Source organism: Bradyrhizobium huanghuaihaiense (assembly GCF_007830635.1).
GTDB lineage: Bacteria > Pseudomonadota > Alphaproteobacteria > Rhizobiales > Xanthobacteraceae > Bradyrhizobium > Bradyrhizobium huanghuaihaiense.
Genome location: NZ_VLLA01000001.1, coordinates 661,738 through 718,131, shown reverse-complemented (window position 1 = coordinate 718,131; position 56,394 = coordinate 661,738). Strand labels below are relative to the sequence as shown.

53 protein-coding genes (2 of these 53 cut by a window edge) are annotated in these 56,394 nt (G+C 65.2%); 24 read left to right on the top strand and 29 right to left on the bottom strand.

All coding sequences use genetic code 11. The features are described 5' to 3' along the window. From IQ16_RS03435 to IQ16_RS03425, 3 genes are all read left to right on the top strand, one after another. Positions 1-140, top strand: partial view of a divergent polysaccharide deacetylase family protein gene (locus IQ16_RS03435; RefSeq protein WP_018643879.1) — the final stretch only. It extends 1,072 nt beyond the left edge of the window; the window shows 140 of its 1,212 coding nt (coding positions 1,073-1,212); its start codon lies beyond the left edge, outside the window; it ends in the stop codon at positions 138-140. A 72-nt stretch (positions 141-212) separates the two neighbouring features. Beyond that, on the top strand, positions 213-716 hold the full coding sequence (locus tag IQ16_RS03430) for an RNA pyrophosphohydrolase (protein WP_018643880.1): 504 nt from the start codon (positions 213-215) through the stop codon (positions 714-716). Between the two features lie 196 nt (positions 717-912). Further along, positions 913-1,413: an RNA pyrophosphohydrolase gene (locus tag IQ16_RS03425; RefSeq protein ID WP_018643881.1), complete on the top strand. Its 501-nt coding sequence runs from the start codon at positions 913-915 to the stop codon at positions 1,411-1,413. Positions 1,414-1,582: 169 nt separating this feature from the next. On the opposite strand, the gene IQ16_RS03420 is transcribed toward IQ16_RS03425, so the two are convergent. The 6 genes from IQ16_RS03420 to IQ16_RS03395 form a co-directional block, all read right to left on the bottom strand. Beyond that, positions 1,583-3,253, bottom strand: coding sequence for an adenylate/guanylate cyclase domain-containing protein (locus IQ16_RS03420; RefSeq protein WP_018643882.1), 1,671 nt, complete (start codon positions 3,251-3,253; stop codon positions 1,583-1,585). 150 nt (positions 3,254-3,403) lie between these two features. Further along, complete coding sequence (locus tag IQ16_RS03415; RefSeq protein WP_026312122.1) at positions 3,404-3,811, bottom strand: F0F1 ATP synthase subunit epsilon; 408 nt, start codon at positions 3,809-3,811, stop codon at positions 3,404-3,406. 112 nt (positions 3,812-3,923) lie between these two features. Further along, positions 3,924-5,357 carry a F0F1 ATP synthase subunit beta gene (gene atpD / locus IQ16_RS03410; RefSeq protein ID WP_018643884.1) on the bottom strand — a complete coding sequence of 478 codons (1,434 nt, stop codon included), beginning with the start codon at positions 5,355-5,357 and terminating at the stop codon, positions 3,924-3,926. 83 nt (positions 5,358-5,440) lie between these two features. Then, complete coding sequence (locus IQ16_RS03405) at positions 5,441-6,313, bottom strand: F0F1 ATP synthase subunit gamma (protein ID WP_018643885.1); 873 nt, start codon at positions 6,311-6,313, stop codon at positions 5,441-5,443. 145 nt (positions 6,314-6,458) lie between these two features. Further along, positions 6,459-7,988, bottom strand: a complete 1,530-nt coding sequence (gene atpA / locus IQ16_RS03400) for a F0F1 ATP synthase subunit alpha (RefSeq protein WP_018643886.1) — start codon at positions 7,986-7,988, stop codon at positions 6,459-6,461. Beyond that, positions 7,988-8,548 carry a F0F1 ATP synthase subunit delta gene (locus IQ16_RS03395; protein WP_018643887.1) on the bottom strand — a complete coding sequence of 187 codons (561 nt, stop codon included), beginning with the start codon at positions 8,546-8,548 and terminating at the stop codon, positions 7,988-7,990. The genes atpA and IQ16_RS03395 overlap by 1 nt, the downstream gene beginning before the upstream one ends. A gap of 668 nt (positions 8,549-9,216) precedes the next feature. Between IQ16_RS03395 and IQ16_RS03390 the strand changes: the two genes are divergently transcribed. Beyond that, positions 9,217-9,714, top strand: coding sequence for a septal ring lytic transglycosylase RlpA family protein (locus tag IQ16_RS03390; RefSeq protein WP_018643888.1), 498 nt, complete (start codon positions 9,217-9,219; stop codon positions 9,712-9,714). Positions 9,715-10,032: 318 nt separating this feature from the next. Here IQ16_RS03390 and IQ16_RS03385 read toward each other — a convergent pair whose 3' ends face one another. After that, a complete protein-coding gene (locus IQ16_RS03385; RefSeq protein ID WP_018643889.1) occupies positions 10,033-12,243 on the bottom strand; it encodes a primosomal protein N' in 2,211 nt (736 codons plus the stop codon). Positions 12,244-12,364: 121 nt separating this feature from the next. On the opposite strand from IQ16_RS03385, the gene IQ16_RS03380 reads away from it, so the two are divergent. Continuing rightward, positions 12,365-13,330, top strand: a complete 966-nt coding sequence (locus IQ16_RS03380; RefSeq protein WP_018643890.1) for a tyrosine recombinase XerC — start codon at positions 12,365-12,367, stop codon at positions 13,328-13,330. Between the two features lie 9 nt (positions 13,331-13,339). Here the strand turns inward: IQ16_RS03380 and IQ16_RS03375 are convergent, their stop codons facing one another. Continuing rightward, on the bottom strand, positions 13,340-13,912 hold the full coding sequence (locus tag IQ16_RS03375; protein ID WP_018643891.1) for a hypothetical protein: 573 nt from the start codon (positions 13,910-13,912) through the stop codon (positions 13,340-13,342). 117 nt (positions 13,913-14,029) lie between these two features. Between IQ16_RS03375 and IQ16_RS03365 the strand changes: the two genes are divergently transcribed. Continuing rightward, positions 14,030-14,620 (top strand): DUF4337 domain-containing protein, encoded by a 591-nt coding sequence (locus IQ16_RS03365; protein ID WP_018643892.1) that lies wholly within the window; start codon positions 14,030-14,032, stop codon positions 14,618-14,620. A gap of 179 nt (positions 14,621-14,799) precedes the next feature. Here the strand turns inward: IQ16_RS03365 and IQ16_RS03355 are convergent, their stop codons facing one another. The 12 genes from IQ16_RS03355 to IQ16_RS03300 all read right to left on the bottom strand — a co-directional run bounded on the left by IQ16_RS03355 (position 14,800) and on the right by IQ16_RS03300 (position 28,877). Next, positions 14,800-15,330 carry a hypothetical protein gene (locus tag IQ16_RS03355; protein ID WP_018643893.1) on the bottom strand — a complete coding sequence of 177 codons (531 nt, stop codon included), beginning with the start codon at positions 15,328-15,330 and terminating at the stop codon, positions 14,800-14,802. A 34-nt stretch (positions 15,331-15,364) separates the two neighbouring features. Continuing rightward, the gene (lpdA, locus tag IQ16_RS03350; protein WP_018643894.1) at positions 15,365-16,765 is read right to left on the bottom strand and encodes a dihydrolipoyl dehydrogenase; all 1,401 of its coding nucleotides are present in this window, start codon (positions 16,763-16,765) and stop codon (positions 15,365-15,367) included. A gap of 57 nt (positions 16,766-16,822) precedes the next feature. Continuing rightward, positions 16,823-17,584, bottom strand: a complete 762-nt coding sequence (locus tag IQ16_RS03345) for an SDR family oxidoreductase (protein ID WP_018643895.1) — start codon at positions 17,582-17,584, stop codon at positions 16,823-16,825. Positions 17,585-17,639: 55 nt separating this feature from the next. Continuing rightward, complete coding sequence (gene odhB / locus IQ16_RS03340; RefSeq protein WP_018643896.1) at positions 17,640-18,881, bottom strand: 2-oxoglutarate dehydrogenase complex dihydrolipoyllysine-residue succinyltransferase; 1,242 nt, start codon at positions 18,879-18,881, stop codon at positions 17,640-17,642. Between the two features lie 162 nt (positions 18,882-19,043). Continuing rightward, a complete protein-coding gene (locus IQ16_RS03335) occupies positions 19,044-22,001 on the bottom strand; it encodes a 2-oxoglutarate dehydrogenase E1 component (RefSeq protein WP_018643897.1) in 2,958 nt (985 codons plus the stop codon). A gap of 137 nt (positions 22,002-22,138) precedes the next feature. Then, entirely contained in the window at positions 22,139-23,023 is an 885-nt protein-coding gene (sucD, locus tag IQ16_RS03330) for a succinate--CoA ligase subunit alpha (protein WP_018643898.1), read from the bottom strand. A 37-nt stretch (positions 23,024-23,060) separates the two neighbouring features. After that, on the bottom strand, positions 23,061-23,540 hold the full coding sequence (locus IQ16_RS03325) for a DUF1579 family protein (protein WP_018643899.1): 480 nt from the start codon (positions 23,538-23,540) through the stop codon (positions 23,061-23,063). Between the two features lie 4 nt (positions 23,541-23,544). Beyond that, positions 23,545-24,741, bottom strand: a complete 1,197-nt coding sequence (gene sucC, locus IQ16_RS03320) for an ADP-forming succinate--CoA ligase subunit beta (protein WP_018643900.1) — start codon at positions 24,739-24,741, stop codon at positions 23,545-23,547. 210 nt (positions 24,742-24,951) lie between these two features. Further along, positions 24,952-25,920, bottom strand: coding sequence for a malate dehydrogenase (gene mdh, locus IQ16_RS03315; protein ID WP_008145224.1), 969 nt, complete (start codon positions 25,918-25,920; stop codon positions 24,952-24,954). A gap of 248 nt (positions 25,921-26,168) precedes the next feature. Then, positions 26,169-27,353, bottom strand: coding sequence for a cell division protein ZapE (zapE, locus tag IQ16_RS03310; protein WP_018643901.1), 1,185 nt, complete (start codon positions 27,351-27,353; stop codon positions 26,169-26,171). A 179-nt stretch (positions 27,354-27,532) separates the two neighbouring features. After that, entirely contained in the window at positions 27,533-28,069 is a 537-nt protein-coding gene (thpR, locus tag IQ16_RS03305; protein ID WP_018643902.1) for an RNA 2',3'-cyclic phosphodiesterase, read from the bottom strand. Between the two features lie 172 nt (positions 28,070-28,241). Further along, positions 28,242-28,877, bottom strand: a complete 636-nt coding sequence (locus tag IQ16_RS03300; RefSeq protein ID WP_026312124.1) for an arylesterase — start codon at positions 28,875-28,877, stop codon at positions 28,242-28,244. Between the two features lie 55 nt (positions 28,878-28,932). Here IQ16_RS03300 and IQ16_RS03295 point away from each other — a divergent pair, with 55 nt between their 5' ends. The 4 genes from IQ16_RS03295 to IQ16_RS03280 all read left to right on the top strand — a co-directional run bounded on the left by IQ16_RS03295 (position 28,933) and on the right by IQ16_RS03280 (position 34,132). After that, positions 28,933-29,649, top strand: a complete 717-nt coding sequence (locus IQ16_RS03295) for an ABC transporter ATP-binding protein (protein ID WP_026312125.1) — start codon at positions 28,933-28,935, stop codon at positions 29,647-29,649. Then, positions 29,646-32,216 (top strand): ABC transporter permease, encoded by a 2,571-nt coding sequence (locus IQ16_RS03290; RefSeq protein WP_018643904.1) that lies wholly within the window; start codon positions 29,646-29,648, stop codon positions 32,214-32,216. The genes IQ16_RS03295 and IQ16_RS03290 overlap by 4 nt, the downstream gene beginning before the upstream one ends. A gap of 269 nt (positions 32,217-32,485) precedes the next feature. Continuing rightward, a complete protein-coding gene (locus tag IQ16_RS03285) occupies positions 32,486-33,277 on the top strand; it encodes a Bax inhibitor-1/YccA family protein (RefSeq protein ID WP_026312126.1) in 792 nt (263 codons plus the stop codon). 324 nt (positions 33,278-33,601) lie between these two features. Next, positions 33,602-34,132: a GNAT family N-acetyltransferase gene (locus tag IQ16_RS03280; protein WP_018643906.1), complete on the top strand. Its 531-nt coding sequence runs from the start codon at positions 33,602-33,604 to the stop codon at positions 34,130-34,132. A gap of 215 nt (positions 34,133-34,347) precedes the next feature. Here the strand turns inward: IQ16_RS03280 and IQ16_RS03275 are convergent, their stop codons facing one another. The 3 genes from IQ16_RS03275 to acnA form a co-directional block, all read right to left on the bottom strand. Beyond that, positions 34,348-34,719 (bottom strand): DUF2794 domain-containing protein, encoded by a 372-nt coding sequence (locus IQ16_RS03275; protein WP_026312127.1) that lies wholly within the window; start codon positions 34,717-34,719, stop codon positions 34,348-34,350. Positions 34,720-35,340: 621 nt separating this feature from the next. Then, positions 35,341-36,117, bottom strand: a complete 777-nt coding sequence (locus IQ16_RS03270; RefSeq protein ID WP_018643909.1) for a DUF1223 domain-containing protein — start codon at positions 36,115-36,117, stop codon at positions 35,341-35,343. A gap of 233 nt (positions 36,118-36,350) precedes the next feature. Further along, entirely contained in the window at positions 36,351-39,071 is a 2,721-nt protein-coding gene (gene acnA / locus IQ16_RS03265; RefSeq protein WP_018643910.1) for an aconitate hydratase AcnA, read from the bottom strand. Positions 39,072-39,312: 241 nt separating this feature from the next. Here acnA and ccmA point away from each other — a divergent pair, with 241 nt between their 5' ends. From ccmA to IQ16_RS03240, 5 genes are all read left to right on the top strand, one after another. Next, entirely contained in the window at positions 39,313-39,915 is a 603-nt protein-coding gene (ccmA, locus tag IQ16_RS03260) for a heme ABC exporter ATP-binding protein CcmA (protein WP_026312129.1), read from the top strand. A gap of 283 nt (positions 39,916-40,198) precedes the next feature. Next, a complete protein-coding gene (gene ccmB / locus IQ16_RS03255) occupies positions 40,199-40,867 on the top strand; it encodes a heme exporter protein CcmB (protein WP_018643912.1) in 669 nt (222 codons plus the stop codon). A 91-nt stretch (positions 40,868-40,958) separates the two neighbouring features. Beyond that, the gene (locus IQ16_RS03250; protein ID WP_018643913.1) at positions 40,959-41,744 is read left to right on the top strand and encodes a heme ABC transporter permease; all 786 of its coding nucleotides are present in this window, start codon (positions 40,959-40,961) and stop codon (positions 41,742-41,744) included. Then, entirely contained in the window at positions 41,741-41,926 is a 186-nt protein-coding gene (gene ccmD / locus IQ16_RS03245; RefSeq protein WP_018643914.1) for a heme exporter protein CcmD, read from the top strand. Before IQ16_RS03250 ends, ccmD begins: the two co-directional genes overlap by 4 nt. Then, positions 41,923-42,519 carry a DsbE family thiol:disulfide interchange protein gene (locus IQ16_RS03240; protein ID WP_018643915.1) on the top strand — a complete coding sequence of 199 codons (597 nt, stop codon included), beginning with the start codon at positions 41,923-41,925 and terminating at the stop codon, positions 42,517-42,519. The genes ccmD and IQ16_RS03240 overlap by 4 nt, the downstream gene beginning before the upstream one ends. 137 nt (positions 42,520-42,656) lie before the next feature. Here IQ16_RS03240 and IQ16_RS03230 read toward each other — a convergent pair whose 3' ends face one another. Next, positions 42,657-43,259, bottom strand: a complete 603-nt coding sequence (locus IQ16_RS03230) for a septation protein A (protein ID WP_018643916.1) — start codon at positions 43,257-43,259, stop codon at positions 42,657-42,659. Between the two features lie 2 nt (positions 43,260-43,261). Then, positions 43,262-44,209: a signal recognition particle-docking protein FtsY gene (gene ftsY, locus IQ16_RS03225; RefSeq protein ID WP_018643917.1), complete on the bottom strand. Its 948-nt coding sequence runs from the start codon at positions 44,207-44,209 to the stop codon at positions 43,262-43,264. Positions 44,210-44,266: 57 nt separating this feature from the next. Here ftsY and IQ16_RS03220 point away from each other — a divergent pair, with 57 nt between their 5' ends. Continuing rightward, a complete protein-coding gene (locus tag IQ16_RS03220) occupies positions 44,267-44,968 on the top strand; it encodes an RluA family pseudouridine synthase (protein WP_018643918.1) in 702 nt (233 codons plus the stop codon). Positions 44,969-45,240: 272 nt separating this feature from the next. Then, the gene (locus tag IQ16_RS03215) at positions 45,241-46,350 is read left to right on the top strand and encodes a DUF2336 domain-containing protein (protein ID WP_018643919.1); all 1,110 of its coding nucleotides are present in this window, start codon (positions 45,241-45,243) and stop codon (positions 46,348-46,350) included. A gap of 193 nt (positions 46,351-46,543) precedes the next feature. On the opposite strand, the gene mtaB is transcribed toward IQ16_RS03215, so the two are convergent. Both mtaB and dapF read right to left on the bottom strand, forming a co-directional pair. Next, positions 46,544-47,797 (bottom strand): tRNA (N(6)-L-threonylcarbamoyladenosine(37)-C(2))-methylthiotransferase MtaB, encoded by a 1,254-nt coding sequence (gene mtaB / locus IQ16_RS03210; protein ID WP_018643920.1) that lies wholly within the window; start codon positions 47,795-47,797, stop codon positions 46,544-46,546. Continuing rightward, positions 47,797-48,672, bottom strand: a complete 876-nt coding sequence (gene dapF / locus IQ16_RS03205; protein WP_018643921.1) for a diaminopimelate epimerase — start codon at positions 48,670-48,672, stop codon at positions 47,797-47,799. The genes mtaB and dapF overlap by 1 nt, the downstream gene beginning before the upstream one ends. A gap of 235 nt (positions 48,673-48,907) precedes the next feature. Here dapF and IQ16_RS03200 point away from each other — a divergent pair, with 235 nt between their 5' ends. Both IQ16_RS03200 and IQ16_RS03195 read left to right on the top strand, forming a co-directional pair. Continuing rightward, positions 48,908-49,720 carry a GyrI-like domain-containing protein gene (locus tag IQ16_RS03200; RefSeq protein ID WP_018643922.1) on the top strand — a complete coding sequence of 271 codons (813 nt, stop codon included), beginning with the start codon at positions 48,908-48,910 and terminating at the stop codon, positions 49,718-49,720. 5 nt (positions 49,721-49,725) lie between these two features. After that, positions 49,726-50,427 carry an SIMPL domain-containing protein gene (locus IQ16_RS03195; protein WP_026312130.1) on the top strand — a complete coding sequence of 234 codons (702 nt, stop codon included), beginning with the start codon at positions 49,726-49,728 and terminating at the stop codon, positions 50,425-50,427. Positions 50,428-50,463: 36 nt separating this feature from the next. Here the strand turns inward: IQ16_RS03195 and IQ16_RS03190 are convergent, their stop codons facing one another. Then, positions 50,464-50,874 carry a hypothetical protein gene (locus IQ16_RS03190; protein ID WP_026312131.1) on the bottom strand — a complete coding sequence of 137 codons (411 nt, stop codon included), beginning with the start codon at positions 50,872-50,874 and terminating at the stop codon, positions 50,464-50,466. Positions 50,875-51,050: 176 nt separating this feature from the next. Next, positions 51,051-52,115: an MBL fold metallo-hydrolase gene (locus IQ16_RS03185; protein WP_018643925.1), complete on the bottom strand. Its 1,065-nt coding sequence runs from the start codon at positions 52,113-52,115 to the stop codon at positions 51,051-51,053. Positions 52,116-52,551: 436 nt separating this feature from the next. On the opposite strand from IQ16_RS03185, the gene ffh reads away from it, so the two are divergent. The 5 genes from ffh to rplS form a co-directional block, all read left to right on the top strand. Then, positions 52,552-54,099: a signal recognition particle protein gene (gene ffh, locus IQ16_RS03175; RefSeq protein ID WP_026312132.1), complete on the top strand. Its 1,548-nt coding sequence runs from the start codon at positions 52,552-52,554 to the stop codon at positions 54,097-54,099. Positions 54,100-54,185: 86 nt separating this feature from the next. After that, a complete protein-coding gene (gene rpsP / locus IQ16_RS03170) occupies positions 54,186-54,518 on the top strand; it encodes a 30S ribosomal protein S16 (protein ID WP_018643926.1) in 333 nt (110 codons plus the stop codon). Positions 54,519-54,527: 9 nt separating this feature from the next. Beyond that, the gene (gene rimM / locus IQ16_RS03165) at positions 54,528-55,088 is read left to right on the top strand and encodes a ribosome maturation factor RimM (protein WP_018643927.1); all 561 of its coding nucleotides are present in this window, start codon (positions 54,528-54,530) and stop codon (positions 55,086-55,088) included. Positions 55,089-55,193: 105 nt separating this feature from the next. After that, complete coding sequence (trmD, locus tag IQ16_RS03160) at positions 55,194-55,949, top strand: tRNA (guanosine(37)-N1)-methyltransferase TrmD (RefSeq protein WP_018643928.1); 756 nt, start codon at positions 55,194-55,196, stop codon at positions 55,947-55,949. A 108-nt stretch (positions 55,950-56,057) separates the two neighbouring features. Next, on the top strand, positions 56,058-56,394 hold the 5' portion of the coding sequence (gene rplS / locus IQ16_RS03155; protein ID WP_018643929.1) for a 50S ribosomal protein L19. The gene runs 44 nt beyond the window's last position; 337 of the gene's 381 nt are visible here — the first part of the coding sequence; the start codon lies at positions 56,058-56,060; the stop codon falls past the right edge of the window.

Sequence of the window (56,394 nt, the reverse complement as noted above, 5' to 3'; positions counted from 1 at the left end):
AGCGCGGCGTCGCCGTCGGCACCGCCTCGGCCCTGCCGGTCTCGATCGAACGCGTCAGTGCCTGGACCAAGACATTGGGCGACCGAGGTATCCTTTTGGTGCCATTGACAACCGCGATGCTGAAATCAAAATCCAGCTAAATCAACGAATTGGTACGGCGGGTCGCGCGGGACCGGCATGCCCACCAAGTGCAGGCAAGAGGGTCTGGCGGAATGGCGCGTTACGAGGATCTGCCCTACCGGACCTGCGTCGGTGTGATGCTGATCAATGCGAAGGGACTGGTGTTCATCGGCCGCCGCGCCGGTGGCATCGAGCATGTCGACGACGCCCATGTCTGGCAGATGCCGCAGGGCGGCGTCGATCCCGGCGAGGACACCTGGGAGGCCGCCAAGCGCGAGCTCTATGAGGAGACCAGCGTGCGCTCGGTCGAGCGGCTCGGCGAGGTCCCGGACTGGCTGATCTACGACATCCCGCGCACGGTCGCAGGCCGCGCCTGGAAGGGCCGCTACCGCGGCCAGCGCCAGAAATGGTTCGCGGTCCGCTTCACCGGCAAGGACAGCGAGATCAACGTCGAGAAGCCCGGCGGCGGCGGCCACAAGGCCGAATTCGTGAACTGGCGCTGGGAGCCGATGAAGAACCTCCCCGGGCTGATCATTCCCTTCAAGCGCCCGGTCTATGAGCGCGTGGTGAAGGAATTTTCCGCTCTGGCGGGTTGAACGGCGAGCTCCATCCCAACCCTCCGCTCGTCACCCCCGCCTAGTGCGCAATTGCGCACGGGGGGCGGGGATCCATAACCCCAAGGAGCGGTGGCGTGGCAGATGTCAACCGCGAGCTTTCAACCGACAGCCGCCTGTGGTTATGGATTCCGGGCTCGCGCTCCGCGCGCCCCGGAATGACGATAGAAGGTTACGCGTGACAAACGAAAAGCCCTACCGCCCCAACGTCGGCATCGCCCTCTTCAACGCCGACGGCCGTGTGCTGATCGGCCACCGCTTCAAGGGCGACGGGCCCGAGATCATCCTGCCGGGGCTCGACTGGCAGATGCCGCAGGGCGGCGTCGACGAGGGCGAGAATTTGCGCGACGCGGCGACGCGCGAGCTGTGGGAGGAGACCAGCGTCGTCAGCGCCGACTATCTCGGCGAGACCGACTGGTTCACTTATGAATTCCCACCCTACGACGGACCGCAGACGCATCGCCTCGCAAAGTTTCGCGGCCAGCGCCAGAAATGGTTCGCGTTGCGCTTCACCGGCAGGGATGACGAGATCGATCCGCTGACGCCGCGCAACGGCCAGCCCGCGGAGTTCGACGCCTGGCGCTGGGAGCGCCTCGACCGCGTCGTCGACCTTGTGGTGCCGTTCCGCCGCGACGTCTACCGCGCGGTGGCGCGGGAGTTTGCGGCGTTCGGAAACTGAAACTGCGAAAACAACCCCATGCACAGTAGAACGGGGTTGAAATCATTCGAAGATTTTCGACGACGGTTTGCGGGTGAGGGGCGCACCATTCTCTCGCTCCCTCCCCCCTTGCGGGGGAGGGAAACGCACCGATGTTGGCGCGGCTAGTCGGGCCTAATCCCGGCACGCCCTAATTGATCGGTCCCACGATGAACGGGCCGATGGCGATGACGTGGCAGTCGCTGTCGCGCTTGGCGCAGTCGGCGAGCGCGGAGTTGACGGCGGTCTGCTCGTCGGCGGCCTTGAGGCCGAGGCCGGGGCGGCCGGCGGTGCCGACGGCGACGGCGTTCCAGCCCATGGCGTCGCCGAGCTTGCGCACGACCTCGTCGCGGGCATCCGCCACGATCGAGGGATTGCTCGCGGCGTGGAAGAAGCCGGTGATCCTCAGCAGCGTCGGGATCGGCACGACGAAATTGTCGTCGATCCCGACGATCATGCAGGCAACGCCGGCGATCGCGCCGCACGATTCCAGCGAACGCCGCGCCGCGTCCTCGGCGGATGATGCGCCCAGCACCATGAAATATTGTCCGCCCGGTCCGAGCGCGACCGAGCGGGATTTCGCCGCCGGCACGAACATGTTCTCGAGCCGGACCTTTTGCGGATCGCGCACGATCGGAAAATCCTTCGAGGCGAACGCCCGCTCGGTCATGGCGTCGTGCCGGAAGTAGGGCGCCGGCGGCATCGGCGGCTTGCCGTGCGCGTAAACGACATTGTTGCCGACCGCATAGAGCTCGCAACGCCGCGGCGATTGGGCGGCATCGGCGCGCTTCTGGCACTGCTCGATCGCGCCGTTGCGCGCAGCCTCCTCGCTCGGCTGGTTCAACACCGAACCGGTGAAGCCGCCGACATTGAGCGCGAAGGCCTTGTAGTCGCCGGCCGCGGAATAGTCGCCGGCCAGATAGTTGCGGACGCGCTCGTTGATAAAGGGCACGCTGTCGGCTGCAAGCTTGCCTGTCATGATCGCGGCGGACGGTGACGGCACAGGCATCGGCGCCATCGCTGCGCCGGAGTTGGTCGGCGCCATCGGCGCCTTTGCCATTTGGGTCGGCATCGGGGTCGGCGTTGCCGCCATCGCAGCCGGCGTTGGGCTCGGCGCAGCACTGGGCGTCACGGCCGGGGTCGATGCGGCGGTCGCGGTCTGCTTGAGCTTGGTGTTGTAGAGGAAGCCGGAGACAACGATCGCAACGATCGAAACGACGGCAACCACCAGCGGCCACATCCACACCGGTGCAGCGGCCACCTTCGAAGCCGCCTTCTTCAGCTGCGGCTTGGAATAGCTGCCGTCCTCGCGTCGCATCGCCACCATGTAGGCGTGCACCGGCGTCGGGATGTTCTTCACCTCCTGCGCGCCGATATCGGCGAACTGCACCGACAGCTTGTTGGCGACCTGCTCGTGCACGGCGCGGGAGACGCAGATGCCGCCGACCTCGGCAAGGCCCTCCAGGCGCGCGGCAATGTTGACGCCGTCGCCCAACAGATCGCCGTTGCGCTCGACCACGTCGCCGATGGTGATGCCGATGCGGAACGACATCTGCCGGCTCGGCGGGTACGCCATGTTGCGGGTCCGCAAGCTTTCCTGGATGTCGATCGCGCAGCGCACCGCATCGACCGCGCTCGGAAATTCCGCGAGCACGGCATCGCCCGCCGTGTTGAAGATGCGCCCGCCGGCCTTGGCGATGAAATCGTCGATGACTTCGCGGTAAGAGGCCAGGCGCCGCAGCGTCTCCTCTTCATCCTCCGCGACCAGCCTCGAATACCCGGCAATATCGGCTGCGAAAATCGCCGCGATCTTGCGTTTCATCTGTGACCCGCCCCGGAACAAATTCGCGGGCGCAGAATGCCGCTATCGGCGTCGCGGTGCAACAAAGTTTCAGCGCCCGCCACGGTTGGTGACGAGCGCTGAACTTATTCAGGAATTTTGAGGCTGGCCCCGGAGCGGCTGCGCCGGGGCTTAGTGCATAGCCGTGGAGTTGAGCTGCTGCTGGATGCTCTTGAAGTGGTCGAGACGCTCGATGGCGTGATCGAGCTCACCGCCTTCGTGCTCCTTCAGACCCTCTTCCATCTCCGCGATGGTCTCGGCGAACTGAGCACGATCGAGCTCGTCCAGCGAGGTCGCGACGTCGGCGAGCACGGTCAGGCCCTTCTCGGAGACTTCGGCGAGGCCGCCGAGCACGATGACCTTCTCGTGCCTGCCACCGCTGGTGATGGTGAGGATGCCGGGCCGGATCGCAGCCACGACCGGCGCATGTCCAGCCAGCACGCCGAAATCACCCTCGACGCCGGGGATGTCGACCTGATCGACCTCGCCCGTGAAGGCGAGCTTTTCCGGAGAGACGAGATCGAAGTGGAAGGTGGCCATGGTTTTTCCGCTTGCTTCGCTTGTCACCCGCGGGCCTGACCCGCGGGTCCATCAGTCAACGAAAGTTCTTTCGATGGATCGCCGGATCAAGTCCGGCGATGACATCTGAAACTTAGGCCGCCTCGGCAGCCAGCTTCTTGCCCTTCTCGACCGCCTCTTCGATGGTGCCGACCATGTAAAAGGCGGCTTCCGGCAGGTGGTCGTACTTGCCTTCCACCAGGCCCTTGAAGCCCTTGATGGTGTCGGCGAGGTCGACGAACTTGCCCGGCGAGCCCGTGAAGATTTCGGCGACGTGGAACGGCTGCGACATGAAGCGCTCGACCTTGCGGGCGCGGGCCACGGTCAGCTTGTCCTCTTCCGAAAGCTCGTCCATGCCGAGAATGGCGATGATGTCCTGAAGCGCCTTGTAGCGCTGCAGCACCTGCTGCACCTGACGGGCGACCGCGTAGTGCTCCTCGCCGACGACCAGCGGGGAGAGCATGCGCGAGGTCGAGTCGAGCGGGTCCACCGCCGGATAGATGCCCTTTTCGGCGATCGAGCGCGACAGCGTCGTGGTCGCGTCAAGATGCGCGAACGAGGTCGCGGGCGCCGGGTCGGTCAAGTCGTCGGCCGGAACGTAGATGGCCTGCACCGAGGTGATCGAGCCCTTCTGCGTGGTGGTGATGCGCTCCTGCAGCGCGCCCATGTCGGTGGCGAGCGTCGGCTGATAACCCACCGCCGAAGGAATACGGCCGAGCAGCGCCGACACTTCCGAGCCGGCCTGGGTGAAGCGGAAGATGTTGTCGACGAAGAACAGCACGTCCTGGCCCTTGTCGCGGAAGTCTTCCGCGATGGTCAGACCCGTGAGCGCGACGCGGGCGCGGGCGCCCGGCGGCTCGTTCATCTGGCCGAACACCAGCGCGCACTTCGACTTCACGCTCGGATCCGGATTGTGCGGATCGGCGTTGACCTTGGACTCGATGAACTCGTGATAGAGGTCGTTGCCCTCGCGGGTACGCTCGCCGACGCCGGCGAACACGGAGTAACCGCCGTGCGCCTTCGCGACGTTGTTGATCAGCTCCTGAATCAGCACGGTTTTGCCGACGCCGGCGCCGCCGAACAGGCCGATCTTGCCGCCCTTCGCGTAAGGCGCGAGGAGGTCGACGACCTTGATGCCGGTGACGAGAATTTCAGCTTCGGTGGACTGGTCGGTGTAGGTCGGCGCTTCCTGGTGGATGGCGCGCAGGCCTTCCGACTTGACGGGACCGGCTTCGTCGATCGGCTCGCCGATGACGTTGATGATGCGGCCGAGCGTGCCCTCGCCGACGGGAACGCGGATCGGCGAACCGGTGTCGGTGACTTCCTGGCCGCGGACCAGACCCTCGGTGGTGTCCATCGCGATGGTGCGCACGGTCGATTCGCCGAGATGCTGGGCGACTTCGAGCACCAGACGGTTGCCGCCGTTCTTGGTCTCGAGCGAGTTGAGAATGGCCGGGAGGTGGCCTTCGAACTGCACGTCGACGACGGCGCCGATGACCTGGGTGACGCGACCGACCTGGGCTGCCATTGAATGTCTCCTTCGATCCGAACTTCTAAACCGCGGTCAGCGTGACCGGGATGTTGCGTGTGATGGATGCTGAAGCGCCTTGATCAGACGGCTTCGGCGCCCGAGATGATTTCGATCAGTTCCTTGGTGATCTGCGCCTGACGCGTGCGGTTGTAGACCAGCGTCTGCTTGCGGATCATCTCACCGGCGTTGCGCGTCGCGTTGTCCATCGCGCTCATCTGCGCGCCGTAGAACGAGGCGTTGTTCTCGAGCAGCGCGCGGAAGATCTGGACCGCGAGGTTGCGCGGCAGCAGGCGGGTGAGGATCTCGTCCTCCTCCGGCTCGTATTCGTAAGAGGTCGTGCTGGCGGCACCGCCCTCCTCGACCACCAGCGGGATCACCTGCTGGGCGGTCGGGATCTGCGCGATCACCGAGCGGAAGCGCGAATAGAACAGCGTGCAGACGTCGAACTCGCCGGCCTCGAAACGGGCCAGAATCTTCTTGGCGATGTCCTCGGCGTTGACGAAGCCGAGCTGGCGGACGCTGCGCAAATCGAGGTGCTCGACGATCTGCTTGTCGAACTGGCGGCGGAGCTGCTCATAGCCCTTGCGGCCGACGCAGAAGAATTTGACTTCCTTGCCCTGCGCCATCAGCGCCAGAGCGCGCTCGCGGGCGAGACGCACGATCGAGGAGTTGAAGGCGCCGGACAGGCCGCGCTCGCCGGTGCAGACCAGCAGCAGATGAACCTGATCGCGGCCGGTGCCGGCCAGCAGCGCCGGCGCGCCGGGCGAGCCCGCCGCGGCACTGGCGATGTTGGAGATCACCGCGCTCATCTTGTCGGCATAGGGACGCGCAGCTTCCGCCGCGGTCTGCGCGCGGCGCAGCTTCGAGGCCGCGACCATCTGCATGGCCTTGGTGATCTTTTGCGTCGCCTTGGTGGAGGCGATGCGGACGCGCATGTCTTTAAGTGACGCCATTCTTCGTTCACCCCGGCGGTTCGACTGAAGCGTCGGACCGCTAGCCTGTCCCTACCGCAATGCCCGGCCGGGCGCCGGGCACGCGTCTTATTGGTTTGCCTCTCACGAAGCGATCATGGCCGGACGGATCCGGCCATGCTTGCCGTTACGCGAAGCTCTTCGCGAAGCCTTCGACCACCGACTTCAGCTTGCCAGCGGTGTCGTCGGAGAGGTCGCGGCTGTCGCGGATCGAGTTGAGGATGTCGACGTGCTTGCCGCGCAGCAGCGAGAGCAGGCCGTCCTCGAACGCGCGCACCTTGTTGATCGGCAGCGGATCGAGATAGCCGTTGGTGCCGGCCCAGATCACGCAGACCTGCTCTTCCATCTTCAGCGGCGAGAACTGCGGCTGCTTCAGGAGTTCGGTCAGGCGCGAGCCGCGGTTGAGCAGGCGCTGGGTCGAGGCGTCGAGGTCGGAGCCGAACTGCGCGAACGCCGCCATTTCGCGGTACTGCGCGAGCTCGCCCTTGATCTTGCCGGCGACCTTCTTGGTAGCCTTGGTCTGCGCGGACGAGCCGACGCGCGACACCGACAGACCGACGTTCACCGCGGGACGGATGCCCTGGAAGAACAAGTCGGTTTCCAGGAAGATCTGGCCGTCGGTGATCGAGATGACATTGGTCGGAATGTAGGCCGACACGTCGTTGGCCTGGGTTTCGATGACCGGCAGCGCGGTCAGCGAGCCCGAGCCATGGTCCTTGCTGAGCTTCGCGGCGCGCTCGAGCAGGCGGGAGTGCAGATAGAACACGTCGCCGGGATAGGCTTCGCGGCCCGGCGGGCGGCGCAGCAGCAGCGACATCTGGCGGTAGGCGACGGCCTGCTTGGACAGATCGTCATAGATGATGACGGCGTGCATGCCGTTGTCGCGGAAGAATTCGCCCATGGTGCAGGCAGTAAAGGGGGCAATGTACTGCATCGGCGCCGGATCCGAGGCGGTGGCGGCGACGACGATCGAGTATTCGAGCGCGCCCTGCTCTTCCAGCACCTTCACGAACTGGGCGACGGTCGAACGCTTCTGGCCGACCGCGACGTAGACGCAATACAGCTTGATGTTCTCGTCGGGCTGCGCGTTCAGCGGCTTCTGGTTCAGGATGGTGTCGAGCGCGATCGCGGTCTTGCCGGTCTGACGGTCGCCGATGATCAGCTCGCGCTGGCCACGGCCGATCGGGATCAGGGCGTCGATCGCCTTGAGGCCGGTCGCCATCGGCTCGCTCACCGACTTGCGCGGAATGATGCCGGGCGCCTTGACGTCGACGCGCATACGCTTGTCGGCCTGGATCGGGCCCTTGCCGTCGATCGGGTTGCCGAGCGCGTCGACGACGCGGCCGAGCAGGCCCTTGCCGACCGGCGCGTCCACGATGGCGCGGGTGCGCTTGACGGTCTGGCCTTCCTTGATCTCGCGGTCGGCACCGAAAATAACGACACCGACGTTGTCGGTTTCGAGGTTCAGCGCCATGCCGCGGGTGCCGTTCTCGAACTCGACCATTTCACCGGCCTGGACGTTGTCCAGACCGTAGACGCGGGCGATACCGTCGCCGACGGACAACACCTGTCCGACTTCGGAGACTTCAGCTTCCTGGCCGAAATTCTTGATCTGGTCCTTGAGGATCGCGGAAATTTCCGCGGCGCGGATGTCCATCAGCCTGCCTCTTTCATCGCGTGCTTGATCGAATTGAGTTTGGTGCGAAGCGAACCATCGACCATGCGGCTGCCCAGCTTGACGACGAGGCCACCGATGATCGCGGGATCGACTTTCACGTTCAGCGCGACGTCCTTGCCGGTCACCGACTTCAGGGCAACCTTGAGGGCGTCGAGATTCTTGTCAGAGAGCGCTTCCGCCACGGTCACGTCGGCCGTCGTCTCGCCCTTGAACTTGGCGACAAGGACGCGGTAGGCGCGGATGACGTCCGCCACCGCGAACAGGCGGCGGTTGGCGGTCAGCACCTTGAGGAAATTGGCGGAGATCCCGGCGATGCCGGCCTTGTCCAGCACGGCCGTGAGGGCCTTGGACTGGGCATCGGCCGCGAACACCGGGCTGCGGACGAGGCGCTTCAGATCGGCGCTCTCGTTCAGCAAGGCCTCGAATTTATCGAGATCGGCTTTGACCTCGTCGACCACTTTCTGGTCGCGGGCCAGTTCAAACAAGGCCGTTGCATAACGGCCGGACACACCAGAAACGGACGTATCTTCTGCAGCCACAGACGCGCTCTTTTTGCTGTCAAACTCGCAAGGGAAAAACCGTCGCCACGAAGCGGCGCCAAGCGATCCAAGCCCTTGGAATTCAAGCGGGACTTCGATTTTCGGCCGGCACGGGAGGTGCCGGATCCGTTAAAATCGCGGCTTTGCTAACATAGCAGGCGCGCACGTGCAACATGACGCCAAATTAAAGGCACGGGGTTCTGTCGCCAGTTCGTCGCACTCCGTGAGAAGTCCTCGCGCGCGAGGCGACGGCCTGCCGCGCCACGGAACGGCCTGCCGCGCCACGGAATTGCCGTGAGCCTGACAACGGCATCCCGCCCTTTGGTTCCTGCCCTCAGCGCATAGCCGCCATGAACACGGATCGCTGAGCCGTGATTCCCGGCTGCTCCGCTCCACTCGCTGAATACTTTCCCATTTCTAAACGCTGCGGGCGATGACTTCGTATTACAGTATTAGTAAGTAATCATTAGGTTAACAAATCGTTAAAGCCAAAGGTCACGGAACATCGGCTGGATATCGTGCGGCGGTAACAAGATATTTCATCACGCCACATAGCGGATTTACTGCCCAATTCACGCCTCATTAGGAATCGAAACGCCAACCCGCTCACAAACTGATGGGGGCTCCACTAGCCACATATGTGGCAATACTAGCTTAGGGACCATTAAATGCTGTCTTTGAAGACGCTGGGCACTGTGACCCGGCCGCGCACGGCGCTCGCTTTCGTCGCCGCAACTCTCATCATCGGTGGAACTGCCACCGAGGCTTCCGCAAAATCCAGGCATCACCGGCATCATCACCGCCACCACGCCCAGACCGATACCAACGCGACCCCCGATTGGCGCAACGCCAACGCGGCGATGACGCCGTCCACGGGCACGGGCCGCAGCTTCTCCGGCATGGCGTCCTATTACGGCAACGAGTCCGGCAGCCGGACCGCGTCGGGCCAGCGCTTCAACCAGAACGCCATGACCGCGGCGCACCGTTCGCTGCCGTTCGGCACCAAGCTGCGCGTCACCCATGGCGGCCAGAGCGTGGTCGTCACCATCAATGACCGTGGTCCGTTCATCCGCGGCCGCGTCCTCGATCTCTCCACCGGCGCTGCCCGCGCCATCGGCCTCACCGGCGCCGGCGTCGGCCGCGTCACCGCGGAAGTCGTCTCCTAAGGGCGCGCTTCAAGCGCCTCACATGACCCGCGCACTTTCCATCAGTTTGATGCGCGCATGAAAACAAGCCCGCGGTCTTGGGGGACCGCGGGCTTTTTGTTTGGCCGCGTGGGGGATTCGTAGCCGGATGGAGCGCAGCGAAATCCGGGGTCTTCGTGCGCGGACCGACCGGTCCCGGATTACGCTTCGCTCCATCCGGGCTACAGGCGCCTTGTCATTGCGAACGTAGCGAAGCAATCCAGAAACGTTCGGCGGAGAGACTCTGGATTGCTTCGTCGCAAGGGCTCCTCGCAATGACGAGGAGAGAGTGGGGCAGCCCTACAAAAAGCTCTGCGGATCGACGTCGACCTCGAGCTTTTGATTGCCCGTCGGCTTCGGGCAGACGGCGAGCCAGTTGCGCAAGTAGTCCGAGAGATCGAAACCGCGCGCCGATTTCACCAGGATGCGGAAGCGGTAGCGGCCCTTGATGACGGCGAGCGGTGCTTCGGCCGGGCCCAGCACCACCACGCGCTCGTCGCGCGGCGCGAGCGCGACGAGACGGCGGCCGAGACCTTCCGCGCTCGGGCGGTCGCCGGCGGAGATGATCAGGCTCGCGAGCCGGCCGAACGGCGGATAGAGCGTCTTCTCGCGCAGATCGATCTCGCTGTCGTAGAAGGCCTCGCGGTCGCAGGCGATCAGCGCCTTCATCACGGGATGATCGGGCTGATGGGTCTGCAGATAGCCGACGCCGCGGCCCTGCTCGCGGCCGGCGCGGCCGATCACCTGGTTGAGCAATTGCCAGGTGCGCTCCGCCGCGCGCGGATCGCCGTTGCTGAGGCCGAGATCGGCATCGATCACGCCGACCAGATTGAGCCGCGGAAAATTGTGGCCCTTTGCCACCAGTTGCGTGCCGATGATGATGTCGACGCGGCCTTCGGCAATCTCATTCAGCTCGCTGCGCATCGTCTCGATCGAGGTGATGAGATCGCTCGACAGCACCATGGTGCGCGCGTCCGGGAACAGCGCGGCCGCCTCCTCCTGCAGGCGCTCGACGCCGGGACCGACCGCGACCAGGGATTCCTCGGCCGAACAGTTCGGACAGAGATGCGGGCGCGGCATCGAGAAGCCGCAATGGTGGCAGACCAGGCGCTGGCGAAAGCGGTGATCGACCAGCCAGGCATCGCAGATGGTGCAGGCGAAGCGATGGCCGCAGCCGCGGCACAGCGTCAGCGGCGCATAGCCGCGGCGATTGAGGAACAGCAGCGCCTGCTCGCGCCGCTCGATCGCGGTTCTGATCTCGGAGGCCAAGCGCGGCGAGATATAGCGGCCGCGCGGGGGCGGCTCGCGGCGCAGGTCGATGGCCTCGATATGCGGCATGTGCTGGCCGCCGAAGCGCGAGGGCAACGCGACGCGCTGATAGCGGTTCTTGCGCGCGTTGACCTCGGATTCGACCGACGGCGTTGCGGACGCCAGCACGACCGGGATTTTTGCGATATGCGCGCGCACCACCGCCATGTCGCGGGCGTGATAGTGCACGCCCTCGTCCTGCTTGTAGGCCTGGTCGTGCTCTTCATCGACGACGATGAGGCCGAGATTGGCGTAAGGCAAAAACAGCGCCGAGCGCGCGCCGACCACGACCGGCGCGCTGCCTTCGGAGATCGCCGCCCAGTTGCGCGCGCGGGTGCGCGGGGTCAGCTCCGAGTGCCATTCGATCGGCCGCACGCCAAAGCGCCGCGCGAAGCGGTCGAGGAACTGGCCGGTCAGCGCGATCTCCGGCATCAGGATCAGCGACTGCTTGCCGCGGCGGATGGTTTCCGCGACGGCCTCGAAATAGACCTCGGTCTTGCCCGAGCCGGTGACGCCATCGAGCAGCGCGACGTGAAAGGTGCCATTGGCCGCCAGCGCGCGCATCGCATCGACCCCCGCACGCTGCAGCGGCGAGAAATCCGGTCGGCCGAACTCCGGATCGGGGGCCGGCGGCGGCGCAGGCGGCGGCATCGGCTCGACCGTGAGCGTGCCCTCGTCGACGAGGCCGTCGATCACGCCGGCCGACACGCCGGCTTCCTTCGCCGCCTCGGACTTGGCATGCAGCAACCGGTCGGACAGCACCTCGATCACGCGCTGGCGCGCCGGCGTCAGCCGCCGCGGCGGATCGCCGGTCAGGCGCACGCCGGGACGCACCCGCTCGGGGCCGAGATTCTCGCCCATCCGCAGGCACATGCGCAGCACCATGCCGCGCGGGCTCAGCGTGTAATTGGCGACCCAGTCGACGACCTGGCGCAATTCGGGCTTCAGCGGCGGAATGTCGAGCTTCTCGCTGACCTCCTTGAGGCGGTTGTGCAGGCGCGGGTCGGGATTGGCATTCTCCCCCCAGACCACGGCCAGCACCTCGCGTGCGCCGAGCGGCACACTGAGGAGGTCGCCCGCCTTCAGCTCCATGCCGCGCGGCACCTTGTAGGAATAGGTCTGGTCGAGCGCGACCGGCACCAGCACGTCGACCATGCCGGTCGCGTTGGCGGGGGCGGTGCTGCTGCGCGACGTGTAATCCATCAACGATCTTTGGAAGGAGAATCGGAACCCGGGCCTGAAGGCTAGCGCCATGACGCAGCCTTAGCGAACAGTAAACTTGTGTGATGCGATATACTGTGCGGAATCATTACGTCCAGAGCGCATGAGCAAAGCGGCCGCCCCTCAAATCGAGCTCGCCAGCGCCGATCCCTCGATCGCGCAGGAGATGACGCGCTGGCTGTCGCATCTCGGCGCCGAGCGGCGGCTGTCGCCGAAGACGCTGGAGGCCTACGGCCGCGATCTGCGGCAGTGCCTGGATTTCCTTTGCAGCCATTGGGGCGAGCGGGTCACGCTCGAGCGATTCGCCGCGCTGGAGGCCACCGACGTGCGCGCCTTCATGGCGATGCGCCGCGCCGACGACATTGCCGGCCGCAGCCTGATGCGCGCGCTGGCGGGCCTGCGCTCGTTCGGGCGTTTCCTCGAGCGCGAAGGCAAGGGCAAGGTCGGTGCACTCTCGGCGATCCGCGCGCCGAAAGTCGCAAAGAGCCTGCCGAAGCCGCTGCCGATGGCGTCAGCCAAACGCCTCGCAGATGCCGACGAGCGCGCCGGCGAGGAGCGCGAGACCTGGATCCTGGTGCGCGATGCCGCGGTGATGGCGCTGCTGTATGGCTCCGGCCTGCGCATCTCCGAAGCGCTGGGCTTGAAGCGCCGCGAGGTGCCGAAGCCCGGCGAAGGCGACGTGCTGGTCGTGACAGGCAAAGGCAACAAGACCCGCATGGTGCCGGTGCTGCAGAACGTGCTGGAGCTGGTGCAGGAATATGTTTCGATGTGCCCGTATCCGCTGCCGGCGGAAGGGCCGATCTTCGTCGGTGCGCGCGGCGGCCCCTTGAGTCCGCGCATCATCCAGCTCGCGATGGAACGGCTGCGCGGCGCGCTCGGCCTGCCCGACAGCGCCACGCCGCACGCGCTCCGCCACTCCTTCGCGACACATCTGCTGTCGCGCGGCGGCGATCTGCGCGCGATCCAGGAACTGCTCGGCCATTCCTCGCTCTCGACCACGCAGATCTACACCGGCATCGATTCCGAGCGCCTGCTCGAAGTCTATGCCAGCGCTCATCCGCGGCGGTGAAGCTGCGGCTCAGTTCGAGAGATATTCGATCTCGTAGACATAGTTCGATCCGCGACCAACCTCGACGCGGACCGCCGGCTTGAATTGCTCCAGCCGCTCGTAGAGCGGTGTCGTGACTTTCACCGTCTGGCCCGCGATACGGACGAGATAGTCCGCCCTGCGGCTGCCACTCGACCTCCACGCACGATCGACGCGCCCTTCGATCACGAGCCGGGACGTCAGGTGATCGAGAACCAGCATCCGTCCGGCATACCATGCAAGGCCGCTGCCGAGCAGCACGACCAGGATCATGAAGCCGAGCGCCTTCGCCTTGTCGAACCATGAGCCGTAAAGCGGAGGCTGTCGCAGTTGCAAGCCGGCTATGGCCAGACCCAGAACGACGAGGCCGATATGGACGTCGTTCACCGCGAAGATCGAGCTCTTGTCATAAAACAGCAACAGGCCGATGTAGGCCACGCTGACCGCGAAGACGATCTTGCCGATGAACGGAAACGCCGCGGTGTTGCGGGTCTTGCACAGCGCAAATGCCGCTATGACGACGAAGGGCCAGAAGCAGGCTGCGATGAATTCCGCTGTGGTCATGGCACAGGACTAGAGCAGTCCTGGAGGCGAAACCATTAATTGCAACCGCCATGACGCTTGCCACTTGCGCATGCTGCTCGGTTCGGTCAATCGTTGGTAAATGAGCAGGAGAGATTTATGAGCGCACATGAAAGCATGGAGCATGCCGAGCACGCCGAACACGCGTCCGGCTCGAACAAGAAGATTGCGCTCCTGATCGCCGTTCTGGCGCTGTTCCTGGCGATCTCGGAGACGCTCGGAAAGGGCGCCCAAACCGAATCGATCAGCAAGAACGTCGAGGCCGCCAATCTGTGGGCGTTCTTCCAGGCCAAGACCATCCGCCGCACCGTGGTGCTGACCGCATCCGAGCAGGGCAAGCTCACGCTTGCCGGCACCACCGACGACGCCCTGAAGCCGGTGGTGCAGAAGCAGGTCGACGACTGGACCAAGACCGCGGCGCGCTACCGCTCCGAGCCCGAGACCGGCGAAGGCACCGAGCAGCTCGCCGAGAAGGCCAAGCATGCCGAGCACGAGCGCGACGAGGCGACCGCGAAGTACCATCACTTCGAGCTCGCATCGGCCGCCTTCCAGATCGGCATCGTGCTGGCGTCCGCCACCATCATCACCGGCATGATCGCGCTGGCCTATGTCGGCGGCGTGCTGACGCTCGCCGGCCTGATCATGACCGCCCTCGGCCTGTGGTGGCCGCATCTGGTGCATTTGCATTAGGACCGAGCACACTTGCTCCGCTGTCGTCCCGGCGAAGGCCGGGACCCATACCGCGTGATCTATCGGTTGCTCGCGGTGGGAGTACCGAACAACGAATCTTCGCCAAACTACTCCCTGTGGTTATGGGTCCCGGCCTTCGCCGGGACGACGCCTGTGGGATTGGCGCGAGCGGAGCGCGCTCAGCGCGCCTGGTGCACGCTCTTGCGGAAGCGCTGGATCAGGCGGAGCGTGCGGGCGGACCAGCCTTCGCCGTTGCCGGCGATCAGTTCGCGGATGCGGCGCTTGATCGGGTCGACCAGCAGGTGCGCCTTGGCGCGCACCTTCATCACGAAATCGTAGATCCGCTCGAACCAGGGCATCTCCAAGAGCTTGTCGCGCGTGACGTCGAACACGAAGGCGGTGACGCCGACGCCGGCGAGCTTTGCGAAAATGATCGTGAAGACCGCGCTGGTCCAGTACTCATGCGTGAGCAGCCACAGGCCGACCAGCTTGAGCGGAAACAGCGGGATGATGGGGACCGCGAACACGATCAGCGTCATGGCCGGCGACAGCGAATCGACGCGCTCCGTCAGCCATTGCTTGAAACGTGCGAGCGGGATGGCTGCGACAACCCGCGCGACGATCGGTTCGAGATGGTCCCATAGCCAGGCTTCGATCAGGAAGACGATCGCAAGCAGGACCCAGACCGGTTGCAGAAGGCGGCGCAGCATGTGTTTCCCGCCCGGTTCGTCGCTGGGCGCGAGCCTACATATGGATGGCCCGCTTGCCGACTGCAAGCGCGGCTTCCTTGACGGCCTCCGAGCGGGTCGGATGGGCGTGGCAGGTGCGCGCGAGATCTTCCGCACTGCCACCAAACTCCATGAGAACGCAGGCTTCATGGATCATTTCGCCGGCCTCAATGCCGATAATGTGCACGCCGAGCACGCGATCGGTCTTCGCATCTGCGAGAATCTTCACAAAGCCGTCGGTGGTCTGGTTGACCTTGGAGCGGCCGTTGGCGGTAAAGGGAAACTTCCCGACGGTATAAGCTGTGCCCGCCTGCTTCAGCTCCTCCTCGGTCTTGCCGACGGAGGACACTTCCGGCGTGGTATACACGACGCCTGGGATCACATCGTAATTCACGTGGCCGGCCTGGCCGGCGATGATCTCGGCGACCGCAACGCCTTCATCCTCGGCCTTGTGCGCGAGCATCGGGCCGGCGACGACGTCGCCGATGGCATAGACGCCCTTCAGGCTGGTGGCAAAATGCGGGTCGATCTGGATACGGCCGCGCGGGTCGAGCGCGACGCCGGCTTCCTTCAGGCCCAGCCCGTCCGTGTAGGGCGTGCGGCCGATGCAGACCAGAACGACATCGGCCTCGATGGTCTCGGCGGCACCGCCGGCAGCCGGTTCGATTTTCGCGAGCAATGCCTTGCTGTTCGCTTCGACGCCGGTGACCTTCGAACCCAGCTTGAACGCAAATCCCTGCTTTTCAAGGATGCGCTGGAATTGCTTGGCGATCTCGCCGTCCATGCCGGGCAGAATGCGATCGAGGAATTCGACCACCATGACTTCGGATCCAAGCCGGCGCCACACCGAGCCAAGTTCGAGCCCGATCACGCCGGCGCCAATGACCAGCAATCTGCCTGGCACCTTCTCCAGCGACAGCGCGCCGGTCGAGGACACGATGCGCTTCTCGTCGATCTCGATGCCCTTCAGGCGCGCAATGTCGGAGCCGGTGGCGATCACGATGTTCTTGGTCTCGACCACCTGCGACTTGCCGTCGGCGGAGACTTCGACCTTGCCGGTGCCGAGGATCTTGCCGGTGCCCTTGAGCACGTCGATCTTGTTCTTCTTCATCAGGAACTCGACGCCCTTGACGTTGCCGTCGATGCCCTGCTGCTTGAAATTCATCATCGACGGCAGATCGAGCTTCGGCGAGGAGACCGACACGCCCATCTTGGCGAAGGAATGCCCGGCTTCCTCGAACATTTCGGACGCATGCAGCAGCGCCTTGGAGGGCATGCAGCCGACATTGAGACAGGTGCCGCCGAGCGTTGCGTTCTTTTCGACCACGGCGACTTTCATGCCGAGCTGGCTGGCGCGCACTGCGCAGACATAACCGCCCGGTCCGGTGCCGATGACGACGAGATCGTAGGTAGCCATGAGAGGAAGTCCCGTAGGTTTAGCGTGATGAGGATGTGTCAGCGTCCGCGCGGCGCGTCAGCGTCCGCCGGACACATCGAGAATGGCTGAGGTGACGTAGGAGGCCTCGTCCGACATCAGCCAGACGATGGCATTGGCGATTTCGTCAGCGGTGCCGACGCGCTTCATCGGCACCATATGGGCCAGACGATGAGCGCGGTCGGGCTCGCCGCCGGCGGCGTGGATCTCGGTGTCGATCAGGCCGGGACGAATGCCGGCGACACGGATGCCTTCGTTTGCAACCTCGTAGCCGAGGCCGACGGTGAAGGAATCGATCGCGCCCTTGGACGCGGCGTAGTCGACATAAGTGTTGGGTGCGCCGAGCCTCGCAGCAACCGACGACAGGTTGACGATGACGCCGCCCTTGCCGCCATGCTTGGTCGACATCCGCTTCACGGCTTCGCGCGCGCAGAGGATGGAGCCGGTGACGTTGACCGCCATCACGCGCTGGATGCGCTCGGCCGACATCTCGTCGACGCGCACGCCGCTCTTGCCGACGATGCCGCCATTGTTGACGAGCGCGCCGAGCGTACCGAACTTGTCGGCTTCCCTGAACAGGTTGAGGATGTCGCCTTCCTCGGCAACGTCGCATTTCACCGCAATGGCCTTGCCGTTGCTGGCCTCGATCTGCGCGACCACCTCGTCGGCCGCGGTCTTGTTGCTGGCATAGCCGACCACAACGCGAAAGCCGCGCGCGGCCGCCGCAATCGCAGTCGCCCGCCCGATGCCGCGGCTGCCGCCGGTGATGACAACGACTTTATCCGTCACGCGCGCCTCCATGGTTCGACACGCGCCGTCGCACGAAAGAGCGACGGCGCTCGCAGAGCTTCAGGGATCAGAGATCGAGCACCAGGCGCGCCGGATCTTCCAGGCTCTCCTTGACGCGAACCAGGAAGGTGACGGCTTCCTTGCCGTCGATCACGCGGTGATCGTAGGACAGCGCCAGATACATCATCGGGCGGACCTCGATCTTGCCACCGACGACCATCGGCCGCTCCTGGATCTTGTGCATGCCGAGGATGCCGGACTGCGGCGCGTTCAGGATCGGGGTCGACATCAGCGAGCCGTAGATGCCGCCATTGGTGATGGTGAAGGTGCCGCCCTGCATCTCGTCGATCTTGAGCTGGCCATCACGGGCACGGCGGCCGAAATCGGCGATGCCTTTCTCGATGTCGGAGATCGACTTGTGGTCGCAGTCGCGCACTACGGGCACGACGAGGCCCTTGTCGGTGCCGACGGCGACGCCGATGTGATAGTAGTTCTTGTAGATCAGGTCGCTGCCGTCGATCTCGGCGTTGACGGCCGGGATGTCCTTCAGCGCCTGCACGACGGCCTTGGTGAAGAAGCCCATGAAGCCGAGCTTGGCGCCGTGCTTCTTCTCGAACGCGTCCTTGTAGTGCGCGCGCAGCGCCATGACGTTGGTCATGTCGACCTCGTTGAAGGTCGTGAGCATGGCCGCGGTGTTCTGCACGTCCTTGAGGCGGCGCGCGATGGTCTGGCGCAGGCGGGTCATCTTGACGCGCTCTTCGCGGGCGGCGTCATCGGCCGGCGAGGGGCTGCGGACCTGCACGGCGGCGGCGGGCTGGTTGACCGGGGTCGGCGCGGATGCCGCGCGCTCGATCGCAGCGAGCATGTCGCCCTTGGTGACGCGGCCATCCTTGCCGGAGCCGGGAACGGTCGAAGCGTCGATGCCGGTCTCGGCCGACAGCTTGCGCACGGACGGGGCGAGCGGCGCATCGGCCGGCGGCGCCTTTGACGCAGCGGCGGCAGCAGCCGGAGCCGCGGCGGGTGCCGGAGCAGCGGCAGGCTTGGCGGGAGCAGCGGCGGGCTTGGCAGCGCCGGCACCATCGGTGATCTGACCGAGAAGCGCACCCACAGCAACCGTCGCGCCGTCGGCAGCGATGATCTCGCTCAGCGTACCGGCGGAGGGCGCGGGGACTTCGATGGTGACCTTGTCGGTCTCGAGCTCCACCAAGGGCTCGTCGACAGCGACGGGATCGCCGGCCTTCTTGAACCAGCGGCCGATGGTGGCCTCGGTGACGGATTCGCCGAGCGTCGGCACACGAATTTCAGTCATGGTCTCTTCCTTAAGGGATCGCCAATGCGGTCATGAATTTCATACGTCATTGCCCGCGAAGGCGGGCAATCCAGTACGCCGTGACCTTCGTGTTCAGAACGAACGCCGCGGAATACTGGATGCCCCGCCTTCGCGGGGCATGACAGAGTCCTAAAAAACTTCTCAGCTCAGTGCTTCGTCCAGGAACGCCTTCAGCTGAGCCTGATGCTTGGACATCAGACCCGTGGCGGTCGCGGCGGAAGCGGCGCGACCGACATAACGCGGACGCCGGCTCACACCGTTCACCTGGTTCAGCACCCATTCCAGATAGGGCTCGATGAAGTGCCAGGCACCCATGTTGCGGGGCTCTTCCTGGCACCACACCATCTCGGCCTTCTTGAAGCGCGACAGCTCGGCCACCAGCGCCTTCAGCGGCACCGGATAGAGCTGCTCGACGCGCATCAGATAGATGTCGTCGATGCCGCGCTTCTCGCGCTCCTCGTAGAGGTCGTAATAGACCTTGCCGGAGCACAGCACGATGCGGCGGATCTTCTCGTCCGGAACGAGCTTGATGGCTTCGTTCGGCAGCATCTGGGCGTCATCATAGAGGATGCGATGGAAGGTCGTTCCCTTCGCGAGCTCCTCCAGACGCGACACTGCCCGCTTGTGGCGGAGCAGCGACTTCGGCGTCATCATGATCAGCGGCTTGCGGATCTCGCGATGCAGCTGACGGCGCAGCGCGTGGAAGTAGTTCGCCGGCGTGGTCGGGTAGACCACCTGCATGTTGTCTTCCGCGCACATCTGCAGGTAACGCTCGAGGCGCGCCGAGGAGTGCTCCGGTCCCTGGCCCTCATAGCCGTGCGGCAAGAGGCAGACGAGGCCGGACATGCGCAGCCATTTGCGCTCGCCCGAGGAGATGAACTGGTCGAACACGACCTGCGCGCCGTTGGCGAAGTCGCCGAACTGGGCTTCCCACAGGGTCAGCGTGTTCGGCTCGGCGAGCGAATAGCCGTATTCGAAACCGAGCACGGCTTCTTCCGACAGCAGCGAGTTGATGACCTCGTAATGGCCCTGCTCGTGACCGAGATGGTTGAACGGCGTGTAGCGGCTCTCGTCCTCCTGGTCGATCAGGACCGAGTGGCGCTGCGAGAAGGTGCCGCGCTCCGAATCCTGTCCGGACAGGCGGACGTGATGGTTTTCGTTGAGCAGCGAACAGAACGCCAGCGCCTCGCCGGTCGCCCAGTCGATGCCGGCGCCGGTGTCGATCGCCTTCAAGCGGTTATCGAGGAAACGCTGGATGGTGCGGTGAACGCGGAAGCCGTCCGGCACCTTGGTGATCTTGCGGCCGATATCCTTCAGCGTGGCGATGTCGACACCGGTGACGCCGCGCCGTGCATCCTCTTCCTGGTCGGCGATCTTGAAGCCGGACCACTTGCCGTCGAGCCAGTCGGCCTTGTTCGGCTTGTAGGAGGTACCGGCCTCGAACTCGGCATCGAGCCGCGAGCGCCAGTCGGCCTTCATCTTGTCGACCTCGCCCTCGGTGACCACGCCTTCGGCAATCAGGCGCTTGGAGTAGAGCGTGAGGGTCGAGGGATGGGCGGCGATCCGCTTGTACATGACCGGCTGGGTGAACGCCGGCTCATCGCCCTCGTTGTGGCCGTAGCGGCGATAGCACCACATGTCGATCACGACGGGCTTGTGGAACTTCTGCCGGAATTCGGTCGCGACCTTGGCGGCGAACACGACGGCTTCCGGATCGTCGCCGTTCACGTGGAAGATCGGCGCGTCGATCATCTTCGCCACATCCGACGGGTAAGGCGAAGATCGAGAATAACGCGGATAGGTGGTGAAGCCGATCTGGTTGTTGACGATGAAGTGCACGGAGCCGCCGGTGCGGTAGCCCTTCAGGTCCGACAGGCCGAAGCATTCGGCGACCACGCCCTGGCCGGCAAACGCGGCGTCGCCATGCATCAGGAGCGGCATGACGGAGATGCGCATGTCCGGGGGATCGCCGTGCTGGTCCTGCTTGGCGCGGACCTTGCCGAGCACGACGGGATCGACGATCTCGAGATGCGAGGGGTTGGCGGTCAGCGACAGATGGATGCGGTTGCCGTCGAACTCGCGGTCCGAGGAGGCGCCGAGGTGGTACTTGACGTCGCCCGAGCCTTCGACCGCATCGGGGTTGGCCGAGCCGCCCTTGAATTCGTGGAACAGCGCGCGGTGCGCCTTGCCCAACACCTGGGTCAGCACGTTGAGGCGGCCGCGATGCGGCATGCCGAGCACGATTTCCTTCACGCCGAGATTGCCGCCGCGCTTGATGATCTGCTCGAGCGCGGGGATCAGCGCTTCACCGCCATCGAGGCCGAAGCGCTTGGTGCCGGTAAACTTGGTGTCGCAGAACTTTTCGAAACCCTCGGCCTCGACCAGCTTCGTCAGGATGGCTCTGCGACCTTCAGGCGTGAACGAGATCTCCTTATCGGGTCCCTCGATCCGCTCCTGGATCCAGGCCTTCTGCGCGGCATTGCTGATATGCATGAACTCGACGCCGAGCGTCTGGCAGTAGGTGCGTTCGCAGATCGCGGTGATCTCGCGCAGCGTGCCGTACTCGAGGCCGAGCACGTGATCGAGGAAGATCTTGCGGTCGAAATCGGCTTCGCTGAAGCCGTAGGTGCGGGGATCGAGCTCTTCGCGGTTGCGCTGGGCTTCGATGCCGAGCGGATCGAGCTTGGCATGGAAGTGGCCGCGCATGCGGTAGGAGCGGATCAGCATCAGGGCGCGGACCGAGTCGCGCGTGGCCTGAAGCACGTCGGTGGAGGAGATGTCGGCGCCCTTGGTCTGCGCCTTGGCGGCGATCTTGGCGCCAACCGCCTTCTCGACTTCGGCCCAGTTGCCGTCGAGGGCCGAGGTCAGGTCATCCTTCGGCGTCAGCGGCCAGTTGTCCCGCTCCCAGGACGGGCCTTCCGCGTTCTTCCGGACGTCAGCGGGCTGGTCGTTGAGGCTCTTGAAGAACTCCTGCCACTCGGCGTCGACCGAGGACGGGTCCTTCTCGTAGCGGGCGTAGATTTCGTCGATGTAGGTGGCGTTGGTGCCCTGCAAAAAGGATGACAGGGCAAAGGCTGCGTTCGCGTCCTGGCGAGACATACTTGAGTTCCTGGCGATTTCGGTTCGCGCATAACAAACGGCGCTGGCGCCGAGCTCCCCCGACAGGGCTCGACGCGACAGGCACCCTTTACCCTATTTGCTGCGAAACTTCGCCCGGAAAAGCACGAAGAAGTGAATTAGCCCTTCAACTTTTCGGCAAGCGTGTGGCCAAGGCGGGCGGGCGACGGAGACACTGTAATCCCTGCGGATTTCATCGCCTCGGTCTTGGAACCGGCGTCGCCCTTGCCGCCCGAGATGATCGCGCCGGCGTGGCCCATGCGGCGGCCGGGAGGGGCGGTGACGCCGGCGATGAAGCCGACCATCGGCTTCTTGCGGCCACGCTTGGCCTCGTCCTTGAGGAACTGGGCGGCGTCCTCCTCGGCGGAACCGCCGATCTCGCCGATCATGATGATCGATTCGGTCTTGGGGTCGGCCAGGAGCATTTCGAGGACGTCGATGAACTCGGTTCCCTTGACCGGGTCGCCGCCGATGCCGACCGCGGTGGTCTGGCCGAGCCCTTCCTGGGAGGTCTGGAACACGGCTTCATAGGTCAGCGTGCCCGAGCGGGAGACGATGCCGACGGAGCCGGTCTTGAAGATGTTGGCGGGCATGATGCCGATCTTGCACTCGCCGGCGGTCATGACGCCGGGGCAGTTCGGCCCGATCAGGCGCGACTTGGAGCCGGCCAGCGAGCGCTTCACGCGCACCATGTCGACGACCGGAATGCCCTCGGTGATGCAAACGATCAGCGGGATCTCGGCGTCGATGGCTTCGCAGATCGCGTCCGCCGCGCCCGGCGGCGGCACGTAGATCACCGACGCATCGGCGCCGGTCTTCTCACGCGCATCGCGCACGGTGTCGAACACCGGCAGGCCCAGATGCGTCGAGCCGCCTTTGCCCGGCGAGGTGCCGCCGACCATCTTGGTGCCGTAGGCCATCGCGGCCTCGGAATGGAAGGTGCCGTTCTTGCCGGTGAAGCCCTGGCAGATGACCTTGGTGTTCTTGTCGATCAGGATGGACATGAGGTCTGCTTTCGCGAAACTAACAGAGTGAAAGGGGTCAGTGGATGCGGCGGTAGACGCCGGTGAGGACGTCAGCCCAGCCTTCCGCGTCCGGCGAGAACTGGATCTTCAACGAGTAGGAATCCTCATTGATGATCTCGTAGACGTGGCGCGCATTGCCGCGGAGCGAGCCGCGCACCAGCGTCAGGGTCTTGCCGACCCACCCGCCGGAGGCGGGCGAGGGCGGCGTGTAACCGAGCGAGTCGTACCAGAACAATTTGTAGGTCCGGTCGTCGCGGTCGAAGGTGAAGAGGCCGTGGGTGGCAAAGCTCTGCTTGCCGTCGCGCATCTGCACCGCGTCCTGGATCAGATAGAATCCATTGAGGTCCATGCGCGCGACGACGTGAGAGGTGGCCGGCCCGCCCGCGTTCCAGCGCGACGGGAAGACCATCTCCTCACCATCCCATTCGCCGGCGAACGCGGCGAGGCGCGTGTGCTCGGGGAGCGGAGATGATGCGGCGAGATGGTCCTGGGCCATGGCGTTAGCCTCCCTTGACGGCCTTCACGATCTTCTGCGCGGCGTCGTCGAGATTGTCGGCCGGCACCACGTTCAGGCCGGATTCACGGATGATCTTCTTGCCGAGTTCGACATTGGTGCCTTCGAGGCGAACCACCAGCGGCACGCTGAGGCCGACTTCACGAACCGCAGCCGTGACGCCCTCGGCGATCACGTCGCACTTCATGATGCCGCCGAAGATGTTGACCAGGATGCCCTTCACGTTGGGGTCGGCGGTGATGATCTTGAACGCGGCCGCGACCTTCTCCTTGCTGGCGCTGCCGCCGACGTCGAGGAAGTTCGCCGGCGCCATGCCGTAGAGCTTGATGATGTCCATCGTCGCCATGGCGAGACCGGCGCCGTTGACCATGCAGCCGATGTTGCCGTCGAGGGTGACGTAGTTGAGGTCGTACTTGGACGCCTCGATCTCCTTGGCGTCTTCCTCGGTCTCGTCGCGCAGCGCGAGCACCTCGGGGTGACGGAACAGCGCGTTGTCGTCGAACGACACCTTGGCGTCGAGCACGCGGAGCTGGCCCTGCTTGGTCACGACCAGCGGGTTGATCTCCAGCATCGACATGTCCTTGGCGACGAAGGCCGCGTAGAGCTGCGCGGTGAGCTTCTCGGCCTGCTTGGCGAGATCACCGGAGAGCTTCAGCGCGTTCGCAACCGTGCGGCCGTGATGGCCCATGATGCCGGTGGCGGGATCGACCGAGAAGGTCACGATCTTCTCGGGGGTGTTGTGCGCGACGTCCTCGATGTTGACGCCGCCTTCGGTCGAGACGACGAAGGAGACGCGCGAGGTTTCGCGGTCGACCAGGAGCGAGAGGTAGAACTCCTTGTCGATGTCCGAGCCGTCCTCGATGTAGAGGCGGTTGACCTGCTTGCCGGCGGGGCCGGTCTGGATCGTCACGAGGGTTGCGCCGAGCATCTGCTTGGCGAATTCGGAGACCTCCGCGGCCGACTTGGCGATGCGGACGCCGCCCTTGTCGCCGGCCGAGGCTTCCTTGAACTTGCCCTTGCCGCGGCCGCCGGCATGGATCTGGCTCTTCACCACATAGACCGGACCCGGCAGCGCCTTGGCGGCGGCTTCCGCGTCTGCGGCCTTGAGGACCGGGACGCCCTTGGAGATCGGCACGCCGAACTCACCCAGCAGCGCTTTGGCCTGATATTCATGGATATTCATATGGTCGCTCCCTGAACCCGCGGGCGGTGACCTCTTGGGCCCACCTCAGTCTTGTGGCTGGCATACCATATACCACAGGAACTGCAACCCGGATTCTTTGACATCGAAATCTGGACGGCTTGGACCGGAACCCGCCCCGGTCAAGCAGGGGTCCGGAAGTGAAACCGCCGAAGACCGGTTTTCGATCTTCGGCGGGGTATTGTTGGTGCCTTAGCGGCCGAGAAGATCGGGGGCGATCTTCTTGCAGGCGTCGACCAGGCCCTGTACGGCGCCGACCGACTTGTCGAAGGCCTCGCGGTCCTTGCCGGCGAGCTCGATCTCGACGACGCGCTCGACGCCCTTGGAGCCGATCACGACGGGCACGCCGACATACATGTCCTTCACGCCGTATTCGCCGTTGAGGTAGGCGGCCGAGGGCAGCACGCGCTTCTTGTCACGCAGATAGCTCTCGGCCATCGCGATCGCGGACGCGGCCGGGGCGTAGAACGCCGAGCCGGTCTTGAGCAGGTTGACGATCTCGGCGCCGCCATTGCGGGTGCGGTCGACGATCTCGTCGAGGCGCGCCTGCGAGGTCCAGCCCATCTTGACGAGGTCGGGCAGCGGGATGCCGGCGACGGTGGAGTACTTCACCAGCGGCACCATGGTGTCGCCGTGGCCGCCGAGCACGAAGGCGGTGACGTCTTCAACGGAGACGTTGAATTCGTCGGCCAGGAAGTAGCGGAAGCGCGCCGAGTCCAGCACGCCGGCCATGCCGACGACCTTCTTGTGCGGCAGGCCCGAAGCCTTCTGCAGCGCCCAGACCATCGCGTCGAGCGGGTTGGTGATGCAGATGACGAAGGCGTCGGGAGCGTACTTCTTGATGCCGGCTCCGACCTGCTCCATGACCTTGAGGTTGATGGAGAGGAGGTCGTCGCGGCTCATGCCGGGCTTGCGCGGCACGCCGGCGGTGACGATGCAGACCTTGGCGTTGTCGAGCGCTTCGTAGGAGTTCGCACCGGTGTAGTGGGCGTCGAAGCCGTCGACCGGCGAGGACTGCGCAATATCGAGCGCCTTGCCCTGCGGCACGCCCTCGGCGATGTCGAACATCACGACGTCGCCCAGTTCTTTCAGGCCGATGAGGTGAGCCAGCGTTCCGCCGATCTGACCGGAGCCAATCAAAGCAATCTTGTCGCGCGCCATGTGAACCTGTCCTTTAGACATCCGAAGGAGGGAAAACTGATGGGTGGTTATCCCTTTCGCTTCGCCCGTTCAAGTCGGTGGATGCCCATTTGTCGGGCTTGGCGCGTATACAAGCGCAGCTCGGTCATTCCGGGGCGTCGCGAAGCGACGAGCCCGGAATCCATACTCCCGATCGTGGTTATGGATTCCGGGCTCGCGACTTTCGTCGCGCCCCGGAATGACAGCGGTACCTTCGACGGGAATAGGACTTAAGTCTCCACCAGGCCCTTGGTGGAGCCGCTGGCGGTGGAATCCTTGCGGCCGTGAGGCAGCGCCAGATAGGATTCCGAGCTCATTTCGATCAGGCGCGACGCGGTCCGCTTGAACTCCATGGCCTCATTGCCCTCGGTGGCGAGGTAGAGCGAGATCGGGTTGGCGTCGGCCGAGGCCATCAGCTTCACGGCATTGTCATAGAGCGTGTCGATCAGCGTGATGAAGCGCTTGGCGGCGTTGCGCTGGGAGAAGTCCATCACTGGAATATGGTCGACCAGGATGGTGTGATAGTCGTGCGCCAGCCTGAGATAGTCGGAGGCACCGAGCGGCTTCTCGCAGAGATCGGCGAAGGAGAACCGCGCCACGCCATGGGCCGAGCACGGCACGTGCAGGATGCGGCCCTTGATCGAGATGTCGCGCGACCTGCATTTGGCGCCGCCCGACATTTTCGACCAGGCGCGGTCGAGCGCGGCATCCGCATCTCCATCGGCCGGCGTCAGCCACATCGGCACGCCCTGCAGCTTCTCCAGCCGGAAGTCGGTGCGCGCATCGAGCCGCGCGACGTCCATGTGGTCGGTGATCTGCTTGATGAAGGGCAGGAACAGCGAGCGGTTGAGACCGCCCTTGTAGAGATCGTCGGGCGCGACGTTGGAGGTCGCGACCACGACGGTGCCGAGCTCGAACAGCTTTGCGAACAGGCGTCCCAGGATCATCGCATCCGCAATGTCGGTGACGTGGAATTCGTCGAAGCAGAGCAGCCAGCTCTCCTCGAAGATCGCCGTCGCCGTCAGCACGATGACGTCGCCGTCGGCGATCTCGCCGCGCGCGATGCCCTGGCGATAGTCGTAGATGCGCTCGTGCACATCCGCCATGAATTCGTGGAAATGCGCGCGGCGCTTGTGCTCGACCGAGGAGTGCTGGAAGAACAGATCCATCAGCATGGTCTTGCCGCGGCCGACCTCGCCATGGATGTAGAGCCCGCGCGGCGCTTCGTCCTTGTCGCTGCTGAACAAGCGGCTGAGCAGGCCCTGCTTGCGCGCGGGCTTGTAAGCCGCGAGGCGCTGGTCGAGCGCCGCATAGGCCTCGGCGACCTCGGCCTGCGCGGCATCCGGCTCGATCGCGCCGGACGCGATCTCGGCCTGGTATGCCTCACGAAATGAGGAATTTTGGGTGGAGAGCATGGCCCCTTACGGCCAGAGATGGGCGGAAATTGCAAGCCGTGAATTGGTGCGGGGCGCTATGCGTTCCGTGTCCCGGACGCGCTGCAGCGTGTAACGCTGCTGCGCAGAGCCGGGACCCACTATTTCGTTCATCGCGGAACGCTGAGCCCCGGCCCTACGGCCGGGGCACGAGAGCGGAGCTACTCACACAGCTCGTAGGCGTCCTCGACGACATAGGGGCCGCCGCCCGTCGATGCGCGCGAGGAGAACAGCACGAAGCGTTCGGCCATGAACGCCTTGCTCGGGAAGTAGCCGCGCAGCGACAGATAGTCGGCGACGTCGCGGTCGGAGGCGTCGTGCAGCCGGGCGAGCGTCACGTGCGGGATGAACTTGCGCCCCTCGGGATCAAGACCGATCCGCTGCATCATGCGTTCGAGCTCGGCTTGCAATTCCATCAGCGGCTTGCTCGGCGCGATGGTGGCGACCACCGCGCGCGGCTTGCGGCCGCCGAAGCTGGTCAGCCCCTGCACCTTCACCTCGAACGGCTTGCGGTCGACGCGAAACAGCATCGAGGCGATCTCGTTGGCGTAGAGGCCGTCGATATCGCCGATGAAGCGCAGAGTGACGTGATAATTTTCGGGATCGATCCACCGGGCGCCGGGAAGGCCGCCCCTCAAGTTGGAAAGCGACTGGCCGATTTCGGCCGGAATTTCCAGACCAGTGAACAAACGCGGCATCGTTCAGCACTCCCGATGCTTGGGTACAGCCCTGAAGCAGAACCATATCCAAATTAGAGCCGGCGACGAATCACCGGTACCCTGATTCCTATCGCAGTTGTGTGACTCTGCGAAGCATCGCGCGGCCCACCCCGTGAAAACCCTGGGAATTAGGGTTAGCGTTGCCTGCTTTTCAACGCCGTTGCTCGGTTATCGTGCCAATGAATGCCTCCACCGTGGGCATGATGTTGCCGACGATGATGTCGACGCCGGCCGCGGTCGGATGGATGCCGTCGGCCTGGTTGAGCTTGGCGTCGGCCGCAACGCCCTCGAGGAAGAACGGATAGAGCGGCACGCCGAATTGCTTGGCCAGATCCGGATAAATCGAATTGAAGCGCGCCGCGTAGTCGGCGCCGTAATTCGGCGGCGCCAGCATGCCGCAGAGCATCACTGGAATCTTGCGCGCCTTGAGCCGCTGCACGATGTCGGTCAGCGCCGTGCGCGTCAGGGCGGGATCGATGCCGCGCAGCGCGTCGTTGGCGCCGAGCTCGACGATGACGCCGTCGGTTCCGTCGGGGACCGACCAGTCGAGCCGGTCGCGGCCGCCGGAGGTGGTATCGCCGGACACCCCGGCATTGGTCATGTCGACCGCTATGCCTTTGGCCTGCAAGGCTTTTTGGAGTTTTTGGGGGAACGCCTCCTGGGCCGGGAGGCCAAGACCCGCGCTCAAGGAATCGCCGAGAACGACAAGCTTGACCGGCTTTGTCGCGTCCGCCCAAGCCGGGTTCGCAATTGTCATCAAGGCGAGCACCAACACGGCTATGTGCATGAACAATCCGTAACGCCTCTCGACCGCGCTATCGGAGTTGCCATATGACCGGACCATGGACACCTATTCCTCTTCGCTCGCCACGACCGCGATGGACACCATCGCCATCTCCAACGTCAATCTCTCATTGGGCACGGGCGCGGCACGCGTTCACATCCTCAAGGATATCAGCCTGCGCGTCGCCCCGGGCGAGACGATCGGCCTGATCGGCCCGTCAGGCTCGGGCAAATCCACGCTGCTGATGGTGATGGCGGGGCTGGAGCGTCCTGATAGCGGAGAGGTGGTGGTCAATGGCACGCCTTTCAATGCCCTCGACGAGGACGCGCTGGCCCGCTTCCGCGGCCGCCAGGTCGGTATCGTCTTCCAGTCCTTCCATCTGATCCCGACCATGACGGCTCTGGAGAACGTCGCCGTGCCGCTCGAGCTCGCCGGCAATCCCGACGCTGCCAAGCGCGCGGCAGAGGAGCTGCAATCGGTCGGCCTCGGCGATCGCCTGCATCACTATCCGACGCAGCTCTCCGGCGGCGAGCAGCAGCGCGTCGCGCTCGCCCGTGCGCTGGCGCCCGATCCCGCCATCCTCGTCGCGGACGAGCCGACCGGCAATCTGGATGAGGCCACTGGAAAGCAGATCGTCGACCTGCTCTTCACCAAGCATGCCGAGCGCGGCATGACCTTGGTGCTGGTGACGCACGATTCCTCGCTGGCGCATCGCTGCGATCGCGTCATCCGTCTGCGCTCCGGGCGCATCGACACGCAGTCTGCGCCCGCATGAGCGCTGCTGCCGAACCGTTCGCGAAGCCGAACGCCGTCGCACTGTCGCTGCGCTACGCGCTGCGCGAATTGCGCGGCGGCCTGCGCGGCTTCTACGTCTTCATCGCCTGCATCGCGCTCGGCGTGATGGCTATCGCCGGCGTCGGCTCGGTCTCGGCGAGCCTGTCCGACGGCCTCGCCCGCGAGGGCCGCACGCTGCTCGGCGGCGACGTGTCGTTCGTGCTGTTCCAGCGCGAGGCCAAGCCGGAGGAAGTCGCCTTCCTGCGCTCGCGCGGCACCGTCTCGACCGCCGCGACGCTGCGCGGCATGGCGCGCTCGGCCGACGGCAAGCTCGCGCTGGTCGAGATGAAGGCGGTCGACGACACCTACCCGATGCTGGGACAACTGACGCTGGCGCCGCCACTGCCGATGTCCGACCTGCTCGCGATGCGTGACGGCGCATACGGCGCCGCCGCCGATCCGACGCTGCTGGCACGGCTTTCGCTCAAGACCGGCGACCGCGTCACCATTGGATCTGCGACCTTCCAGATCCGCTCGACCGTCGAGGCCGAGCCCGACAAGCTCGCCGGCGGCATCGGCTTCGGCCCGCGCTTTTTGATCAGCGAGGCCGGCCTGCGTGCCACCGGACTGATCCAGCCCGGCAGCCTGGTGCGCTGGGTCTACCGGGTGAAGCTGCCCGACACCGCCAACAACGAGCGCGCCACTGAGGCCTTCATCGCGGACGCGCGCAGCGCGGCGCCACAGGCCGGCTGGGAGATCCGCAGCCGCTCCAACGCCTCGCCGCAGCTGGAGCGCAACATCAGCCGCTTCACCCAGTTCCTGACGCTGGTCGGCCTCGCCGCGCTGCTGGTCGGCGGCGTCGGCGTCGCCAACGCCGTCAAGAGTCATATCGACCGCAAGCTTGAGGTGATCGCGGCCTTCAAGGCGGTCGGCGCCACGGGCCGCGATGTGTTCGGGATTTATCTGGCGCAGGTTCTCCTGCTCGCCGCGATCGGCTCGGTGATTGGCCTCGCGCTCGGCGCCGCCATGCCCTTCGCCATCGTCGGGCTGTTCGGAAAACTGCTGCCGCTGCCGGTGGTGCCGGCCGTGCATGCCGACGAGCTCGCGCTGTCCTTCGTCTATGGCCTTTTGACCGCGCTCGCCTTCGGCCTGTGGCCGCTCGGGCGCGTGCATGACGTGCCGGTGGCGGCGCTGTTCCGCGACACCATCAGCTCCGAATGGCACCGGCCGCGCCTCGGCTATCTCGTATTCATGGGGGTCGTGATCGCCCTGCTCGTCGCGGTCGTGATCGGGCTCTCGTTCGACAAGCGCATCGCCGCGGTGTTCGTGGCCTCCTCCGTCGTCGTGTTCGCCCTGCTGCGCGGCATCGCCGCTCTGCTGATGACAATCGCGCGGCGGCTGCCGCGGTCGCGGCTGCCGATGCTGCGGCTGGCGGTCGCCAACATCCATCGTCCCGGCGCGCTGACGCCCTCGGTCGTGCTGTCGCTGGGTCTCGGGCTCGCCGTGCTCGTCACCATCACCCAGATCGACGGCAATCTGCGCCGGCAGTTCCTCGCGGCGCTGCCCGACCGCGCTCCGTCGTTCTTCTTCATCGACATCCCGAGCACGCAGGCCGAGCAGTTCGACTTCTATCTGCGCCAGATCGCGCCGGGCGCGAAGGTCGAGGACGTGCCGATGCTGCGCGGGCGCATCGTCGCCGCGCGCGGCGTGCGCGCCGAAGAGCTCAAGCCCACCACCGATTCCGAATGGGTGCTGCAGAGCGACCGCGGCCTGACCTACACCGCCGAGCTGCCGAAGGGCTCCAAGGTGGTCGAGGGCGAGTGGTGGAGCGCGGACTATTCCGGCCCGCCGCTGGTCTCGATGGAGAAGAAGATCGCCGACGGGCTCGGCCTCAAGCTCGGCGACGAGGTCGTGGTCAACGTGCTCGGCCGCGACATCCCTGCGAAGATCAGCAATCTGCGCAACATCGACTGGCAGGGGATGGGCATCAATTTCGTGCTGGTGTTCTCGCCCAACGCCTTCAAGGGCGCGCCCCACACCCATATCGCGACGCTGACGGAGACGGGCGGCGATGCCGCCGGCGACGGCAAGATCATCAAGCAGGTGGCCGACGCCTACCCCATGGTGACGAGCGTGCGCGTGCGCGAGGTGATGGAGACGGTCGGCTCGGTCGTGACCAATCTGGCGCTGGCGATCCGCGGCGCCAGCGCCGTGACCCTGATCTCGGCGATCCTGGTGCTGGGCGGGGCGCTCGCCGCCGGCCACCGTCACCGTGTCTACGATGCGGTAATCCTGAAGACCCTGGGCGCGACGCGCCTGCGGCTGCTCGGCGCCTATGCGCTCGAATACCTCCTGATCGGGCTCGCCACCGCCGTGTTCGGCGTGATCGCCGGCAGTATCGCGGCCTGGATGATCGTGACGCGGTTGATGACGCTCAGCTTCGTCTGGCAGGCCGGCAGCGCGGCGGGCGTGGTGGCGGCCGCCCTGATCGTCACGGTCGGGCTCGGGCTCGCCGGCACGCTGCTGGCGTTGAACAAAAAGCCCGCCACGGTGTTGCGGAATTTGTGACAAATGGTAGCGGGCAGCCGTGCGGTAGCAAAATCGCACGATTCCTGCGATTAACCACGGCCGCCCGTCTGGATTGCAGCCAAGGGCGACATTCAGCCGCGCGTGGACGGTTGCGGCGAATGTGTTAGTTTCCCACATATCGAATGGGTTCGGAGCCCCGATTGTTAGCCAAAATTTAGTCGGCAGGCAGCGGTATCCGAGATAGAGTTTGACGAACCGGAGGCATGGCGACCCTCATGCCGGACCGGCCAACCAACGGGAATTCGACCATGTCGGACCTAGACCGTAACTACGCTTCTCCTTTCGGCAGGGCCGCCGGGCGTGTCGACGCCGCGACGGTCGATGCCGGCCTGCGCGCTTATATGCTGCGCATCTACAATTACATGAGCATTGGCCTCGCCATCACGGGCCTTGCCGCGCTCGGCGTCTACATGGCCGCCGTGACCGACGTCCCGACGGCGGACGCCGTCCGCGTTGGCAAGCTGTTCCTGACGCCGTTCGGCTACGCGATGTTCGTCAGCCCCCTGAAGTGGCTGTTCATGCTCGCGCCGCTTGCGATGGTGTTCGTGATCTCGGCGGGCATCAACCGCCTCGCCCCCTCGACCGCCCAGATCCTGTTCTGGGTGTTCTCGGCGCTGATGGGCATCTCGCTGTCGTCGATCTTCCTGGTGTTCACCCACACCTCGATCGTGCGGGTGTTCTTCATCACCGCGGCGACCTTCGGTGCGCTCAGCCTCTACGGCTACACCACCAAGCGTGACCTGACCGGCATGGGCTCGTTCCTGTTCATGGGCCTGATCGGCATCATCATCGCGAGCCTGGTGAACCTGTTCCTGGCGAGCTCGATGCTGCAGTTCATCGTGTCGGTGGTCGGCGTGCTGGTGTTCGCGGGCCTCACCGCCTGGGATACGCAGCGGCTGAAGAACGACTACATCTACGGCTACGCCTCGGCCGGCGGTGACATCGCAGAGCGTGCGGCCATCACCGGCGCGCTGTCGCTGTACCTGAACTTCATCAACCTGTTCACGCTGCTCCTACAGCTCCTCGGCCAGCGCGACTAAGCTCTGAGACGAGAGAACGGACATGAACCCCGGCCGAGAGGCCGGGGTTTTTGTTTGGGGCGGGTGCGTCCCGTAGCCCGGATGGAGCGCAGCGCAATCCGGGAACGTCGGGTCCGCGGATGCGGCGGCCCCGGATTGCGCTGCGCTCCATCCGGGCTACCAGGGCGGTCTCTCCTCGTCATTGCGCGAGGAGCCCTTGCGACGAAGCAATCCAGAGGTCCCTCCACGGATGCATTTCTGGATTGCTTCGCTGCGCTCGCAATGACGGGTGTGGAGGCGGAACAGCCTCTTCCAGCAGTCTCCGGAAGGCTCTAATCTTCCCCCATGTCCGCACCTGAAATCAGGCCCACCATCGAGGCCGACCTTCCCGCCATCACCGCCATCTACCAGCAGGCCGTCCGCGAGGGCACGGCGACGTTCGAGCTGGAACCGCCCGACCTTGCCGAGATGACGCGCCGCTATCGCGCGCTGGTCGACGGCGGCTATCCCTATTTCGTCGCGATCCTCGACGGGCGCGTGGCCGGATACGCCTATGCCGGCGCCTACCGGCCGCGGCCGGCCTACCGCTTCACGGTGGAGAACTCGATCTATCTCGATCCCTCCTTCCACCGCCGCGGCGTCGGCTCAAAGCTGCTGGAGCGGCTGATCACCGAATGCGAGGCGCGCGGCTTCCGCCAGATGATCGCGGTGATCGGCGATTCCGCCAATGCCGGCTCGATCGGCGTGCACACCAGGGGCGGCTTCAAGATGATCGGCACGCATCCCAATGTCGGGCTGAAATTCGGCCGCTGGCTCGATACGGTGATGATGCAGCGCGACCTCGGCGAGGGCGCGCGGAGCGTGCCAACAAAGTAGGGCAGTCCCGTAGCCCGGGTGAGCGCAGCGATACCCGGGAACACGGCAAGCAAAGACCCGGATGTCGCTTCGCTCATCCGGGCTACGAGGTCTCGCCAAATCACCGGTGCCGTAAGGTGGGCAAAGCGGAGCGTGCCCACCATCTGCGGCGATGGAAAAAGGACGTGGGCACGGCGCTTTGCGCCTTTGCCCACCCTACGGCACTGTCCGTGTGGCTATACCACCGCCAGCTTGCGATCGATCACCAGCAACACGCGGTCGAGCTCGTGGCCGCGGCGCAGGATCAGGCCCGTCGCCGAGATCACGCTGTACATGCCCTGCTTGCGTGCGAGGCGCGGATCCTTCTCGATACGATAGATCGGCACTTCCGAGGCGCGGCGATAGACCGAGAACACCGCGCGATCCCTGAGGAAGTCGATGGCGTAGTCGCGCCACTCGCCGTCGGCAACCATGCGGCCATAGAGATTGAGAATACGATGCAGCTCGAGCCGGTTGAAGGTCACCCGGTTCGGTTGCGCGTTCGTAGCGGCGGGACGCGCCGCCGCGCGCTGCCCGCTCGGATCGGCATCCTCCGGCATCAGGCTCATGAGAAGCGCCTCCTCGTCGCGCAACATGACCGCGTCCGCGAAAACCGTCCCCGGAACCGCGGATCATGACAGTTGCATGATCGCGCCAACCGCCGTCCTCCGCAAGGGCTCTCGATGGAACCCGGGACAAAGCCCAGAGAGACTTGTGGCTCAACCGGTGGAATCGGGTACGAACCAGGCCACACGCAGGGGTGGAACTCTGTCGCGACGAACCGTCACGGGATCGTGCTCAAGAATCTTAGTCTCGCCGCTTTTCCGCCCAGCGCCTGCCGCCCTGCATTGCGAAAAGACTGATGTGCGTTGACCCGGTCCTTTCGGTTCCGGATTCCTCAGCCCCCAGCCCCCCGGGGTCGAACAGGATCGGGTCTGTACGCGCGACAAGGAGGGCCAACGCGAGTTGGTCCTTTTTTGTTTGTGCCCGGACGTTTCCGGACGCGACCATTTCTCCCGACCGCCAGGCACACTCTCTCCCCTCGTCCTGAGGGCCGCGCTCTTCGCGCGGCGTCTCGAAGGATCGAGGCCCGGATGCAGCAGCGGGGCCTTGCATGGTTCGAGACGCGCAAGAGCGCGCTCCTCACCATGAGGCGTTAGAGCGAATTCGACGCTAGAGAGAAATTCGAATCAGTGCAGCGACGTGTACGCCGCGCCGAGCATCGGGCCCGGCTTCTCGCGGCTGCCGTCCTGCACGTAGACCACCGCGCCGTCGACGCCATCGCGCGTGAGGTTCTCGATCGGCACGGTCCAGCTTTCGGCACGGCCGTTCCAGTCGCCGACCTTGAGCAGGTTGCGCACCACGTTGTGGTAGGTGATCTGCTGCCCGCGATTTTCGCCCTTGGCGATCGCGATCGGGACCGACTTGGCGATCGAGCAGATCCAGACCTCGCCATGCGAGGCCGCCGGCTCATTGCTCGCGGCGACCGAGACGTTGATCTGCTTGCCCGCGAGCGACATCGTCACCGGAACGCTCATCACGCCGGTGCCCTTGTCGGTCTTGCCGATCGCGCTCTCGATGCCGGCGCGATCGCTGCCGATGACATGCGTCGAGCCATTCACCACGACTTGCGGCGTGTAGACCTCGCGGTCACCGCGCATGCGTGAATAGGCACGCTGCCGTGCAGAGAAACGCGAATCCGCCAGCGTGTCCTTCCAGCCGAGATAATCCCAATAATCGATCGGCATGCTCAGCGCGATGATCGAGGGGTCGCTGGAGAGGTCGCCGATGATCTTGTCGGCGGGCGGGCAGGACGAGCAGCCCTGCGAGGTGAACAATTCGACAACGGCGCGGGGATCGGCGTGAGCGGGACGGATGACGGCGACGATTGCACAGATGCCGAGTGCTCCCGACCAGAGGGCGCCGGACCAACGTGAAATCAGATGAGAAGCCGTCATTGTTGTCATGTCGAACGCCGCACACCAAAGCTCGTGGGAGGGGGAATCTTATCGATTGATGGTCACCGTAGTCTTACGGGGCGCGGCATGCTCAACCATCCAGGAAACCGTGCCAAGCCGATTTTCCGCCGGATGGGCCCATCCAAAACATGCCGCAAACGCGCGAAGGCGGCCTTGTGATAGGCCGCCTTCGTTTAACCTTCTACTCACGTCGCAGTGAGCCACCGTTCACAAATTCGCGCTTAGGCCGCGAGCTTGCGCAGCACGTAGTGCAGAATGCCGCCGTTCCGGTAGTAGTCGAGCTCGTCCAGCGTATCGATGCGGCAGAGCAGCGAAACGCGCTGCAACGAACCGTCGCCGGAGACGATCTCCGCCGTCAGCTTCTGGCGCGGCTTCAAGTCGCCGACGAGGCCGCGCAGCGTGACCTTCTCGTCGCCCTTCAGGCCGAGCGACGACCAGGATGTGCCTTCCTCGAAGGTCAGCGGCAGCACGCCCATGCCGACCAGGTTGGAGCGGTGGATGCGCTCGAAGCTCTGGCAGATCACGGCGCGAACGCCGAGCAGACGGGTGCCCTTCGCAGCCCAGTCGCGCGAGGAACCGTTGCCGTATTCGGCGCCGGCGAACACGACCAGCGGCACCTGCTCCTGCTGGTACTTCATCGCGGCGTCGTAGATCGACATCTGCTCGCCGTCGGGCCAGTGCTTGGTGAGGCCGCCTTCCGGAATGTTGCCGTCAGCACCCTTGAGCATGAAGTTCTTGATGCGGATGTTGGCGAAGGTGCCGCGCATCATGACTTCATGGTTGCCGCGACGCGTGCCGTACTGGTTGAAGTCGGCGGGACGCACCTGGTGCTCGCTGAGATACTTGCCTGCGGGCGAGGTGAGCTTGATCGAACCGGCCGGCGAGATGTGGTCGGTGGTGATCTTGTCGCCGAACATGGCGAGGACGCGCGCCTCGACGATGTCGGTGACCGGCTCCGGCTCCTTCTTCATGCCTTCGAAATAGGGCGGGTTCTGCACATAGGTCGAAGACATGTTCCAGCGATAGGTCTCGCTCTCGACCGTCTTGATCTTGCGCCAGTTGGTATCGCCCTTGAACACGTCGGCATACTTCTTCTTGAAGATCGACGCGGTCACGAACTTCTTCATGAAGGCGTTGATCTCCTTGGTCGTCGGCCAGATGTCCTTGAGGTACACCGGCTTGCCGTCCTTGCCTTCGCCGAGCGGCTCGACCGCGAGGTTCTTGGTCACGCTGCCCGCGAGCGCGTGGGCGACGACCAGCGGCGGCGAGGCCAGATAGTTCGCCTGCACGTCCGGCGAGACGCGGCCTTCGAAGTTGCGGTTACCGGACAGCACGGCGGCGGCGACGATGCCGTTGTCGTTGATCGACTTCGAGATCTCCTCCGGCAGCGGACCGGAATTGCCGATGCAGGTGGTGCAGCCGAAGCCGACCAGGTTGAAGCCGACCTTGTCGAGATCCTTCTGCAGACCGGAATCGGCGAGATAGCCCGCGACGACCTGGCTGCCCGGGGCGAGTGAGGTCTTCACCCACGGTTTTGCCTTGAGGCCCTTCGCAGCCGCGTTGCGCGCGAGCAGGCCCGCGCCGATCAAGACGCTCGGGTTCGAGGTGTTGGTGCAGGAGGTGATGGCGGCAATCACGACGTCGCCATGGCCGATCTCGAAGTCCTTGCCCTCGACCGCAAAGCGCTTCTCCGGCTCCTCGGCCTTCTTGTACTCGCTGCTGAGCGCGACCGAAAAACCTTCGGCGACCGAGGGCAGCGCGATACGGCCTTCGGGACGCTTCGGGCCGGCCATCGAGGGCACGACGTCGGCGAGGTCGAGCGTCAGCGTCTCCGTGAACACCGGATCGGCCGACTTGGCGGTGCGGAACAGCCCTTGCGCCTTCGCATAGGCCTGCACCAGCGCGACGCGCGGCGCGGCGCGGCCGGAGGTCTTGAGGTAGTCGATCGCGGCGGCGTCGACCGGGAAGAAGCCGCAGGTCGCGCCGTATTCAGGCGCCATGTTGGCGATGGTCGCCTTGTCGGCGACCGAGAGATTGTCGAGGCCGGGGCCGAAGAACTCGACGAACTTGCCGACGACGCCGAGCTTGCGCAGCATCTGCGTCACGGTCAGCACGAGGTCGGTGGCGGTGACGCCTTCCTTCATCGCGCCCTTCAGCTTGAAGCCGACGACGTTGGGCAGCAGCATCGACAGCGGCTGGCCGAGCATGCAGGCTTCCGCCTCGATGCCGCCGACGCCCCAGCCGAGCACGGCGAGACCGTTGACCATGGTGGTGTGGGAGTCGGTGCCGACCAGCGAGTCGGGATAGGCGACCTCGAAGGTGCCGGTCTTCTTGCCGACCGTCATCTTCTCCTTCTTGGTCCAAACCGTCTGGGAGAGATATTCGAGATTGACCTGGTGGCAGATGCCGGTGCCGGGCGGCACGACCGAGAAGTTCGAGAACGCCTTCTGGCCCCACTTCAGGAACTCGTAGCGCTCCTGGTTCTGCTTGTATTCCTCGGTGACGTTCTTGGCGAAGGCCTTGTTGTCGCCGAAGAAGTTCACGATCACGGAGTGGTCGATGACGAGATCGACCGGCACCAGCGGGTTGATCTTCTCGGCGTCACCACCGAGCTTCTGCATGGCGTTTCGCATTGCAGCCAGGTCGACCACGGCCGGAACGCCCGTAAAATCCTGCATCAGCACGCGGGCCGGGCGGAAGGCGATCTCATGTTCCAGCGACTTCTTGCGCAGCCACTTCGACACCGCGACGATGTCTTCCTTCTTGACCGAGCGGCCGTCCTCGTTGCGCAGGAGGTTCTCAAGCAGGACCTTCATCGAATAGGGGAGTTTCGAAATTCCCTTCAGACCATTCTTCTCGGCCGTGGGCAGGCTGTAATAGACATAGGTCTTGGCGCCGACCTTGAGGGTCTTTTTGCATTTGAAGCTGTCGAGCGAGGTCATGTAGGAAATCCCAATTGTTAGTTATACCCGGCAGGGTATTTTAACACCGTCAGCGTAGCAGGCTGGGTCGCTTGCAGGGGCAGGTTGAGTTGCTGCATCAAGTAGTTCCGGGCTTATAGAAGCTTTCTAACCGCACCGCCACAGCCACAATCGTGCCGCAGCAATTGCCGAGCCAAAAATTCCCATGCGCTACCCCAAGATTTCCTGAGGCCTGGCTTTGAGCGGACTGGACCAAGCCAAGATGCAACTGTCCGGACGCGGGGTCGCCTGCGTGCGCGGCGGGCGCGAGGTGTTTTCCGGGCTCGACTTCCATGCCGCATCCGGCGAGGCCCTGTCGGTCGTCGGCCGCAATGGCGCGGGCAAGACCTCGCTGCTGCGCCTGATCGCAGGCCTGCTCGTTCCGGCCGGCGGCACGATCGTACTGGACGGGGGCGACGCCGAAATGACGCTGCCGGAGCAGTGCCACTATCTCGGCCATCGCGACGCCCTGAAGCCGGCGCTGAGCGTCGAGGAAAACCTGGCATTCTGGGCCGATTTTCTGGGCGGCGAGCGTTCTGACGCCGCCGCGAGCCTCGAGGCCGTCGGCCTCGACCACGCCACCCATCTGCCCGCCGCCTTCCTGTCCGCCGGCCAGCGCCGCCGGCTCTCGCTGGCCCGGCTGCTCACGATCAGGCGCCGGATCTGGCTGCTGGACGAGCCGACCACCGCACTGGACGTGGCCGGCCAGGACATGTTCGGCGGCCTGATGCGGGAGCACCTCGCCCGCGGCGGCATGATCATCGCGGCGACCCATGCGCCGTTGGGGATCGATTCGCGGGAGCTGCGGATCGGGGGTGCGGCGTGATTCCGATCGACCCTCAGCTTTCCAAGCGGCCGGGCGCAGCTCTCGCACCCGGGAGGCAGCCGTCGCCGCGGGCTCCCTCGCCTCTCCCGCTTGCTGGAGAGGTCGGCATAGGCGGCCCTTGGCCGCCGTTCCTTGAAAACGCCGATGCTTTGCATCGGCTATGGCGCCGGGTGAGGGTTCTCATCTCTGGGGGAGTCTTCGTTGTCGTGACACCCTCTCCCCAACCCTCCCCCGCAAGCGGGGGAGGGAGCGCACCGCCCTTGGGGCACGATGGGAGCACTCCATGACCGCCCTGTCCGCCCTCATCCGCCGGGACATCCGGATCGCGCTGCGCGTCGGCGGCGGGGCGCTGATCGGGGTGCTGTTCTTCCTGACCGTGGTGGTGCTGATGCCGTTCGCGGTCGGGCCGGACCTGGCGCTGCTGTCGCGGCTGGGGCCGGCGATCCTCTGGCTCGGCGCGCTCCTGGCGAGCCTGCTCACCCTGGACCGGCTGTTCATGGCCGACCATGAGGACGGCTCGCTCGACCTGATCACGATGAGCCGGACCCCGCTGGAACTCGCCTGCGCGGCCAAGGCGCTGGCGCATTGGCTGGCCGCCGGCCTGCCGCTGATTGTCGCAACCCCCGTGCTCGGCCTGCTGCTGAACCTCGACATGGTCGCGACCAGCGCGGTGGCGCTGACGCTGCTGGCGGGCACGCCGGCGCTGACCTTCACCGGCATGATCGGCGCCGGGCTGGCGGTGACGCTGCATCGCGGCGGGCTGTTGATGGCCGTGCTGGTGCTGCCGCTGTCGATTCCCGTGCTGATCTTCGGCGTTGCGGCCTCGCAGGCCGCGATCGTCGGTCCCATGACGTTCGGCGCGCCGTTCTCGATCCTGTGCGCGCTGTCGCTGGTCAGCCTCGTGGTCGGCCCCTTCGCAGCGGCGGCGAGCCTGCGGCATGGACTGGATTGAGTTGGACTGGACTGACCTTGACCCCGATCAACTTTCGTGGCGCGCTTTCATGCTGATTGCGTGAGCATCAACCGGTGATTATCAGGATACCATGACGCTGATCGATCTCGCCAACCCCACGCGGTTCCTCGCGCTGACAACGCGGGTGTTGCCATGGCTTGCGGGTGCGACCGTCATCCTGCTCGCCATCGGCCTCTATCAATCCGCTTACGCGCCCGACGACTACCAGCAGGGCGCGACCGTCAAGATCATGTTCATCCACGTGCCCAATGCCTGGCTGTCGATGTTCGTCTGGGGCGTGATGAGCATCGCCTCGCTCGGCACGCTGGTGTGGCGGCATCCGCTCGCCGATGTCGCCGCGAAGGCGGCGGCTCCCATCGGCGCCAGCTTCACCTTCCTGGCACTGCTCACGGGCTCGCTGTGGGGCCGGCCGATGTGGGGCACCTATTGGGAATGGGACGCGCGGCTGACCTCGGTGCTGATCCTGTTCCTGATGTATCTCGGCCTGATGGCGCTTTGGCGCGCGGTCGACGACCCCTCACGCGCGGCACGCGCCGCCGCGGTGCTGACGCTGGTCGGCGCGATCAACCTGCCCATCATCAAGTTCTCGGTCGACTGGTGGAACACGCTGCACCAGCCGGCCTCGGTGATGCGCATGGGCGGCTCGACGCTCGACAAGTCCTTCCTGATTCCGCTTTTGGTGATGGCGATCGGATTCACGCTGCTGTTCGTCACGCTGCATCTGGCGGCGATGCGCAACGAGATCTTGCGCCGCCGCGTCCGCTCGCTGCAGATGATGCAGGCGAGCCGCGTCGCGTTTTCGAACGAGGTGGGCACCGGTTCGCATCAAGAAAACGCGTCAACAGGGGCGGCGTGATCATGTCGCTCGGTCCCTACGCATCTTTCATCGTGACGTCCTATGCGGCTGCGGCCCTCGTGGTCGTGATCCTGATCGGCTGGATCGTGCTCGACTATCGCAACCAGACGCAGCGTTTGCGCGAGCTCGACCGTAGCGGCGTCACCCGCCGCTCGGGCCTAAGCGCTATGGACGCGCCATGAGCGATCAATCGACCTCCGGCGCGCCGCAGCGCCGCACCTTCCTGATGGTGCTGCCGCTGATCGCTTTCATCGGCCTCGCCGTGCTGTTCTGGTTCCGGCTCGGCAGCGGCGATATCTCCCGGATTCCCTCTGCGCTGATCGGCCGGCCCGCGCCGCAGACCACGCTGCCGGAGCTCGAGGGATTGCAGGACAACGGCGCACAGGTGCCGGGGCTCGACCCCGCCGCCTTCAAGGGCAAGGTCAGCCTCGTCAATGTCTGGGCGTCCTGGTGCGTGCCGTGTCATGACGAAGCACCGCTGCTGACCGAACTGGCAAAAGACAAGCGCTTCCAGCTCGTCGGCATCAACTACAAGGACGCAGCCGACAACGCACGTCGCTTCCTCGGGCGCTACGGCAACCCGTTCGGCCGCGTCGGCGTCGACGCCAACGGCCGCGCCTCGATCGAATGGGGCGTCTACGGCGTACCGGAGACGTTTGTCGTCGGGCGCGAGGGGACGATCGTCTACAAGCTGGTCGGGCCGATCACGCCGGACAATCTGCGGACGGTGCTGATGCCGCAGATGGAGAAGGCGTTGAAGGCGGCGGGGTCCTAACACCGCTCCTGCCCCGGACGCAGCGCAGCGCTTCTTCAGCGGTGCGCTGCAGAGCCGGGGCCCATGTCACCGCGACGGCACAGCTGGAGAGAGCCTGGGTCCCGGCTCGCGCTTCGCGCGTCCGGGACACGAGACCGTCAACCCTTCCTCACATCCCCCGCCTCGGCCTCGCTGGTCTCCAGCGACGCCGGCTCTATCCCGTAGCGCTTGGTCAGCGGCATCTGGGCAATCGCAAAGATCATCGTGATCGGCGTGACGCCGAACACCTTGAAGTTCACCCAGAAATCCGTGCTCTGGGTGCGCCAGACGATTTCGTTCAGCACCGCCATGCCAGCGAAGAACAGCGCCCAGCGCAGCGTGAGGATGCGCCAGCCCTGCGGCGTCAAATTGAACATCTGGTCGAACATCACCGCGATGAAGGAGCGGCCGAACAACAGGCCACCGCCGAGGATCGCGGCGAACAGGCCGTAGATGATGGTCGGCTTGACCTTGATGAAGGTCTCGTCGTGCAGCACCAGGGTCAGCGTGCCGAACACCAGCACGATCACGCCCGTCACGATCGCCATGATCGGGATGTGGCGGGTCACCACATAGGAGGCGGCCATCGCCGCGACGATCGCGACCATGAAGGCGCCGGTCGCGGCGAACAAATTGAACTTCGCATTGACGAAGAAGAACACGAGCAGCGGACCGAGCTCGGTCGCAAGCTTGAACAGCGGATGCGGCTGGGTCTTGTCCATCTCTAGCTTTCGATTCCGGCGATGGCGCGGGCGAAATCGCGTGCGGTGAATGGCGCGAGATCGTCGACGCCTTCGCCGACGCCGATGAAATGCACCGGCAGTTTGAACTTCTCCGCAAGCGCCACCAGGATGCCGCCGCGGGCGGTGCCGTCGAGCTTGGTCATCACGAGGCCGGTGACCCCGGCGGTGCGATGGAACGCCTCGACCTGCGACAGCGCGTTCTGGCCGACAGTAGCATCCAGCACCAGCAGCACGGCATGCGGCGCAGTGTCATCCACCTTGCGGATCACGCGCACGACCTTTTCGAGCTCGTTCATCAGTTCGGCCTTGTTCTGCAGGCGGCCGGCGGTGTCGATCAGGAGCACGTCGATGTTCTGCTCCTTCGCCGCGGTCAGCGCGTTGAAGGCAAGGCTCGCCGAATCCGAGCCCTGCGCGCCGGCGATGACCGGCGTCTTGGTCCGCTCGCCCCAGACCTTGAGCTGCTCGATGGCGGCGGCACGAAACGTGTCGCCGGCGGCGAGCATCACCTTGCGGCCTTCGGAGGCGAATTTTTGCGAGAGCTTTCCGATGGTGGTGGTCTTGCCGGAACCGTTGACGCCGACGACGAGAATGACGAACGGCTTCCTGGCCGCGTCGATCTCGAGCGGCTTTGCCACCGGCGACAACACCTTCTCGACCTCGGTCGCGACGACGTCCTTGACCTCGTCCGCCGAGATCGCCTTGTCGTAGCGCCCGGTGCCGACGGCGTCCGCGATCCGCACCGCGACGGAAGTACCGAGATCGGCGCGCAGCAGCACGTCCTCGATGTCGTCGAGCATGGCTCGGTCGAGCTTGCGCTTGGTGACGAGGTCGGCGACCGCTGTCCCGAGCGAGGACGAGGTACGCTTGAGCCCGTTGGACAGGCGGCGCCACCAGCTCAGCTTGGGGGTCTCGGAGGTGGTATCGTTCATGGTGGCGTGTTAGCCGTTCCGGCTCGCAAACGAAAGCCTTGACCGAAAGTCTTGCAATTGCTCGATGTTCCCCAATTGACCGCCGATGAAATCCTGGCCCGCGTGCTCCACCGCGACGGGTTGATGCTGATCATCGACAAGCCGGCCGGCCTGCCGGTGCATCGCGGCCCCAAGGGCGGTGCCAATCTGGAGGATTCCTTCGACGCGCTCCGCTTCGGCCTGCCGCGGCCGCCGGTGCTGGCCCACCGGCTGGACAAGGACACCTCCGGTTGCCTCGTGCTCGGGCGCCATCGCAAGGCGACCGCATCGCTGGGCCTGCTGTTCAAGCACGGCAAGATCGGCAAGACCTATTGGACCGTGGCCGAGGGCGGCCCTACTGAGGATGAAGGCACGATCGACATGCCGCTCGGCCGGCTCAATGCCGAGCGCGGCTGGTGGCAGAAGCCGGATCCGGACGGGCAGAAGGCGATCACCAACTGGAAGGTGATGGGCCGGGGCGACGGTTTCACCTGGCTCGCGATGGAACCGGTGACCGGGCGGACCCATCAGTTGCGGGTGCATTCGGCCGAGAGCGGCTGGCCGATCTTCGGCGATAACATTTACGGCAACGGTCCGCGCTTCGGCGAGCCGCGGCTGCACCTGCACTCCCGCGAGATCGTGGTGCCGATCTCCCGGAACAAGGAGCCGGTCCGCGTGGTGGCCCCCGCCCCGCCCCACATGCACGAGAAGCTCCGCGCCTGCGGGTGGAACGGGGAGTAGGGGTCGCTGTCGTTCACCTCTCCCGCGTGCGGGAGAGGTCGACGCGCTCGCAGAGCGCGGCGGGTGAGGGCTCTCTCCTCTAGGGGATTGTCCCGTTGCGGAGACACCCTCTCCCCAACCCTCCCCCGCAAACGGGGGAGGGAGCGCACCGCGTACCCGGCCGCACCTCGTTCCCATCGGCCATGGTTTACGAAACGTTCAGTGCTCGCCTCTAATGATAACGGTCGCTTAGAACAAGCTTCCGTCAATCCGCTCAGGACGAGCCGCGCGTCATGCCCAAGGCCGAGCTATCGATCATCGACGAGGTCGAATCCGCACTTCGGATCGGCTCGCCGGAAAAGGGCCTGGAAACGGCGCGGCGCGTCACCGACCTGTTCCTGTCCTCCGCCGGCAGTTTCAGCGACGAGCAGATCGCACTGTTCGACGACGTGCTCGAGCGCCTGATCGGCTCCATCGAGCTGCGCGCGATTGCCGACATGGGTGCGCGCGTGGCACTGGCCGAGATCAGCATGCAGCTTGCGCCGATCGCGCAGGCGCCGCCCTCCGTGATCCGCCGCCTCGCCAACAATGACGAGATCCGCATAGCCGGCCCCGTGCTGCAGGAATCCGCGCGTCTCGACGATGGCGAGCTGGTGAGGATCGCCTCCAGCAAAAGCGAGCCGCATCTGCTCGCGGTGGCCGGCCGCTGGTGGCTGAAGGAGGTCGTCACCGACGCGCTGCTGGCGCGGCGCTATCCCAGCGTCAGCCGGCGGCTTGCGGCCAATCCCGGCGCGCGCGTCTCCGGAAACGGATTCGCCGTCATCGTCGGCCAGGCCGAAAGCGATCCCGAGCTCGCCGTCAGCGTCGGCGTCCGTATCGACCTGCCGTCGGAGCTGCGCCGGCAGTTGCTGCGCTCGGCGACGGATGTGGTGCGCACGCGCCTGTTGTCGCGCGCGCCTCCGCATCTATTCGAGGAGATCCAGAGCGCGATCGCCGCCGTCACCGTCGGCATCGAGCGCGAGATGTCGGGCGTCCGCGATTTCGAAGGCGCCAAGCGCGCCATCGCGGGCCTCAAGGCCACCGGCCAGCTCAACGAGGCAACGCTGCTCGGCTTTGCCAGACAGCGGCGCTATGAAGAGACCGCCGCTGCCCTCGCGGCATTATCGGGATCGACAGTCGAGGTGATCCGTCCGCTGATGCAGAGCCTGCGCGAGGACGGCCTCCTGGTGCCATGCAAGGCGGCGCAGCTCAGCTGGGAAACGACGGCCGCCGTGCTCGAAAGCCGTTTTGCGACCGGCGCGATGAAGCCGGCCGACCTTGCCAAAGCGCAGGGACATTTCGCGAAAATGACCGCGGAGAACGCGCGGCGGACGCTGCGGTTCTGGCAGGTGCGGGCGTCGTAGGAGCGCGTTAGGCCCCGCGCTGCGTGCCAAGCTCTCCGCTGTCGTCCTGGCGAAAGCCAGGACCCATTACCACCGAATTCGGTTTGACGAAGACTGGTGGTTATCAATCGCATTCAACAACTACGCCCTGGGGTAATGGGTCCTGGCTTTCGCCAGGACGACGTTGGGGATGCAGTTGTGGGATGACCGCAGATTACGTGGTCAGCCGCTCGCCATCGCTGCCGGTGATCATCCGTGGCACGACACTCCCCACACGCTCACCCGCTACCGCCACCGGCAGATAATGCTCGGTGCGGCCCTGCTCCTCGCTCTCGATCAGCACCTCGCGTGTCGCGCCGATCTCCGCTTGCAGCCGCTGCCGCAGCGCCGCCTCGCCGGCTGCGCGCAGCCGCTTCGCGCGTTCCTTGATCACGCCGCCCGCAACCTGCGGCATCCGCGCGGCGGGCGTGCCGGGGCGCGGGGAATAGGGGAAGACGTGCAGGAAGGTGAGGCCGCATTCTTCGACGAGGTCGAGCGAGCGCGAGAACATCTCCTCTGTCTCGGTCGGAAAGCCCGCGATGATGTCCGCGCCGAGGGCGATGTCCGGGCGCAAGCGGCGCACCTGGTCGCAGAAGGCGATCGCATCGCTCCGCAAGTGCCGCCGCTTCATGCGCTTCAGGATCATGTCGTCGCCTGACTGCAGCGACAAGTGCAGATGCGGCATCAGGCGCGCATCCTCAGTGATGGCATCGAGCAGGTCATGATCGGCCTCGATCGAATCGATCGAAGAGATGCGCAGGCGCTTGAGCTCCGGCACATGCCGCAAAATCTGCTTCGTCAGCATGCCGAGCTTCGGCGCACCGGGCAGATCAGCGCCGTAGCTGGTGAGATCGACGCCGGTCAGCACGATCTCGGCATGGCCGCGCTCGGCCAATGCCCGCACCTGCTCGACCACCGCGCCCATCGGCACCGAACGCGAATTGCCGCGGCCGAACGGGATGATGCAGAAGGTGCAGCGGTGGTCGCAGCCGTTCTGCACCTGCACGAACACGCGCGGCAGGCCGCTGGCAAAGCCGTCAATGAGATGCGGCGCCATCTCCCTGATAGCCATGATGTCGCTGACGGCGATCTTTTCGCTGGCACCTATGTCGAACGCATCGCGCGTCTCGCGCCACGCTTCGCTGCGCATCTTGTCGTCATTGCCGACGACGCGGTCGACCTCGGCCATGTCGGCGAACATCTGGCTTTGCGTCTGCGCCGCGCAGCCGGTGACGACGATGCGCGCCTCGGGACGCTCGCGCTTCAGCTTGCGGATCGACTGACGCGCCTGCGCCACCGCCTCGTTGGTGACGGCGCAGCTGTTGATGACGATGGTGTCGGAAAGGCCTGCGCCTTCCGCTTTGCTGCGGATCACCTCGGCCTCGAAGGCGTTGAGGCGGCAGCCGAAGGTGACGATGTCGACGGCCATCAGCCGACCGGCGCAAACAGCGCCGGATCGAAATTGCCTTCATATTCGAAGGTCGCCGTGCCCGTCATCAGCACATGGTCGTCGCGCTCACGCCATTCGATGCCGAGCTTGCCGCCGGGCAGCGTGATCTCGACCTTGCGCTCGGCGCGCTTCAGGCGTGCGGCCGCAACCGCCGTCGCGCAGGCCGCCGAACCGCAGGCCCGGGTCAGACCGGCGCCGCGCTCCCAGGTGCGGATGGTGATGTGCTGGGGATCGACGATATGGGCGAGCGTGATGTTGGCGCGCTCGGGGAAGATCGGATGATTTTCCAGCAGCGGACCGAAGCGGCCGAGATCATAGGCGTTGACGTCGTCGACCCAGAACACCGCGTGCGGATTGCCCATGCTCACTGCTGAGGGCGAATGCAGGATCGGATTGTCGATCGGCCCGATCTGCAGTTCGATGTAGCGGGTGTCGCGAAACTCTTCCGCCAGCGGAATGTCCTGCCAGCCGAATTTCGGCGCGCCCATGTCGACCGTGTAGAGATCGGGCGCGGGGCCCTGCCAGGCATTGAGCAGGCCGGCCGCCGTCTCGAAGGTCGCCGTGGTCTGTCCGGTCTTCTCGAAGATGCGGCGGACCACGCAGCGCATGCCGTTGCCGCAGGCGCCGGCTTCGGAGCCGTCATTGTTGTAGATGCTGATGAAGGCTTCGGTGCCGTCGAGCCGCGGCTTCTGCAGCACCATGAGCTGGTCGTAGGGCACGCCGCCCTGCGCGGACGCCACGGCGCGGGCGTCGTCCGGCGTCACCCTTGCCGCGGAGTCGCGCATGTCGACAACGACGATCTCGTTGCCGATGCCGTTCATCTTGGCAAATGCGTGGTGGGCCAGCGCGCTCATGAAAATTCCCGAATTTCGCCCGTCTTATATGGTGTTCCCAGGCCGCTTGGCCAGTGATTTGCCGCCGCGAGCAGGACATCTGCCATGACGCATCTGTCATGGGACGAATTCGGCGCTCGCGTGTTAGAACGGCGCGGTTCGCGCGAACCGGGACGCGCGGCCGGGTTAAGGCCTTGGTGGGTAAGGTCTTGATGAATTGAGGCCCTGGCGGACCGGGGGCCTTGGGGAGAATAAAATGACCAGTTTTCGTCGTCTCGCTTTGGCCGCGCTGATCCCGGCAGCGGCCTTGTCGCTTGGGCTGTCAGGCGCTCTGGCGCAGTCCCCGAGCCCGGCGCCGGCTGCCTCGGCGAGCCCCTCTTCGACAAGCCCCTCTTCGACAAGCCCCTCTTCGACAAGTCCTGCGCCGGCCCCGTCGGCTTCGCCCGCTCCGGCTGCGAGTGCTTCGCCCGCTCCTGCGGCAACACCCTCACCTGCGGCGAGTGCCTCACCTGCTCCTGCAGCATCGCCGGCGCCCGCAGCCAGCGCCTCGCCGAGCCCGGCGGCCCCACCGCCCGCCGCGGCCGCCACCCCCGCTCCGGTGCAGACCGCCGATCCCTTCGGGCTCGAGACCACGCTCGAGCCGAAGAAGGTCGTGATGGTCAAGGGCACTGCCAATTGGGATTCCGCCTTCGACACGCTGATCGACGCCTTCAAGACGCTGAACACGCTGCTGGACAAGCAGGGCATCAAGCACGCCGGCAATTCGATGATCGTCTACACCTCGACGGACGACACCGGCTTCACCTTCCTCGCCGAGATCCCGGTCGAGCAGGATCCCAAGAACCTGCCCAAGGACATGAGCGTCGGCAAATCGCCGGAGGGCAAGGCGCTGAAATTCGTCCATCGCGGCTCCTACGACAACATGGACAACACCTATGAGGCGATCACCAATCACCTCGACGACAAGAGACTGGAAGCCAAGGACACCTTCATCGAGGAATACCTCACCGATCCCCTGAAGACGGCTGAGGACAAGCTCGTGATCAATGTTTTCGTGCCGCTGAAGTGAGAGTGATGAAAAAGCCTGCAATACTCGCCGCCGTCCTTGCCACCACGCTGCTGGCCACGCCCGCGCGCGCCGACGATTTTCCCGCCGCGATCTCGGTCAGCGGCGAAGCCACTGTGTCGGTGGCGCCTGATCTCGCGCAGATCGATGCAGGTGTCGCCAATGACGCCAAGACGGCGAAGGAAGCCTCCGATGCCAACAATGCCGCGATGGGCAAGGTGCTGCTGGCGCTGAAAGGCGCCGGCATCGCCGAGAAGGACTACCAGACCTCGCGGCTGTCGCTGCAGCCGCAATACGGCCAGAACAAATCCACCGGCGCCTCGCCCGTAACAGGCTTCCGCGCCTCCAACCGCGTCACCGTGAAGATCCGCGACGTGACCAAGGTGGCCGGCATCATCGACACGCTGGTCAGCGCCGGCGCCAACGACATCGGCAATATCTCGTTCGAGGTGACGCAGGCCTCGAAGCTGCTCGACGATGCACGCGAGCAGGCGGTGGCCGACGCGCGGCGCAAGGCGGAGATCTATGCGAAGGCGACCGGCGTGACGCTTGGCGCGCCGCTCAGCGTGTCGGAGGGCGGTGCTCCGGTGCCGCTATTCAAGGCGCGGATGGCACCAGCGCCGATGGCGGCGCCCGCCGCGGTTGCGCCGGGCGAGGAGACGCTGTCGGTGACGGTGAATGTGAGCTGGGCGATCAAGGCGGGGCAGTAACCTCTTTCGTAAGAGGCACATCGCCGCAACACCTAATCAATCATTCGCGCTGATATCAGTAAAAAGGAACCCCGCCGGCGTCTTGGTAAAGACGAAGATGAGCTCGCCGCAGAAGATGAAGTAACTGTCGTTCTTATAATCATCGCGATCGTAGACGGCCTTGCCGCGCTGGATACACGCGCGATTTTTTGCCGTGAACGAGGTCCGATAGGTCTTGGCGCCAAATTGCGCGGCGTCGCGAATTGCGTTGTCGTTCATGAACGGCAATCGTGTCATACCGGCGACGGCGACGGAATCGTTTGCCTTCAGCGCCGCGCGAAACTTCTCGATGAAGCCATCGAATTCCTTCTGCAAGGCAGGAGAAGCGACGGCGTTCTTCGCCTGGGCGACGGCTGGAGCAAGGTTCACGATAGCGGTTGCAAGCACAATTCTCAGCAAAAATCCCACAGGCCGGCTCCATCCATCGATCGATCAAGGTCTTCCGACCGAAAGAAATTCATGGTGTTTTGTTGCGTCAGGGGCTTTCTGGTTCAACGGCGCAGAGCCGCACGCACTTGTCGCGATAGGAGCAAAGCGGACATTGCTTTCGTCGCATCACGCCGCCGGGTTTATGGGGACACGACCTAAATCTCCACCACCTGCCCCGGCTTCATCGCCACGAACTTCTCCTGCGGAATCTTCGCCGCATCGAGCGCTTCGACGAGTGCTTTGGCCGGCGCGTCGATCGCTTCGTCGGTCAGCTGGAACGTGCCGTGATGATGCCCGAGCGCGGCCTCGGCGCCGCAATCGGCCAGCGCCTTCACCGCATCCTCGGGGTTCATGTGCTGGTCGCGCATGAACCAGCGCGGCTCGTAGGCGCCGATGGGGAGGATGGCGAGGCGCAGCTTCCCGTGCTTCTCGGCGACCCGGCGGAAATGCCGGCCGTCGCCATAGCCGGAATCGCAGACCACGTAGATTTTCCCGGCCGGCGTCTCCAAGACAAAACTCGCCCACAGCGCCTTGTTGCGGTCGAACAGGCCGCGCGCGGTCCAGTGCCGGGTCGGCACCAGATGAACGGCGACACCTTCGCCGAGCTCGACGCGGTCGTGCCAGTCGAACGCTTCCGCCCTGATCGTGGGATCGACGCCGTGCATCGTGACGTCATTGCCGAGCGGGGTCACCACGCGCGGGCCAAAATTCTTGGCGAGGCGCGACAGCGTCGCCATGTCCAGATGATCGTAATGGCCGTGCGACACCAGCACGACGTCGACCTTCGGCAGCTTCTCGAAGGCGATGCCGGGATCGTTGTGCCGCTTCGGCCCGGCGAAGTTGACCGGCGAGACCCGCGAGGACCAGACGGGATCGACGAGGATGTTGAGGCCGCCGGCCTGGATCAGCCAGCTGGCGTGACCGACGAAGGAGAGCCGCACCTTGTCGCCATCGACCCGCTGCGGCGGGGTGTCGGCATGCGGGCTCGGGGCCCATTCGGGCCAGGCCGCCCGCTGGCGCTTGCCGCTGAACTGCCAGCGCAGCACCTCGCGAAGCGATTTCGGCGGCGCTCCGTCCGGATCGAAGAAGTGCAGGCCGTTGAAATGGTCGGAGGCGGGGCCGTCATAGGTCTTCATGCGGGACATCCAGAGGGAGGGGACGCCGACCAGAGCGCCGGCTCCGGCAAGCAGTCCGAAAAGGCGGCGGCGGGTGACCGGCACGGGCGGGCTTCTAGGGTTGGTCGGGGCGGTAGGACATCACCGCCTATATGGGCGGGGACGGCGGAAAAGGAACCCGCCGCAAAAAAGATCATATTTTCAGTGTCTTGCCCTAGCAGAGGCGTCCCGGCGCCCTAACTTTCCTTGACTTTTGGGCGGGAGCGGCGTTTAACCCCGCCACTTTCTCGGAAAGGCTTTCTTTTCGACCCGCCGACCGGTCCTCGAGGCCGGAGGCCAACGCCCGACAGCGCTGTGCGCCCTCGGGCGTAAAGGTGTTTGGTTTTCTGCTCCCTCGCCCCGCTCCTGCGGGGAGAGGGTCGGGGTGAGGGGCTCTCTCCGCGTGTGATGCGCGTAGATGGTCCCGTACCCCCTCACCCGGATCGCAAGGGCGATCCGACCTCTCCCCGCAGGCGGGGAGAGGTAAAGAAGGACAACGGCATTGTTCGACAATCTGTCGGAACGGCTTGGTGGCATTCTCGATCGTCTGACGGGGCGCGGTGCGCTGACCGAAAAGGACGTCGACGCCGCGATGCGCGAGGTGCGCCGCGCGCTGCTGGAGGCCGACGTCGCGCTCGAAGTGGTGCGCAGCTTCACCGAGCGCGTCCGCGAGCAGGCGATCGGCGCCACCGTCGTCAAGTCGGTCACGCCCGGCCAGATGGTGGTCAAGATCGTCCACGACGAGCTGATCAACACGCTCGGCGCCGAAGGCCAGACCATCGACGTCAATTCCGTGCCGCCGGTGCCGATCATGATGGTCGGCCTGCAGGGTTCGGGTAAGACGACCACCACCGCAAAGCTCGCCCGCCGCCTGGTCCAGCGCGACAAGCGCAAGGTGCTGATGGCCTCGCTCGACGTCTATCGTCCGGCCGCGATGGAGCAGCTGGCCGTGCTCGGCCGCGACCTCGACATTCCGACGCTCCCGATTGTCGCCGGCCAGCAGCCGCCGCAGATCGCAAAACGCGCGCTGGAAGCCGGCAAGCTCGGCGGCTACGACATCGTGCTGCTCGACACCGCCGGCCGCACCACGCTCGACGAAGAGATGATGGCGGAAGCCGCGGCGATCAAAGCCGCCGCCAATCCGCACGAAGTGCTGCTGGTCGCCGACAGCCTCACCGGCCAGGACGCCGTGAACCTTGCGCGCTCGTTCGATCAGCGCGTCGGCCTCACCGGCATCGTGCTGACACGTGTGGACGGCGACGGCCGCGGCGGTGCTGCGCTGTCGATGCGCGCGGTCACCGGCAAGCCGATCAAGCTGATCGGCACCGGTGAAAAGACCGACGCGCTGGAGGATTTCCACCCCGACCGTATCGCCGGCCGCATCCTCGGCATGGGCGACGTGGTCTCGCTGGTCGAACGTGCCGCCGCCAATATCGACGCCGAGAAGGCCGCGCGCACCGCCGAGCGCATGCGTAAGGGTCAGTTCGACCTCAACGACATGCGCGAGCAGCTTTTGCAGATGTCCAACATGGGCGGCATCAGCGGCCTGATGGGCATGATGCCCGGCATCTCCAAGATGAAGAACCAGATCGCGGCGGCCGGCATCGACGACAAGATCTTGAAGCGCCAGGTCGCGATCATCGATTCCATGACGCGCGACGAGCGCCGTCATCCGGACGTGCTGAAAGCGAGCCGCAAGAAGCGTATCGCAGCCGGCAGCGGCCAGAGCGTCGAGCACGTCAACAAGCTGCTGAAGATGCACCGGAACATGGCCGACGTGATGAAGGCCATGGGCTCGGGCAAGCGCGGCCCGCTCGCCGGAATCGCGCAGGCGATGGGCTTTGGCGGCGGCATGAAGATGCCCTCGCCGGAAGAGATGAAGGCTATGCAGGAAAAGATGCAGAGCGGCGGCGGACAAGGCCTGCCGAATTTGCCGAAGGATCTGCCGCCCGGTCTCCGCAGCGGTCTGCCGAACCTTCCTGGACTGACCGGGCTGAGCGGCAAGCCGACGCTGCCGGGCCTCGGCGGTTTCCCGGGCAAGAAGAAATGAGGAATTCGTCGCACGGGATCGCAACCGGTCTCGCGCGACGCGGAATACCAATCAACCGAACAAAACGTACTTTGAAGGAGAACTAGATGTCCGTCGTTATCCGCCTCGCCCGCGCAGGCACCAAGAAGCGTCCCGTCTATCACGTCGTCGTCGCCGACTCGCGCTTTCCCCGCGATGGCCGCTTCATCGAGCGTCTCGGCTATTTCAACCCGCTGCTGCCGAAGGACAACGAGACCCGCCTGAAGCTCGACATGGACAAGGTGAAGTCCTGGCTCGCCAAGGGCGCGCAGCCGTCGGACCGCGTGATGCGTTTCCTCGATGCCGCCGGCGTCAAGAAGCGCGAAGCGCGCAACAACCCCGAGAAGGCCGTGCCGCGCAAGGAGCGCAAGGCGCAGGCCGAAGCCGCCGCGAAGGGCTAAGGCTAGACCATGTCGGCGCTGGTCTGCGTCGCGCGGATCGGCGCCGCGCATGGTGTGCGCGGTGCGGTCAAGCTATGGACCTTCACCGAAGATCCGTTTGCCGTGCGCCGCTACGGTCCGCTTCTCGCCAAGGACGGCAAGCGCCAGTTCGAGGTCGCGACGGCGCGCGAGGCCAAGGATCATCTGGTCGCGACGTTCAAGGGCGTCACGACCCGCGATGAGGCCGAGCGCCTCAACGGCATCGAGCTCTACGTCCCGCGCGACAAGCTGCCTGCGACCGACGAGGACGAATATTACCACACCGATTTGATCGGGCTCGCCGCCGTCACCACCGACGGCGATGCGCTCGGCCGTGTACTCGCGATCCATAATTTCGGCGCCGGCGACATCATCGAGATCGCGCCCCTCAAGGGCGCGACGATGCTGCTGCCGTTCTCCAATGCGGTGGTGCCGGAGGTCGATCTCAAAGGCGGCCGCGTCGTGATCGCGCTGCCGCAGGAGATCGAGGGCGATCGGGACGAGGACGCTGCCCCGTCCGCGAGTCGTCCCGGCGAAAGCCGGGACCCATAACCACGACACTTGGTTTTGGCTAAGCTGGCAGCTCCAGCCATCGCAAAACGAACCGCGGTGGCTATGGGTCCCGGCCTTCGCCGGGACGACAACAACTGAGATCGAATGACACCCCCCTCCCCCTGGCGCGCGACGGTGCTGACGCTGTTTCCGGAGATGTTTCCGGGGCCGCTCGGCGTGAGCCTGGCCGGCCGGGCGCTGGCTTCCGGGCTGTGGGAGATCGAGGCGCGGGACATCCGGGCCTCCGCCACCGATCGCCACCGCAGCGTCGACGACACGCCCGCCGGCGGCGGGCCGGGCATGGTGCTGCGGGCGGATGTTCTGGCCGCCGCCATCGATGCCGCGGAGATCGGGCCTGAGCGGCCGCGCCTGCTGATGAGCCCCAGGGGTCGGCCATTGACCCAGGCCCGCGTCACCGAGCTCGCCCAGGGCCCCGGCCCGCTGATCGTCTGCGGGCGATTCGAGGGGATCGACCAGCGGGTGATCGACGCGCGGGGCCTGGAGGAGGTCTCGATCGGCGATTACGTGCTCTCCGGGGGCGAAATCGCCGCGTTGGCCCTGATCGATGCCTGCGTCCGGCTGCTGCCGGGGGTGATGGGCAAGGAAGCCTCGGGAACCGAGGAAAGTTTTTCGGACGGCCTGCTCGAATACCCCCAATACACCCGGCCCCAGTTGTTCGAGGGGGTTCCGATCCCGGAGATCCTGACCTCGGGCGACCATGCCAAGGTCGCCAGCTGGCGGCGGGCGCAATCCGAGGCCCTGACAGAGGCCCGGCGGCCGGATTTATGGGCCCAAATCCCACCCAAGCCCCCGAATCGGCCCCGTCGCCAAAAAACGCCAAAAAACAAGACAGACGGGTGACAAACGCTCCGGCTTGCCTTATAGGAGCGGCCACATCCGCAATAGCTGGATCAACGAATTTCGCGCAGCCCCCGATCTGCGGCTGGGCGCGCCGATGGAGATTACCCCATGAACCTGATCCAACAGCTTGAAAAAGAGCAGTTCGAGAAGCTCTCCGCCACCAAGGAGATTCCGGAATTCGCCCCCGGCGACACCGTGATCGTCAACGTGAAGGTCGTCGAAGGCGACCGCACCCGCGTGCAGGCCTATGAGGGCGTCTGCATCGGCCGTTCCGGCGGTGGCCTCAACGAGAGCTTCACCGTCCGCAAGATCTCCTATGGCGAGGGCGTCGAGCGCGTGTTCCCGCTGCTCTCCCCGATGATCGACTCGATCAAGGTCGTGCGCCGCGGCAAGGTGCGTCGCGCCAAGCTCTATTACCTCCGCAACCTTCGCGGCAAGTCGGCCC

What these genes read in the sequence shown, in the direction of transcription:
- IQ16_RS03430 (WP_018643880.1), top strand. Translation starts at nt 213, where the DNA reads ATGGCGCGTTACGAGGATCTGCCCTACCGGACCTGCGTCGGTGTGATG.
- IQ16_RS03420 (WP_018643882.1), bottom strand. Translation starts at nt 3,253, where the DNA reads ATGAAACGCAAGATCGCGGCGATTTTCGCAGCCGATATTGCCGGGTAT.
- IQ16_RS03415 (WP_026312122.1), bottom strand. Translation starts at nt 3,811, where the DNA reads ATGGCCACCTTCCACTTCGATCTCGTCTCTCCGGAAAAGCTCGCCTTC.
- atpD (WP_018643884.1), bottom strand. Translation starts at nt 5,357, where the DNA reads ATGGCAGCCCAGGTCGGTCGCGTCACCCAGGTCATCGGCGCCGTCGTC.
- IQ16_RS03405 (WP_018643885.1), bottom strand. Translation starts at nt 6,313, where the DNA reads ATGGCGTCACTTAAAGACATGCGCGTCCGCATCGCCTCCACCAAGGCG.
- atpA (WP_018643886.1), bottom strand. Translation starts at nt 7,988, where the DNA reads ATGGACATCCGCGCCGCGGAAATTTCCGCGATCCTCAAGGACCAGATC.
- IQ16_RS03390 (WP_018643888.1), top strand. Translation starts at nt 9,217, where the DNA reads ATGCTGTCTTTGAAGACGCTGGGCACTGTGACCCGGCCGCGCACGGCG.
- IQ16_RS03385 (WP_018643889.1), bottom strand. Translation starts at nt 12,243, where the DNA reads ATGGATTACACGTCGCGCAGCAGCACCGCCCCCGCCAACGCGACCGGC.
- IQ16_RS03380 (WP_018643890.1), top strand. Translation starts at nt 12,365, where the DNA reads ATGAGCAAAGCGGCCGCCCCTCAAATCGAGCTCGCCAGCGCCGATCCC.
- IQ16_RS03375 (WP_018643891.1), bottom strand. Translation starts at nt 13,912, where the DNA reads ATGACCACAGCGGAATTCATCGCAGCCTGCTTCTGGCCCTTCGTCGTC.
- IQ16_RS03365 (WP_018643892.1), top strand. Translation starts at nt 14,030, where the DNA reads ATGAGCGCACATGAAAGCATGGAGCATGCCGAGCACGCCGAACACGCG.
- IQ16_RS03355 (WP_018643893.1), bottom strand. Translation starts at nt 15,330, where the DNA reads ATGCTGCGCCGCCTTCTGCAACCGGTCTGGGTCCTGCTTGCGATCGTC.
- lpdA (WP_018643894.1), bottom strand. Translation starts at nt 16,765, where the DNA reads ATGGCTACCTACGATCTCGTCGTCATCGGCACCGGACCGGGCGGTTAT.
- IQ16_RS03345 (WP_018643895.1), bottom strand. Translation starts at nt 17,584, where the DNA reads ATGGAGGCGCGCGTGACGGATAAAGTCGTTGTCATCACCGGCGGCAGC.
- odhB (WP_018643896.1), bottom strand. Translation starts at nt 18,881, where the DNA reads ATGACTGAAATTCGTGTGCCGACGCTCGGCGAATCCGTCACCGAGGCC.
- IQ16_RS03335 (WP_018643897.1), bottom strand. Translation starts at nt 22,001, where the DNA reads ATGTCTCGCCAGGACGCGAACGCAGCCTTTGCCCTGTCATCCTTTTTG.
- sucD (WP_018643898.1), bottom strand. Translation starts at nt 23,023, where the DNA reads ATGTCCATCCTGATCGACAAGAACACCAAGGTCATCTGCCAGGGCTTC.
- IQ16_RS03325 (WP_018643899.1), bottom strand. Translation starts at nt 23,540, where the DNA reads ATGGCCCAGGACCATCTCGCCGCATCATCTCCGCTCCCCGAGCACACG.
- sucC (WP_018643900.1), bottom strand. Translation starts at nt 24,741, where the DNA reads ATGAATATCCATGAATATCAGGCCAAAGCGCTGCTGGGTGAGTTCGGC.
- mdh (WP_008145224.1), bottom strand. Translation starts at nt 25,920, where the DNA reads ATGGCGCGCGACAAGATTGCTTTGATTGGCTCCGGTCAGATCGGCGGA.
- zapE (WP_018643901.1), bottom strand. Translation starts at nt 27,353, where the DNA reads ATGCTCTCCACCCAAAATTCCTCATTTCGTGAGGCATACCAGGCCGAG.
- thpR (WP_018643902.1), bottom strand. Translation starts at nt 28,069, where the DNA reads ATGCCGCGTTTGTTCACTGGTCTGGAAATTCCGGCCGAAATCGGCCAG.
- IQ16_RS03300 (WP_026312124.1), bottom strand. Translation starts at nt 28,877, where the DNA reads ATGCACATAGCCGTGTTGGTGCTCGCCTTGATGACAATTGCGAACCCG.
- IQ16_RS03295 (WP_026312125.1), top strand. Translation starts at nt 28,933, where the DNA reads ATGGACACCTATTCCTCTTCGCTCGCCACGACCGCGATGGACACCATC.
- IQ16_RS03290 (WP_018643904.1), top strand. Translation starts at nt 29,646, where the DNA reads ATGAGCGCTGCTGCCGAACCGTTCGCGAAGCCGAACGCCGTCGCACTG.
- IQ16_RS03285 (WP_026312126.1), top strand. Translation starts at nt 32,486, where the DNA reads ATGTCGGACCTAGACCGTAACTACGCTTCTCCTTTCGGCAGGGCCGCC.
- IQ16_RS03280 (WP_018643906.1), top strand. Translation starts at nt 33,602, where the DNA reads ATGTCCGCACCTGAAATCAGGCCCACCATCGAGGCCGACCTTCCCGCC.
- IQ16_RS03275 (WP_026312127.1), bottom strand. Translation starts at nt 34,719, where the DNA reads ATGAGCCTGATGCCGGAGGATGCCGATCCGAGCGGGCAGCGCGCGGCG.
- IQ16_RS03270 (WP_018643909.1), bottom strand. Translation starts at nt 36,117, where the DNA reads ATGACAACAATGACGGCTTCTCATCTGATTTCACGTTGGTCCGGCGCC.
- acnA (WP_018643910.1), bottom strand. Translation starts at nt 39,071, where the DNA reads ATGACCTCGCTCGACAGCTTCAAATGCAAAAAGACCCTCAAGGTCGGC.
- ccmA (WP_026312129.1), top strand. Translation starts at nt 39,313, where the DNA reads ATGCAACTGTCCGGACGCGGGGTCGCCTGCGTGCGCGGCGGGCGCGAG.
- ccmB (WP_018643912.1), top strand. Translation starts at nt 40,199, where the DNA reads ATGACCGCCCTGTCCGCCCTCATCCGCCGGGACATCCGGATCGCGCTG.
- IQ16_RS03250 (WP_018643913.1), top strand. Translation starts at nt 40,959, where the DNA reads ATGACGCTGATCGATCTCGCCAACCCCACGCGGTTCCTCGCGCTGACA.
- IQ16_RS03240 (WP_018643915.1), top strand. Translation starts at nt 41,923, where the DNA reads ATGAGCGATCAATCGACCTCCGGCGCGCCGCAGCGCCGCACCTTCCTG.
- IQ16_RS03230 (WP_018643916.1), bottom strand. Translation starts at nt 43,259, where the DNA reads ATGGACAAGACCCAGCCGCATCCGCTGTTCAAGCTTGCGACCGAGCTC.
- ftsY (WP_018643917.1), bottom strand. Translation starts at nt 44,209, where the DNA reads ATGAACGATACCACCTCCGAGACCCCCAAGCTGAGCTGGTGGCGCCGC.
- IQ16_RS03215 (WP_018643919.1), top strand. Translation starts at nt 45,241, where the DNA reads ATGCCCAAGGCCGAGCTATCGATCATCGACGAGGTCGAATCCGCACTT.
- mtaB (WP_018643920.1), bottom strand. Translation starts at nt 47,797, where the DNA reads ATGGCCGTCGACATCGTCACCTTCGGCTGCCGCCTCAACGCCTTCGAG.
- dapF (WP_018643921.1), bottom strand. Translation starts at nt 48,672, where the DNA reads ATGAGCGCGCTGGCCCACCACGCATTTGCCAAGATGAACGGCATCGGC.
- IQ16_RS03200 (WP_018643922.1), top strand. Translation starts at nt 48,908, where the DNA reads ATGACCAGTTTTCGTCGTCTCGCTTTGGCCGCGCTGATCCCGGCAGCG.
- IQ16_RS03195 (WP_026312130.1), top strand. Translation starts at nt 49,726, where the DNA reads ATGAAAAAGCCTGCAATACTCGCCGCCGTCCTTGCCACCACGCTGCTG.
- rpsP (WP_018643926.1), top strand. Translation starts at nt 54,186, where the DNA reads ATGTCCGTCGTTATCCGCCTCGCCCGCGCAGGCACCAAGAAGCGTCCC.
- rimM (WP_018643927.1), top strand. Translation starts at nt 54,528, where the DNA reads ATGTCGGCGCTGGTCTGCGTCGCGCGGATCGGCGCCGCGCATGGTGTG.
- trmD (WP_018643928.1), top strand. Translation starts at nt 55,194, where the DNA reads ATGACACCCCCCTCCCCCTGGCGCGCGACGGTGCTGACGCTGTTTCCG.